Source organism: Shewanella abyssi (assembly GCF_023284025.1).
Classification (GTDB): domain Bacteria; phylum Pseudomonadota; class Gammaproteobacteria; order Enterobacterales; family Shewanellaceae; genus Shewanella; species Shewanella abyssi.
Genome location: NZ_JAKIKR010000035.1, coordinates 1 through 52,576 on the forward strand (window position 1 = coordinate 1; position 52,576 = coordinate 52,576).

Genomic DNA, 52,576 nt, shown 5'->3' on the forward strand with positions numbered 1-52,576 from the left:
TTACAATCAAGTCAGGCCACATCAGTATAACGGTGGTTTGACACCAGTTGAGTCTGAACGGTTATTTCAGGAAGACTCTAAGTCCGTGGCCAAAATTAGTTGACCACTTCAGTTAACTCAAGTCTACCTTTATCTGCAGCCCATAGATTTTCGTAAATCATTTCGGGGCATATCGGTCACTATTGAGTGCAAATAATGTGCCCATAGCCTGTTTCCCGTGCACCTATGTGCAGCAGTCCCTCTCCTATAAGAATGTGTCGATGTTTGTTGTTGGATGTCTGTAACATATTTACAACAATAGTTCTAAAGTGCTAGTCTGAGTGCATTAATTGAGCCGCTATTGCACAAGTTTTTAGTTATTTAAACAATGGAATGTAGATGAAATACTTATTAATCGTAATCTCAATTTTTTTAATATCAACAGACAGATAGTGCAGCAAAATCACGATCTGTTTATGCTGATATTTTACTCACTGATATTGAGCCCAAAAGTGATTTTTTATGGCAGAGTACAAACAGGACGCCTCCTCAATACCCAATGGAAATGGCTCGCACAAGTCTTGCAGGATGTGCCATTTTATCCTTTAATATTTCTGATTCAGGTACTACTGAAAATGTGCAAGTTATCAAGTCTGTCCCGAACAAGGATCTTGGTAAGCATTCACGCTACATGGTAAAGAAGTGGCGCTGGGATGCTGCTAATAATGACAGTAATCCAGCTTCAGAAAAGCGTACTCTCAGAATGGATTATTGTATCGGCGGAGAGTCTGCCGAAGAGTCTCTACAGTTATGTAAACAGCAAACACAGCTAGCATGTGGTTAATTAATCGCAGCGGCGAATAAAAATGACCAGGTTATAGTTGCTGTGTAAGGGCAACTATAATTCCAATCTGATAATACAAATACACCAGCATATGAACTGAAGCTGCAGTGCTATGAACAATAGAGGCTTTTTATTGTGTCTCTGAGCCACTTAATTTTGGGGTTATGTCCGTTGCGTTTGTGCCATAGCATGGTGAAGGGGGTGAGTAGCTTGTCGAGATACTCCTTATCCAAAGGGATAGGTAAACTGACTAAATCAAAGCGCATGTGCTGTACATATTGTTGGCAGTATTTAGGCGCCGTTGTGAACATATCATGCCCCGGTTGAGCGGCCATAAACAGCGATTGCTCAAAGCTGTTCATTGTCAGCGCGACGTTACGCGTAAGCCCCATCTCCATTAACACTTCGTCGAGTGCCCAGGTTTCACTCTTTTCCCAAACAATATTGATATGGGCGTATTTGAGGAATGTCTCTATGTTCCACTCCTCTTGCAACGCAGGATGGTCTTTATGCAAGTACACCATGGGCAGATCGGTGAACAGCACCTCAAAGTCAATAAAGTAGGGCAGTAAGTCCAGTAACTCTTTTGAGCGTGGGTGGCTCTCTCTACCGGAAAAACCGATATCAGCATTGCCGCAAATAATCGACTCTAGCGAATCATAATCCCACGTCTGCACTTTCACTTTTGCATCAGGATATTTCTGATAGATTGACTGAGTTAATTGATTAAACATGATGAGTAGCAAAGGTGATTCCATTGCCAAATTAAAATGCACTCCATTGGGCACTTCATCGCCACGTTTTTCTAAGATCTGGCTGCCCATTTGTAGCCACTCGGCAAGATCTTCCTCGATGCTTTGCGCTAGAGGGGTGGGCCTCAAGCCTTGAGGTGTTTTCACAAACAGAGGGTCGTCAAACCAATCTCTAAGCTTTTTGAGCGCCTTACTTACCGTTGAGGGGGTAACATTTAGCTTCTTAGCGGTTCTAGATACATTCTGTTCTTTGAGTAAAATTTGTAGCGTGAACAACAAATTAAGATCAAGTCGTGCTAACGATTTCTTCATTGGAACCACTATGAATGGGAGACCCCAATAATAGTATTAGAGTGAGGCTAATAAGGCTACCTAGTAGCAATATTATCAGCAACATATTTAGCGCGCTCACTCCCAGCAGCCCCATAAGCCATATATACAAGCCTGAACTGCATACTTGAGCAATGCCGAGTAAAGAGCTCGCCACTCCCGCTCGCAGAGAGAATGGGCTAAGCGCTTGGCTCATTGCAACACCAAAACCAATGGCGAATCCGCTGCATACCAGCGCAAACCCCACTAAGTACAGGGTGTCATTTTCAAAGCCGTAATAAGAGGCGCCTAAAAGGAGTGCGGCTGTTATCAATACGCATTGTGAGATAAGCATTAGCGAGCTTTGCTTTACCCAAGATAACGCGAGTGGCGCAATAAATGACGAGAGCATGCTAACCAAAGCGGTTAACGCCATCACCGAAGAGTATTCGCCGCGATCAAAGCCCATCATTCCCATGAGCAGCATGGGTGAGACGTTAACATAAGTCAGAATGGTAGTGACGCCCAAGGCGGTGATGATCAACCGACTCATGAAGTAACGCTCGAGAAAAATCTCTGTATTAGCGGGCTTGGTTGCCGTGAGGCTTATGTTGGTGTCGATTTGCTGCTCGGGCGCCTTATTCGGCTTGGTTTCTTTTAAAATAAATATAGACAGCGCACACACTGAAATCCCGATGGCTGCCATGGTGGTGAACAAACTAGGCCAAGGGTATTTAAGCATAATCAAGTGGCCAATGACTGGCGCAATCACCGGAATAATACAGGTAATGCCGTTCAGCATCGACAGTACTTTGGCGCGGCGCTGGTCGTCTAAGGTGTCGCGTAAAATGGCAAATGCCACTACATAGCAGGAGCCTGCGCCAATGCCTTGTGCAAATCGTGCCATTAAAAATGTTTCAGTGTTGTCGGCAGAGCCGCAAACTATTGAGGCGATGACAAAAATAGCGGCACCAAAAATGGCGACCGGTCTGCGGCCTATTGCATCTGCAAATCGTCCGGCAAATAGCATAGTGGTTGCCATACCTGCTAGGTAGATTGAAAAGGCGATGTGCAGTTGCGATTCGCTGGCACCGAGGTCTTGTGCTATTTTTGGTAGACCAACAAGGTAGAGATCTATCGCGGTAGGGTAGAGGAGCACAAGCGCAAAACTGCAAAGAAGATATCGAAACATAAGTACCTCGTATAATTAATAAAACGATCATAGGCTTCGAATCATCAATGCACGAGTTGCGGTTATGACAACAGGTATTTCCTATTACGACATACGGTTGATCCATAACGTATTTTATTTGGGCTGAACTTTAAGTGGCTTGTAGTTATATGGCTAACAATGTTAAATTCCAACCGCTTATTACTTCGTATAATCCCAATGATATGGTTTGGGAGTTTCTACCAAGAGCCTTAAATTCTTGATTATGAGGTCTGTGACTTTAATTTATTATTCAATAAAGGTAGAGACCTATGAATTATTTAGACTTGCCCAAGATCGATCTACATTGCCATTTAGATGGTAGCGTTCGTCCGCAAAGCGTTATTGATATTGCGCAGCAGCACAACTTGCCATTACCCAGCAATGATCTTAATGAGATCCAATCATTAATGGTCGCCCCTGATACTTGCCAAAATCTTGATGAATACCTGACTCGATTTGAGTTGCCACTGTCTGTGATGCAAACCGCTAGCGGTATTGAACGGATCGCATTTGAAGTGTTTGAAGATGCAGCCAAAGAGAACGTCAAGTATCTTGAGGTGCGTTTTGCGCCGTTACTGCATCTGCAGAGTGGGCTAACTCTGCAGCAAGTGATTGGCAGTGCAGTTAAAGGGATGAAAAGAGCTGAGTCGCAATACGACATCAAAGGTAATTTCATTCTGTCGATTATCCGTAATATGCCTAAAGATAGGGTTAACGAAGTTATCGATGCGGGCGCACATTTTATCAATGACGGTGTGGTGGCATTTGATCTTGCGGGTAGTGAATTGCCTGGATTCTGCGCAGGATTCATCCCACACGCGCAATATGCAGTTGAGAAGGGTTATCGAGTCACCATCCATGCTGGTGAGCAGGGCGTGGGTCAAAACGTGCACGATGCTATCACCATGCTTGGCGCCGAACGTATTGGCCATGGCATCGATATTAAGACCCATCAACAAGCTTATGATTTAACAAAGAGTAAATCAGTTGCGCTGGAAAGCTGTCCAACCAGCAATGTGCAAACTAAAGCTGTCGACAGCTTGAGTGAGCACCCTTTCAACGAGTTTTATAAAGATGGTGTGTTTATCACAATCAATACCGACAACCGTACGGTATCGAATACCACCATGACTGATGAAGTCCGTAAAGTGATGCAAGAGTTCAAGCTAAGCCGTAAAGAGTATTTTGAAATCTACAAGGTTAGTGTTGAGCATTCATTTGCTTCAGCGGCGGTAAAGCAACAGCTATTAACCTTGGCAGAGTAGTACCTAGCGTTTATTCTCATCCCTACACGACTCAGAGCAGATGCTCTGGGTCGCGCTCAACCCTCCTAACAATCCAGCTTTTAATCGGGAGCCAAAATGATATGAGTAAAGCCATCGAACAGAAAATAGGTAGCGTTGCCCTAGTGGTGGAAAACTATGACGATGCCATCGCGTTTTATACTAAAAAGCTACAGTTTGAACTGATTGAAGACCTTGATTTAGGCGGCGGTAAACGTTGGGTGTTGATCTCACCGCCCAACTCTACAGGAACCAACCTGCTACTAGCACAAGCGAGCAATGACCAGCAAAAATCGGCGATAGGTAACCAAACCGGTGGGCGAGTCTTTTTGTTCCTACACACCAATGACTTTTGGCGTGACTATGAGCAGATGCAGGCTAATGGTATCGAGTTTACAGAAGCGCCAAGGTCGGAAGAGTATGGCATGGTGGTAGTATTTAAAGATCTTTATGGAACTAGGTGGGACTTATTACAATTGAATAAAACCACTGCGTAGCTAGGGTTAGCGGTAATGTCATTTATTGCTAAATGGACGTTGATGTTACTCATTATTAGCGTCCCATCGTTCATCAATTGATGATGAGTGAGTTAGCAAAAAGGTCGATATAGTTGCTGTTTACAATATGTAAAATGAATCATTTTCGGATGCTTTTCACCATAAATAGATTGTGTTGCGAGCTAAGGTTGGGTAGGTTTTAAGCATGGGTGTGCAACGGCTAACCTGTAGTAGCACGAGTGTTAAATATATCGCAGCGACGGGAGAGTCGATGCAAAAATCATTAAAAAGGATAGTGAGGTAACAGGGATGGAATTATTACTCAAAGCGTTAACGGCACGTGGTCACGCTGCCACACTGAAAGACCGCAAGATAAAAGTAAAGCCAGCGGGTCTATCTAACAATATCTTCATTTCCTATGATATTTCGCTCAATCGATATGTTGTCAAAAGCCATGATCTCATCAATGGCAGTATGGGCGCATTGATACTGCTTAATGGCTTGTGGACCTATAAAACCTCTGACGTTTTTGTGGGCTCAATGTTCATCGCCATGGCTATGTTTGGGTTTTTACTCATTATTATGACCGAGCTAAAGATCAAATCTCTGCGTGAATACATGGATGGGTTTAATCTTGAGCATCAAGTAAAGCAATGTGGATAATAATATTAATTGCTTGAGACGTTAATGGAGTTTTACAATGAGAAGGAATGTAGATTGAATTATACCGACTGGTTGAAAACTGAGTATCCACAGTTTAAAAATAGCTCCACTGTTGAAACATTTCAATATATCGAACAGGCTAAAGCCGACACCAAGACGATCACTATATTGCTAGTGTTTTTCATGCCATTTGCTTTACTTTACCCAATGAATCATCTGCTTACATCTTATGGTTTCGCGCCTTTTGAAAGTGTTTTTTATTGGTGTATGTTTTTGGCGGTGACCTTTATAGGCAGTAAGCTTATGGATAAGCTTGAAAGTGAATTAATTAAAACAAGCTTGAGAAAGTTGCTCAAAAATAGCAAGTCATAACTGCTTTGCCTTTACTCCAAGCTGCACACAGTGTCGTTGCCCTGAGTGTCTCCCTTATCCTAATATAGTGTGCTCGAAATATTTATTTATATAAGTCGTTGTAGTAGCTGGCTAATAGAAGAAGAAAAAGAAATAGGCGATAAGCGCAAATGACATTAAAGCGCCGATAATAACCGGATAGATCTGGTAACTGTCCTCTGCGCGACGGGCTCGCCTAAAGCACAGGTTAACCAAAATGAGGTTGAAGAGTGCCACCATTATTGAGGTCATTGCGCCATAGCGGAAAGACATGTTTTTGAGCTCGACGATAAGATAGATCAAGATCACCCAGTCAAACAGAATAAGGTAAAGAAACAATTTTTGTAATAAGTCGGGTCGTTTTCGCTCATATGGCGCTGGCATCTTGATCTCCCTGTTCGTTACCGGGTACCTATAGTACCAATCTGTTTAATCTATGTTGTTCGACTTGAGGCAAGGATTTTATTGGTAATCATAGCGCGCTGATTTTCGTCCTCTTCTATCCACATAGCACCAATAAAAAGCAGTTTATTGCTGATATTCTGAATACGCATCACCTTGATGGCGTAATACGTACCGTCGAATTTAAGGTACAGTTTTTGGTTAAGTGTTAACTTGCTGATACTAATGATGCCAACGCCACCTAAGCCGATGTTTTTTATATTGGCAATGCCTATTTTAATCTTTACCCAGCAATAGTCATCGTATAGCGACAGGGTCACACCATCGCAGGCAAGTTGAATATCTTGCTGCTCATCTTGCCTTAGACTCACCCTTATATGCTCTCGGCTGTCTGCGTGGCTATGCTGAGGTATTGACGCTTTATCTGCAGGGATAAATTCGCCAGGATTAACGATTGGCTTGTCCATAATTAGGGGTATCTCGTTCGCGGTTGATTGGCCTCAGCAAGTTGCTTTGCTTCTATAACGTTCTCTTTTGGAGTTTGCTTCTCCTGAGTGAGGCCCATCATTTGGCGCAGTTGATTTTCAGCATCCGATGTCATGACTAGTACCTCGATACGGCGGTTCGCGGCTGCGGCGGGGTCATCAACATAGGGTGCTTGGTCTGCCATGCCAGTAATTTGAACCACTTGGTGACGTTTAAGCCCGCCGTATTCAAGTACTCTTCGGGCTAACAGGGCGCGTTTGCTGGACAGTTCCCAGTTAGTAAATATTTTACCCGCATAGGGCGTTGAGTCCGTGTGGCCAGAAATAGTAATTTTGTTTTCAACTTTGCTCAATAAGGGGCCGAGTGCCATGAGCAGATCTTCAAAGTAGGGTTTCATATTGGCGCTGCCGCGGGTGAACATAAACTGATGCACATTGTCATGCATTAATATACGTACACCTTGGGGAACGACTTGTAGCTCAACGTTGGCTCCCATGCTGACATCTTTGATCACCTTATCGATCTCTCTGGCGAGAAACTCCAGTTGTGCTTGGGTTTCAAACTTACCAGGTACTAGCGAGTTCATTTCTGGTCCTCTACCGGCCTTGGCGTTATCGGTACCTTCTGGGATACGATTATGCATTGCTGGACCACTGCGTTCGACACCTGTAGAGGCGGCTGGCAATACCGCTTGTTGAATGGCGAGGTTACCTTGAAAATCAAGCACCGAGGGTGCGCCACTTAAGCCAAATGGATTGATTGACCCGTTAGCGGATAAGTCGCCATTGAGGTACTGGACTATCATCGTCCGCTCCTGCTGATCTGCGATTTGCATTATCCATAGCACCATAAATAGGGCCATCATAGCCAAGGTAAAGTCGGCAAATGCTACTTTCCACGCGCCTCCATGAGCTGCTTTAGCTTTGGTGCGCCGTTTACGTCGAATAACGATAGGCTCTGGTCTAATCGTCATTAGTTTTTCTGCTCCACCATCCAGCGTTCAAGCTCTATAAAGGTCGGGCGGTTTTCACTTTGGATCTGTTTACGACCGGCATCAATCGCCAACATCGGCGGTTTACCTTTAGCAAATGCTGCCAAGACTGCTGCAACACAACGCATCTGTGCCGATTTACGCTCGGTTAAATGCTCAAGTGCTTTCGAGAGAGGATCAAATATGCAGTAGCAGGCAAAGATGCCGATAAAGGTCCCCACAAGTGCTGCGGCAACTTTGACACCAATCATAGTGATGGGGCCATCGATATTCGACATGGTAATAATAATACCCATCACGGCCGCCAAAATGCCGAAGCCCGGCATCGCCTCTGCGACCTTATTAAGGGCGTATGAGGGGCGCATTCTGTCTTCATCGATGCGGTGGATCTCTTCATCTAGCATGTGTTCTAAATCATGAGCCGAGAGCTTGCCAATAGACTGTAGTCTTAGATTGTCGATAAGAAAGTTGAGCACATTCGGGTGTTCAAGTACTACTGGATACATGAGGAAAAGTGAGCTTTCGTTCGGTTTTTCAATATGATCATCGAGTACTCGTAGCCCTTGAGATTGAATCTGAGCCATCAACATATTTAATAAGCCAAACAGTTGTGGGTAGAGTTCAGGATCCTCTTGGTCGACCTTGATCAGCTCTTTGAGTTGCTCAAACATATCAATGAGTACGGGCTTGGGATTCGCGATAACCAGTGCGCCAATGCCGGCACCAGAAATGATCAGGATTTCGGCGGGCTGCCATAGGGAGATCAAGGTTCCGCCTGCCCAAACATACCCACCAAATACCGACAAGAGGATGACGACTAGCCCTAACAGTTTGCTCATACTATCTCACCTGTTTACCGTTCCCATTGCTGATAGATGGTTCGAAGTTGCTTCACTGCTTGCTTATGCAGTTGGCAAATACGCGTTTCTGTCAGCCCTAAGGTAGCGGCAATTTCTTTTAAATTGAGTTCATGTTGATAGTAAAGCGACAGGATCAGCTGTTCTCTTTTGTTTAATTTTGAAATTGCTTGTAATAAACACTCTTTTGCTGAAAATTGCTCCAAAACATCATTTTTATCGACAAAATGTCCACCTGCACTCACTAATTCATCTAGGCTGCGCATAGATTCTGACTGTGAAGCAAATAATCGTTCACGATAGGCAGTTTCACTTAAGCCCATCGCTTCGGCGACCTCTTTATCTGTTGGTGGGCGTGCCAATAGTCGAGTGAGCTTTCTGACGGTGTCATTCAGTTCGTGGGCTTGTTGCCTTACTGGACGTGGTCGCCAATCTTGACGCCGAAGCTCATCTAAAATGGCGCCGCGAATGCGCTGACCCGCAAAAGAGATAAAACCATTGTCGTACTCACCTGGATAGCGTCTAGCCGACTCCAGCAGCGCCATCATGCCAATCTGTTCCATATCTTCTTTGGCAAGCACGGAGCCGCAATGACTTCTCAATTTCGATACTGAGCGTTTCACCAAAGGGAGATATTGCATCATCACCTGGCTTTCCGATAGCCGATTAACTGCGCTATCGCTACTGGCTTCTTCGTAGGCTGATTGAGCTGTATTCATAGCATATGGCCTTTATTGAATAACCATACGAGTAAACAGCACATCGTCTAATTCGATGTCGAAGTTATTTTCAGCGAGCACCAGTGATAGCAGCACATGCGCCTCTTTTTGCAACGGCTCAAACTGCTGCGCATTTTTGAGTTCATTGAAGTGTTTCTTTGAAAACATCTTCATTAACGAGTTTCTAATCACAGGATCGGCTGCTTTAATGGTCCTAGCCACATTACTTGATCGGCTTTTAAACGCCATTTCCAGCAGTAGGTAGTGCGGATATTCTTCACCGGTAATTGAGATGACAAATTTGTCCAATGGGTAGAATTGTGCCAGTTTAACTTCGGGTTCTTGAGTTAAAAAAGGCCCGCCGATGAGTGTCGGAGATTGCCAGCCAGCCCAAAATATGGCTGCTGTCCAGGCTGTGATAAAGATTGAAAATTGGATCCGCTTAGCGGATTTTTTAATGAATGACATGGTGCGATCCTTAATTATGCGAGTAGATCAACGTGATCTTGTTGGGAAGTATCTGCTGTCATTGGCTGAGCACCTTGCAGGTTAGCGGCGGCGATGGTCGATTGGCTCCCCTGCTGTGTTTGTTCTTTTTGTGACTCACCTTGGCTGATATCGACGTCAATTTGGCCACCATGATCAGCAGCTAACTCGGCACGTAGTCTGTCGAGACCGGTTAATAGCGCGTCGCGCACCGATGCGTTGGCCGCATACATCTGGATATGTAATTTATCGCCATCTAAGCGCACATTGAGCTCTATTTTGCCAAGCTCCGGTGGGTCGAGTCTTAGTTCTGCTTGCTTGATCTGCTGGTCAATCTGAAAGCGCAGTTGTTCACGTAGTGGTGATAGCATCTCTTGAGCCTGCTGCAGCATAGGTGCAGCTTGAGAAACCGACACCGGCCCCCATTGTGCAACGGCGCTTTGAGCTCGAGTATTGGTATTGATGAGCTGATGCGCCGACTCAATGGTATCGATACTGGCGCTATCCACTTGTTTGGCTATCAATGCGGACGCTAACTGGCTCGCACTTAAGAATGGATTGATACTGTCAGGCTTAACGGCACTGCCATTGAATGCGGCTCCAGCGTTGGTATTGGCAAAGTTGCTTACCAGTGCTGCAGTATGAGTTTTGTCATGCGCGGCGGCTGTCGTTGAGTAGGTTAACGGTTGGCTGCTGGTTGCTGCGGCATGGACTGACGTTGGATTACTTCGTTGTTGTGTTAGCGGGTTGGCCGCCGAGGAAGTCGCGCTTGCAAAGTGCAAAGGCTTAGCACTATTGTCCAATCCGAGCTGGGTATTTAGGCTTGTAGACTCTATTGGGTTTGCGTGACTAAAAAGCTCGCCTGCTATGGGTGTTGCCTGCCTGGAAATAGTGCTGACCATTTGCGCTGAAGTGTCACCGATAACGGCTGAGTTTTGTGGCAATAGCTGTTGTGGATATACCGGCTGTTGTACCTGTTGCGGCACTATCAATGAGAACGGCAGCGAATCGGTCGTCGACGGTTGCTCTTGATCATGAGCATAAGCTTGGTCGATAGGCTCTTTAATATGGCTAACTCGTGCTGGATTAGCGGCCGCGGTGGTGGTTAATGCACTTGGTAAAATGGGACTAGTCATTGGTGACTCCAGCACTGGCACAGGTAAGTTGATAAGCTGCAAGACCGTCTTGTTGCTGCTCAAATTGAGCCATCTCCTGCTTGATCTTGCTCTGTGCTTGTTGTAATTGCTGCACAATTTGCTGATGGACTTGCGCCAATGACTGGCGCGCCTGCAGCTGTGCACGAGAGGCTGGCTTGCCCGCTTTTTTAAGGGCGCTGCACATCTTTTGATTCACCATCAGCAGTTTTTCCCAGTCTTCGGCATCGGCGTGAAACACCAATGCCCTTTCAAACTGCTGCCACTGCTCAATTGAGATTGGCCCAACCTGTTCTGACATCGGTTATCACCTTTGTTATGGGTTCAAGGGCGGTAACGCTATTTTCAACGCTTGCGGTGACCAATTGTCGGCTGCAGTAGTCGTAAAGGTGGTTGAGTCCAGCGGCAACCTGGCCGCCGTTTTCAATATCTAGCATAGAGTCAAGACCATGGACGATATTGAGGCACTTGTTGATACTCTGCCCCTTGTCTTCATAGCTCTTACGCTGCATAAAACCACTTGCACGTTGGATCTCCTCTAAAAGACCGTCGAGCAGCATCCGTACCATTTCATGTGGATTGGCGGCAGCGGCTCGGGCGTCTAATGAGGTTTGTTTGTAAGCATTAAAGGGATCGTGCTCATTCAACATTGGTTAGCATTCCTTAATAAAACAGCATGCTGGCTGAGTTAAGTTGGTTAATGGTGTTTTCCATTGCGGTGAACTGAGACAGGTATATTTGATACCTCTGCTTCATCTGATAGTCATGGCGAGACATGCTATCTTCAACGCTTTCAATTTGTTGATCTAGGTTGCTTTGCTTAAGATCGAGATAACCACTGGACTGAGTGAAAGGCTCGATAATGGTGTCGATTCTATCGATGAAACTGTTATCGGCGGTGAACATCTCTTTTAAGGCATCAGGATCATCTTTAAGCGCTTGAGTGAGCTTGTCTTCATCGATATCAAGCTCACCATTACGGTTCATCTCAATACCAATATCAGACAAACGCATACCGTTTGGAGCCGTTTGGAACACGCTGTTGCGCATGCTGGCTTGCAGCATTCTTAAGGTGGAGTCACCCTTGAGGGCACCGAGCTGATCTTCTGTGACGGAAGAGGGCTTATCATCTTCGTCATCGTCTTTATCTTTGTCGTCAGTGTCCTTATCGTTTTCTTTGGCCTCATCGACGACACTGCTACCCATAGAGCGGGTAAGCTGGTTAATTTGGCTCATCAGATCATTGAAAGAATCGACAAAATCCTTAACCGCGTCTTCACTGCTGCTGGTGTCTGATTCGATTTTTATGGTGCTGCTTTCGCCCGCTGAGTGTGTTTTGTTCAGCTCTATTGATACACCATCAATAACGTTACTTAAGTAGTTACTGCTACTGGTGATATCGATACCATTGAGCACTATCTCTGCGTCTTGCGCCGCTTTACGTTGACTCATGCCCCAATCAACACCATCCATCTCAACCTTGAGCGTGCTGTCTTTACCTGATTCTGAGGAGGTCATCATTAACTCGACACTGCCACCCGTTCTTACGAGTGAGGCTTGTACCCCAGGGTTATCAGGGTGTGAGTTAATGGCATCACGAAGATCATTCACCGTGCGGGTGCCGTCAGCATTTAGCACAGCCATATCGATCTCTATGGTGTCAGCGATATCGGGGCCGACTTGAATGGTTAATAAGCCAGTTGTCGGTAGTATTTCGGTTTCACTGGCAAAGCTTTTAGTCAGCTGATGGGCTTGAGCGAGTTGCTTGACGGTGAGATCATAGGTGCCTGTGGGTGCATCGCTATCGACTGTAATCGCGGCGTTATCATCGCTGATCGATGAGGTTTTACTTTCAAAGGCATCACCATTAATCTTTTCTAGATTACTGGTCATTTTATTGAGGCTACGCTCCAACAACTCATAGGCATCAATTTGGGTTTGATGCTTGGTTAAATTGGTTTTAAATAGCTGATCTTTACCCATACGCTCAGCTGAGATGAGTTGCTCAGCAAAGGATGCACCGTTCATACCTGAAATCATTTTACCCTCCTGTCGTGATACTTTTGCAATCTCCGCGCCAAACGTTAACTGCCTGTATTTATTGGGTTCTATTTCTATGTTTGTCTTTTTATTCGCTAGGGTTTTTCCGTATATGAGACGGGAAAGGAAGTATTGCTTCCGCTAGCCACTTTGCTCTGATTGGGTTTGTAGCTATATCCCTAATAAGGCGACCTTTTGCAGGCGATGCTGAAGTGGGCTAGTGGATATGTTGAAAAAAAAAGAGCCTAAAGGCTCTTTTTTGAAGATTGGCAAGGTAAGCGAGGGAGAATTAACCCAATAGACCCATAACCAAACCTGTATTTTGGTTGGCAGAAGAGAGGATGTTAGTCCCTGCTTGAACCAATAACTGATTCTTGGTCATGTTGGCTGATTCAACCGCGAAGTCAGCATCCATAATACGGCCAGCGGCAACTTTAGTGTTTTCAGTGACGTTAGCAAGGTTTGAACTTGTGTGGCCAAGGCGGTTGATGTTAGCACCCAGCGTTGAACGCTCTTTACCCACAGCATCGATGAAGGCATCAACAGTGGTGATAGCGCCTTTTGCTCCAGCACCGGTTGAAATATCATCCCCTACACCGGCAAGATTAGCTTTATCTACGGTGACTGTGAGTTGCTCAGTCGCACCAGCACCGATTTGGAACTCTACACCCGCAGTTAATGAGTCGAATAACTTATTACCTGAGTATTCAGTGTTATCAACAATACGATTAACTTCTTTTGTTAGCTCTGCGAATTCAGCGTTAAGTGCTGTTAAATCTGCAGCCGAGTTGACGCCGTTGGCTGCTTGAGTTGCAAGTTCTTTCTGGCGGTTGGCAATGGTCGTTAGCTCATCGAGCGCGCCATCAGCAGTTTGTAGCATAGATGTCGCATCGTTTACGTTACGGTTGGCCGTTTCCATGCCCACTACGTTGGCATTTAGACGGGTTGCGATCTGTAGACCAGCAGCATCGTCAGAAGCGCTGTTGATACGTAGACCAGTAGAAAGACGCTCCATAGCATTGCTAAGTAGGTCATTGTTTTTTGAAACAGAATTTTGGGCAACAAGTGAAGAATAATTAGTATGTACTGAAAGCATAGCGTTTTCCTTTAATAAGTCATTTAAGCACAGGGTCTTACTAGTGATAAAACGACTGCTAAAATCAAAACTGAAAAGACGCTATCAATTTAATTCCCTTAAATCATCTAAGTCACTGTATCTAGGTGGTTATTAAGTTGTTATTTATTTTAAATAAACACTGATTTACGCCTCTATTCGCTTTAGTAAACTGCCTTTTTGGTCGCTCTATATAGTCATATTGGGAGTAGAAGAAGATTACCAGAATGGAAAAATCGCTAATTAGACCTAGTTTTGTAACGCAATTTAGCTGCATTGGCGGTGAGTGTGAAGATAGCTGTTGCTATGGCTGGAATATCCATATTGATAAGCAGAGTTACAAAAAGACTTTAGCCCATGAAGATCTTAAGTCTTTGGCTCAAACAGCGTTGAGGAAAGTTAAAAAGAGTCAGCAACAATGGGCGCAAGTGGTACTCGACGCAAAAGGTGCCTGTGGATTTTTAGACGCTAACCAGCTTTGCCAAATTCACGCCAAAGCGGGTGAGGCCTTATTGAGTCACACCTGTAAAACCTATCCTAGAGTGTCGCACATGAAAGATGGCGACCGCTATGAAAGTCTATCGTTATCCTGCCCTGAAGCCGCGAGAACTATTCTGCTTAAGCCGGATGCATTTCAGTTTGAACGCATGAGCGTGAGCCATAATAAGGCATTTAAAGCGACCCCAATATGGGCTAAAAAAGCCCACGATTATACCATTCAGCTGTTGCTGAAACCTGCTCAGCCAATAGAGCATGGGCTTACGGCGGTCGGTATCTTAATGAAGACCACCGAGCGGGTAGCCAATGGTGAGCTGGAAAGCAGCGCGATTGATGACATGTTCCAACAGCTGGTTAATTTAAGTGATAATGGTCAACTTAAGCAGCACTTTGAGGGGTTTAATAAAGATACTGAAACTCAAAAAATGCAAGCTTTTACCTCGATCCAACTTTGGCTCAACACCAATAAGATTGGACGAGGGCGTAGTCGCTTTGAGCAGATCAACCAAGCCATTTGTGCGATGGCCGAAGATGATAACAAAATTACTATGGGTCGAATTAATCAGGCTTGGCAAGATGAGGCCTTACCCGCATTAGCTGCACATCAGGCGTTGTTTAGCCGCTATTTATTTTACTATTGCTACGACATGAACTTTCCACAAGTCGACAAGCTCACACCGTCCCAGGCCTTTCGTGTCATGCTATTGGATTTCTTTATGCTGCGTTGCTATTTAGCGGTAATGGCGGCACATAAAAAGGGGTTATCCGAGCACGATATTATTCTCTGTTTTCAGGTGTACCACACCAATCGCCAGCATAAAGCTAATTATAGTAACTATGTTTTGCAGCTTTTAGATAGAGGGCAGTTTGAAGATTTAGCGTCGATTCTCACTCTATTGTCTTAAGCTCGATACGCCTTGACCCGTTTAATGGGGCAGATCCTTGCCCCATATCTAACGGCCTGTATTAGCGTTAAGTGAGCAGTGCCGAGACTTGAGTTCGGCTGAGGTTAGCTTGTGCCATAAGTGAGGTCACCTGCAGACTAAAAGGCGAAGGTTGCATCAAGTTCTTGATTCTATTCAAGGTCAAATCGAGCTCCAGTGTGGTATCTTTTTGGCGATTGACCTGATGCAATTGCTGTTGAACGTGGCGCTGACTACTATCGAGCTCTAGTAATTGCGTGTCGATTTTTTGGCGTGTTTTAGTAATCTTAGCCACAGTTTGCTTAAGCTCAGCGGGGTTATTAAAGCACCATTCCCGTGGATCTTGCCAGCTTAACTCTTCGTTAACCTTAATGGTTCGTGCATCACCAGCGGGCAACCGCTGACCTTGGCCGGTCATCAATAATCCTGCTTGAATTTTTTGCCACTGTGACTTGTTACTTTTGAAGATAACTCGGCCATCTATGGATTTACCCACTTGGATATCAACGGGCTTGAGAGCACTACCGAGGCGTTGTAGCAACTCCGCTGGTTGAGCATTTGCCGGTAATAGTAGTCTTACTGTTTCACTGCCTATGTGCATATTCACCAGCTCGTCGCGGCTGTTTACCGCCGTTAAATCGACTGATTTTAAACTGAAGCTGTATTTAGCTAAGGGGCGTTGTACTGAAACAAGATTAAGCTGATGATCGACTAATTGCGTGCCTTGATAGCTAATATCGAAACCTGCCAGCTTTTGTTGAATTTGCTGAGCGAGGATCACGGAGTCGCTATTATTTGCGCTGATCGCTTGTTGGCTGTGGTTTTGCAATTGCTTTAGTAAGGTCTGCATTTGCTGTAATCCATGTTCAGCAACTTGTTGAGCGCTAATTTTATGCTGGCCTTGAGTGACTTTAGCCCACTTATTATAGCTTTCAAGTCGATGGCTAGGGATATGAGCAACATTGGCTTTTGTTTGCTTTTTAGCGGCTTGTTGCATACTCGTCGTTGGCGCAACCGTTTGGCTGCGCTGCTGAACTTGCAGTGAATCTGAAATCCCTTTGAGCATTGATTTCTCTTAGTTAGCGATTAAATATGATTAAACAATGACAGTTGCGATACTTGCACAAAAGTCTGCTGAGTGACCTTTAGAGTGGTGAGCTTCAAATTAAACTCCGCAGTGGCTTGGGCATAGTCCAACCCTTCAGTTTCACCGATCACCTCTTCGTTAAATAATACCCTTTCTTCATGGGCGGTTTGGATCAAACTCAAGGTATTTTGTTTACCACCAATATCGGTGATGGCAGAACTAATACTGGTTAGGGTGTCATCGAGGCTAGTGAGCATGTCGGTGGCGGTTTGGCTAAAGAGCGGGTCACCTGGTGCCAAGGTTGGATCTTCTAGCACGGCAATAAAGTCTTTAGTTTGGTTGAGAATATCTGCGCTACCGTTAGCAAAAATAAACTCAGCCGCGGTGCTGTTGGCTGTCATCCAAGATGATCCTGAGGTTTGCACTTCACGATGGTTAGTATCACCTTGATAGACGTAGTTACCGCTGGCATCTTTGGCTATGGGTGCAGTATCGGTCAAGTTGCCTGAAAATAGATAATTACCACCCTCGTCTTTGGCATTGACCGTATCGGCAAAGGCTTCTAATAATTCACTCATCTCCGCCGCATAAGCGGCTCTGTCTTCTGGTGACAAGCTGCCATTGTTGGCTGCAACCGATATTTCACGCATGCGGTTTTGCAGTTCGACCATGCTCGACATGTAAGTTTCTGCACGGCCAAAACTGGTTGAGAGCGATTCCGTGTTGTTGATGTACTGATTCGTGGCAGCCATATCTCGTTGGCTATTAATGACCTTCACTGAGCCGATGGGATCATCAGAGGGGCGCAAAATCGACTTACCAGAGGCCATCATCTGGTTCAATTTAGAGATATCGACAGTCGATTGCTGCAGGCTTTGTAAATTGTTGCTGTACAGATTAAGCATACTTACGCGCATACGAATGTCCTTAAATAGTGTTTAAGATGGTTTGAAATAACTGATCGGCGGTTGAAATAACCTTGGCATTGGCTTGGTAAGATTGCTGATAAATAATCAGGTTTACGCCCTCTTCATCCATGTTGACCCCGCTAGTGCTGGCCCATTGGCTCTGCGCTTCTAGTTGCAACTTTGCTGCTGTATCTTGGCTCATTTGTGCTTGACGAGAGGAGGACCCCAGCTGACCAATCTTACTGGCAAATGCATCCCCCATGGTGGTGCTGACACCCATTGAGGCAAAGGTGAAGCTTTTATCGGCGAGGCCAAGCAGATCTTTCAAATTACTGTTGTCTCCAGGGGTACCATCTTTACCAAAGGCCAGCATATCGGCAGTAAAGCCCGCGGTCATGCTTAAGCTGCCTGCGGGATTGATTGGATCATAGCTAAACAGATCTTGAGTCGGAGTGTTGCCCTGTAAATCAGTACCTCCGGCCAGTAGCGCATTAAACTCATCGGCCATAGTGACAGCGAGTTCATCGATGAAAGCCATGGAATCGACCAGGCTGTTATCACGGTAGTCGATAAGAGCGCCCAAATTGCCGCCAGCGGTTTCATCAAGGGGAAAACTGGATTGACCAAACTGAATACTAATCTGGCTAAATTGCGGGTTAGCCGGATCGGCCTTGACCATAATAGTGGAGGCTGTGGGGCCTGATAACAAAGGTTGGCCTTGAGCCAAGGATATATTGAGCATGCCGTTGCCATCGTCCACCACATTGACATCGACTATTTTAGACAGGTCATCAACCGCGGCATCGCGTGCATCAAGCAGCGCTAACGGTACATTACCGCTGGCATTGGATTTTTGAATGTCAGCATTAAAACGGGCGATGATTTGTAATTGGCTGTTAATCTCTTTTGCCGAAGCGCCGATTTGACCTTCGACCTGGGTGACTTGTGAGTTAAGCCCTTCACTGATGGAGTTAAAGCGTTGCGTAAGTGCTTTGGCTTCGTTGAGCACACCTTGACGATGGGCGACCTCGTTAGGTTGCTCCATTGCCGAGTTTAGTGAGGCAAACAGCAAGTCGAGCCCGGCTGAAATACTATTACCCTCGGAGCCGAAGATCTGCTCTACCTGGCCCAAATAGCTTGCTTGTGCTTTGGCAAAACTCAAGTTGCTGGTGCTGTTCCATAATTGCGCCACTTCGTACTGATCTGAAATACGCCGTACACCATCCACCATCACGCCTGAACCGCTACCATAAACACCGTTACCCACAGAGCTGAGCATGACTTGCTGACGAGAATATCCAGGCACCATCGCATTCGCGACATTGTTGGAAGTGGCGTTCAGGGCAGCCATGCTTGCGTTTAGTCCTGACATACCAATATTGAGCATGCTCATCTTAAATCCTTATCTGTAGTTAAATACGGGCTCATCAACAGCGTGACTTACTCAGGCAGCGGGTTCACAAAGGGCAATATCAAGGCTGGCTGCATGGCATGAGTATTCTGGTCGCTATTAGGTTGATTATTAGAGGCGACCGTTTCAGGTTCCGACTTAAGTCCGGCTGACAATTGTTTACTCATTACGTCAGCGAGTCCGGTACTTTGCAATTGGCTTAAGCGGCCCGCAAGCTCAGCATCGTGCCAGTCACGGTACATACCGTTATTTTGCGAAGACAGCGGACTGTCTTTATCTGCCATTACGTCTGACGCCGAGCGCATCTGCTTTAATACAGTTTGCAGAAACAGTGCTTCAAACTGTTGACTCACCAGTTTTAGCGCACCATGCTCGCCATTGGCTTTAATCAACTCGCCAGCGTCGAGTTGGTTCAGGTAACCGTGGTTATTATTTAATTCCATTAAATCACTACCAATTCTGCTTCAAGGGCGCCCGCTTCATTAAGGGCTTGTAAAATGACCATTAGATCCATCGGTGATGCGCCTAAGCTATTGATGGCGCGAACGATGTCATTGAGGGCGATACCTTCTGGCCAGACAAACATATGGCCATCGCCAGCATCGATATCAATTTTGCTATCGGAAACCACGACAGTTTCACCTTGTGCCTGGCCTAAATAGGCCCCGTTAGGCTGGCTGACAAACTCTTGCTCAACGATAGTCACGGTCAGGTTACCGTGACTGACCGCCGCTTTGCGCACCACGACGTCACCGCCCATAACCACAGTGCCAGTGCGGCTGTTAAAGACCACCCGTGGCGATTTGCGACCCTGTTCAATTTGCAGATCTTCGAGCATCGACATAAAAGTGACTCGCTCACGATTAGAGCTTGGGGCGCGGACGATAACTTTGGCGCTGCTATCGGCTGCGGCGACATTGGGGCCGAAAAGTGCATTAACGGCTCGTTCGATATTGCGGGCGGTTTTAAAGCTGGGGTCGATCAAATTTAATACGATATGATCTTCTTCATTAAAGTTGCTGTGCATTGACGCTTCGAGTAGTGCGCCATTGGGAATACTACCGACGGTGGGCACATTGATGGTGACGGAGGTGCCATTTCGCCCCTGGGCTGATACACCACCCACCACTAAGTTACCTTGGGCAACAGCGTAAATCTCACCATCAACGCCGCGCATTGGCGTCATCAACAGGGTGCCGCCGCGTAGGCTTTTGGCGTCACCGAGAGATGACACTGTGATGTCTAATTTTTGGCCAGGGCTTGCAAGAGGGGGAACCGTGGCATGTACGGCAACTGCGGCAACGTTTTTCAGCTTGGGAGCGATTTTGTCATCAATCTGCACGCCAAATTGCTTCAGCATGTTGACGATCGACTGGCTGGTAAAGCGCACTTGCGTGCGGTCACCGGTACCATCTAGCCCCACGATTAAACCGTAACCGACTAGCTGGTTATCACGGATCCCTTGTACATCAACAATGTCCATCAAATAGCGATGCTGGACTCGATCTTGTGCCTGGGTCGGCAGCAGAGGGGATAATCCCAAACACATGCTGAACATAAAAATGACTACTTTTTTCATTCACACAATCCTGAAATTAGAACACTTAAAGACATCATCACAACGGCAGCCAATGGCTATTAAAGTAACGCGAAGCACAGTCTGTCCGCTTGCTATCGGAGCAGCTGTTTTCATCGTTAAATATGATACGTGCATCGGTAATATGTTGCGACGAGACGGTGTTGTTATCGATAGCATCACAACGAACAATCCCCAATAAGCGACAGCATTGAGCAACTTGATTGAGACATGGCAATTTGTCACCACTGATGAAAAGACTCGCATTGGGTAGCACTTGAATGACGGTTACTGTGATTGAGTCTGAACCTTGATGGTGTTGAGTGATTAAGCGTTCTGCCTTGGCGGAATCGCTATCGCCAGTTTGGGTGCCGGATGTATTGCTCAGATAAACTCCGTCATCAAGCACGAGAGTAAGGCTCTGCCCTTTGCTAAATACAGCTTTATTTTTAACAAGCTTCAGCAAAATACTGCTAATAAATCTGACGACTTTGTTCATTCACACAATCCTGAAATTTGAACGCTGAAATACATCATTACAATGGGAACCAAGGGCTATTAAAGTAACGCGAGGCCCAGCCCATACGGTTACTGTCTGAAATGGCGCCTTGGCCGCCATAGATAATGCGAGCATCGGCGATACGTTGCGATGAAATGGTGTTGTCGTTACCGATATCGTCAGTACGAATAAGCCCAAGTAAACGCAAATATTCATCGCCTTGGTTGAGGCGTAACCATTTTTCACCGCGGATCAACAAGGCACCATTAGGCAACACTTTGGCTACCGTCACTGTGATGGAGCCAGTGAGCTGGTTTTGTTGTGTGCTTGAGCCCGTGCCGTTGAATGTGCGGCCCATGTTGGCTTCGCCGCTACCACTGACACTGGTGTTGTCGGTAGAGCCTTGGCCGTCAATGGACATGCCGCTGACTTTATTGGTCTTGGTGTCAGCCCGCTTACTGGAATAGGTTTTCTCATCGAGTGCAACGGTGAGAATATCTCCCTCTCTAAAAGCGCGTTTATCTTTAAATAGCGTCAGCATAAAACCAGGGCGATAGGCACTGCCGTTTTCTGCATCAGGAAGGCTGTAATCAATTTCTGGTGGTGCCCACTCAGGTTTACCTGGCGCAGTGTCAGGCTCCGGAATGTGGGCCATACAGCCAGACAGTAGCAGTATCAACGCTAAACTTAAGCCCATCCATGTTGATTGCATTATGGCTCCCTTTTCGAGTTCTATTACTGGGTCAATGATTAAGTGTAATTACAGCGCTTGGTTGAGGAACTTGAGCATATCGTCAGCGGCAGATACGACTTTGGCATTCATCTCGTAAGCTCGCTGAGTCGAGATCATCTCGACCATCTCCTCCACTACGTTGACGTTAGCGCCCTCTAGCGCACCTTGACGTAATTGGCCTAGCGCTTGGTCACCGGCAATGCCCTCTATTGCTGCGCCAGATGCGCCTGTTTCGCGATAGAGGTTATTACCGCGGGCTTCTAGCCCTGCTGGATTGGTAAAGTTAACCAGGGTGATCTGCCCCAACTCTTGTGCATCTGGCTGGCCAGCCATTTGTGCTGAGACGGTGCCATCGGTCGCGATAGTCACTGTGAGTGCATCTTCTGGGATCTCAATGTTAGGCACCATTGGTAAGCCTTGAGAAGTCACCATCAAGCCTTCGCTGTTACGGTAGAATTGGCCGTCACGGGAGAAGCTGATATCACCATTGGCTTCTTCAATTTGGAAAAAGCCTTGGCCTTCAATTGCGAGATCGAGTTGTTGACCCGTGTTAAGCATGTCACCGGTAGTGAATACTTTTTGGGTGCCGACCACCCGTGTGCCGGTACCGAGTTGTAAACCCGATGGCAGTTCGTTTTGTGCATCGACCTGGCCGCCAGGCTGGCGTTGCACTTGGTAAAACAAGTCATTAAAGGCAACACGATCACGTTTAAAACCAGTGGTGTTTACGTTTGCCAAGTTATTGGCAATGGTGGTCATTTTAGTATCTTGAGCGGTTAAGCCGGTTTTACTGACCCATAAGGCTGATTGCATTTTATTATCCTTTTAAATCGAATCTAGGCATCGCGCAGCAGTCGATTACCCGCTTCTGCGAGTTTTTCAGCGCTTTTCATCAGTTTGACTTGCACTTCAAACTGACGGCTCAAGTCCATAGAGGCAATAAGCTCGGCCACAGCTTGAACGTTGCTCGCTTCAAGAAAACCGCTGCTAAGCCTCACTTGTTCACTGGCGGCTAAGGGCTGGCGGTCGGCTGGGTACAGTAAACCGTCAAGGCCTTTGGACATGGTACTGATGTCTGGATTCACCAGCTTGAGCTGGCCTACCTCTTCAATAATACCGCCTTCGTCAGCGATGATGCTTAAGCGGCCGTCATCACCGACAAATAGCTCGCGGTATTCTGGTAACACAATTGGACCATCTACTCCGGCGACAGGGCGACCGTCTAGCGTGAGCTGACCGTTAGCGTCTGGTTGTATGGCTCCCGAGCGTGTATAGCCTTCACCTTCTGCGGTCATCACCGAGAATAAACCCTCGCTATTGATGGCAAGATCTAAGGTTCTGCCTGTTGGATTCAATGCGCCACTTTGCTGACTAAAGCCGCTGCTTTGGGTTTGTGCCAAGACGCGGGTTGGTAAACTGTTACCGGTTGGGGCAACAGTCATCGCGTTAACGCGCTCTAAGTCAGCTTTAAAGCCAGTGGTGTCAGCATTGGCTAGGTTATTCGCGCGGATAGCTTGCGCTTCCATCACTCGGGCTGCGCCTCTGGCGGCGGTGTAGATCATTCTGTCCATGAGTTAGGCCTAAATCGCGTTGAGCAATGCTTGTTGCATCGTTGAGTTGGCATCTAGCACCTTGGCGTTTGACTGATAGTTGCGCTGGGCTGTCATCAAGTTCACCATCTCAGCAGTGGTGTCGACATTGGAACCTTCAAGGTATCCAGAGGCAATAGAGCCCAAGGTGCCCGTGGTCGGTGTACCTATGATTGGCTGGCCTGCGGCATTGGTCGCCGTCCATGCGTTATTACTCACCGGGGTTAAGCCGTTAGGATTGTTAAAGTCAGCCAGTACCACTTGGCCTTGCAGCTGCTCTTGGCCGTTGGTGTACGTGCCGAACAGCATGCCGCTTTCATCTAAACGAATGCCGTTTAGCTCGCCAGAGGTGTACCCATTCTGGCTCAAGCTGGAGTTGTTATAGTCAGAGGCATATTGGGTGCTCTTGTCATAACTCAGCGCCAGATTCATGTTCGATGCGCCAGCCACAATGTTAGGGTCGCTGATGGCCAAGGTTAATGTGTTACCGCCGGTAAGAATACCGTCAGAGTCAAAGTCCAATTGATGGCCGCCCGCGGGTGTCACGTCGGTATTGCCCATCATGTAATGCACCGACCAAGTATTATCGGCTGTTTTGACATAATACTGGGTGAGGGCGTGCTCCTTACCGAGTGAGTCATAGGCGGTCACTGTGCTTGATGAGTGATAGGTGGCTGCGTTACCGGGATCAAATGGAGTGGCTACGGGATCAATGACATTCACTCTAGCGTCGAGGTTAGAAACTAAACCCAAGGTGGTGGTTGCTTTGGCGGGCAGGGCGCCTGCTTGTATTTGCAGGTCCGCAACGTTACCTGTTTGCAGGTTACCGGTAGCACCGACAGAATAGCCTTGCAGGCGATTACCAGCAGGATCGGTGACAAAACCATTGGCATCTTGATTAAACATGCCTGCTCTGGCGTACATGGTGTTGCCATCTTGGCCACTTAATACGAAGAAACCATCGCCCTGTATGCCCATATCGAGCTGACGTCCGGTGTAGGTTAAGCTGCCACCGTTGGTGAAGTTTTGGCTGGTGGACATCATATTAACACCGCCACCTTGGCCGCCGTTGTAGATGGCTGAAAACTCGCTACGCCCGCTGCGAAAGCCAACCGTTGAAGAGTTAGCAATGTTATTACTGATGGTATTTAGATCTTGTGTGGTTGCTTGTAAGCCACTTAACGCAATATTGAAAGACATCGATTAATCCTTTGCTAACCAGTTATGAAACTTCAGAGATTTCCAGCACAGAGATAGTGCCAAGACCATTACCTAATTCAGCCATCATCATTCCTGAGGCGCTGATAAAGTGTATTTTTTCGATTTCGGCTTTGATAAATGTGTCGGCCGTTTTCTTAACGTCACCGCTGGTGGTGTTGGCGACGATGCTGTAATCACCCGGTGGAAGACCTAATGCTTCAGGGTTAATTGTAAAGCCAATATCACCGGCTTCTTGTGAGCCCATTTCCAATGTTTGTACCACTTCGCCGTTGTTGTCGATGATATCGATACTCAAGGCTTCAACGGCATTTTCGAGATAGGTCTTACCCTCTAGCGGCAGGTTATCGATGTTGAATTCTGACGCGGGCACCATGGCATCTTTGCCGACTAGCTGTGCGGATTGCACCACGCCAAGATTTTCCATTATCACCATTGAGGTCGACTGGTTTGCGCGCATCTGCTCCAAGCTTTCTACTTGAGAAAACTGTGCTAGTTGGGTTACGTATTCGGTGCCATCGATGGGGTTAGTGGGGTCTTGGTTCTTAATTTGGGCAATCATCAAGGTCATGAATTCGTTCTTGATGGAGGCCGAATCGTTACCCGGCGAGCTAATGGTATCAGTCGCATTGACAGTGGTGTTAGTGTTATTGGTGACGTTCATTATCTCGCTCCTAATTGCAGTAAACCTTGCTGCATAGAGCGGGCACGGTTCATGATTTCGACGTTGGTTTCGAATGAGCGGCTAGCTGCCATCATGTCGGCCATCTCTTCAACGGTATTGACGTTGGAGTAGGCCACATAGCCTTGCTCATCGGCATAGGGATGGTCGGGTTCATAGCGTAGATCCAGTGGTGCAGCTGATTGCACAATGGCGGAAACTTCCACATGAGCACCAGCGACCTGACCCTCTTGGGTCTGTTTATAGATGGTTGAAAAAACAGGTTTCAATGCACGAAAAGCCTCATCAGGGCTTTTTGCCGCAGCGCCCGCATTGGCTAAGTTACTGGCGACCGTATTTAGGCGAATGGTTTGAGCGTTCATGCCTGCACCGGCAATTTGGTAAATTTCTGAAAATGACATAGTGGCTTATTGACCTTCGATAGCAGTGCGTAGACCTGAAATCTTCATGTTGAGGAAGGTCAGGCTGGTTTGATAATCCATGGCGTTTTGCGAGTATCTAGCTTGCTCTTGCCCTAACTCAACGGTGTTTTGGTCGCTCGAGGTTTGGTAAGGAACTCGGAAGCTTTCTTGGTAATTTCGATCTGGAGACATACCGGCATTGATCTGTAGCATCACTGTTTTAAAGTCGAGATCACGTGCTTTGTAACCGGGAGTTTCGGCATTGGCTAAATTACCTGCCAGCATCTTGCTGCGCTCAACTCTAAAGTCTAAAGTGTGCGGGTGAATACCTAATGCGGCATCAAGGTTGATAGCCATTACGACTCCTAGTATGGTATGTCCAGTTTAATTGTTATTGGTATATTCAATTAATGTGCCAACAGTTATAGTTGAGGTAATTCAATGGTTTGTATGTATGAGTGGCGAAAGATCGGAACCTGTATTTCCTACTTCCTCCTCTGCGCTTCCTGTTTATTTCCGCCGCTCAGTGTGGCGCAAAGTGAGACTGATACGCCGCTGCAAATTGAGAAAGCATTTAAGCAGTTATTAGCAACAGAACTGCATGAGTGGCAACAGCAATCAGGGCTGAGTCAACTCGAGTCGAAGCTCGATATTAAAGTGCCATCGGGGGCAAAAAGACTCGCGAGGTGTTCGTCAGCATTAATGATTGAGGCCGCCAAGAGTGTTCCTTTGGGCAATGTGCAGCGTAAGGTGAGTTGCGAGCCAATGGGCTGGAGCTTATATGTGCGGGCGTCGGTCGATGTGAGGGCCAAACTTCCTGTGGCCAATCGCGTGTTAAAGCGTGGGGTGCAGATCTCGGCGGCAGATATCGATTGGAAACGGTTAAAACTGGGCGCAGCAGACAGAGATCTCGTGACCGATATCGAGCAGATCATTGGTCGACAAGTGGTGCGAAAAATACGCCGTTATAAGCCGATTAAGGCGTTGCAATTAAGTGCGCCGCAGTGGGTGAATATTGGTGATCGAGTGATTATTGAAGCCCGCAGTAACGGCTTTTATGCCAACATGCCCGGTGAGGCATTGGAAGGGGGGGGGGAGGGCAAAGCGATCCGGGTTAAAAATTTGAGTTCGGGTAAAATCATCTCTGCCTATCCGATAGCAAAAGGGCGGGTGGCCACCCTGTTTTAATATCGGGTTGCAGCGGTTACTTTTTGACTAAATAAATCGTTTTGTTATTTCAGATTGGCATCAAAGGGTCGCTTTACCTCCTACAGTAGGCGTATTTAAGGCAGCAATTATGGACATTAGCAAAGTAAGCAGCATGCTCAATGCTGACATGGGCATGAGTAAAAGTAAGACGCAAAGTGCGGCACTTGTGCCGGAAAAGCCCGTTGCAGTGCCGATTAAGGTGCAGCAAGAAGTCAGCGAAGATTGCAAGCTATTGGAGCATACTAAATACAGCTTGGAGCAGTTACCTGACTTTGATCTCAATAAAGTGGAACAGATCCGTCAATCTTTGGTGGATGGAAGTTTTGAGCTAAACCTCGAGCAACTGGCTGAAACTATGGTGCAACAACATGGTTGATCCCCTAGTCACCACTAACAAGCGCGAGCTAGTCCAAGGTATAGTGCGTGGTATTCGCCAGGATATTGAAGGCTATAAGCAGCTAAAAAGCTTATTAAAACGCCAGCGCGAATTAATGCAGCGCCGCGACAATACCGGCTTAGCTTATCATAACCAGCATCAGTCTGAGCTTTGCAGTAGCTTGACGCGTAAGGCAAACGAGCGCCGCAGAATGTTGCAAGCCTTAGGGTTTTCAGGTAGCGCCAGTGGCATGGCAACCTTGATCCGTAAGTTACCGGCATCATTGGCAGCAGAGGTTTCACTATTGTGGGAAAATCTACTGTTATTGGTCAAAGAGAGTCAATCGGTCAATGAATCTAATGGTCAGCTGTTAGTGGCGCAGCAAGAGGTCATCAATCAATTACTGAATCGAGATAAGGATACAGCTATCGATTACGGTGAAACACGTTAATTGCTTGCCAGATTAACGCCGACTGTAATACCCCGCTAAATCATCAAGTAGCTTCTGTTCTTGCTTTTGCAGTAGCAGATCATGTTGCTGTAAACGTTCTTTATACAGCCACTGTATCCCTTGTTGGCGGCCTAGCTGTTTACGCCACAACCCCTGCATTCTCTGCCGCTCTTGTTGTAATAACAGCTGTTTGCGAGTCAGCTGTTTTAACATTGGCTCGATAGCTTGCACCATCTGCGAACTGTTTTGCAGCAGCAGCGCTGATGGGCAAGCCGCATTAGCGTGAGTGTAGTCTGAGATCATCTGCCCCAACTGTAGCTTCTGTTGTTCTATGGTATCAATTTTGCGCTGTGCGGCGTTTCTTTGCTGTCCAAGCTGGCTGAGCTTTTTCTCCTCTTGCTGGCATAACCTTAATAATTGCTTCATTCGCTATCTCCAGCTGTTAAAGAGAAGCCCATTTGACTCACCAACAGCGCTAATGCGTTAAGACTTTGGCTTAAATTGGCTTGAACATGGGTCTCTTGGCGTAAAAAGGCTGCCATCTGAGGGTAGGCGCTGACGGCCATATCCATCTCAGGATCATTACCGGCTTGATACCCGCCCAAAGGCAGTAGATCTTTAACTTCGTTATAGCGTCCATTGAGATGACGAAACCACTGTCCCTGTTTGATGGTATTAGGTTGCGCGACTTGTGTTGCTAAGCGACTTACGGATGCTGCGATGTCAATTGCCGGGAAGTGACCCTGCTCTGCCAGCTTACGATTTAGCACTATATGGCCATCTAAAATGGCGCGAGCTGAGTCGGCAATCGGATCTTGTTGGTCATCGCCTTCGGTCAATACGGTATAGAATGCGGTTAAGGTGCCTGTTGGGTGCTGGCTATTGCCTGCCATTTCAACGAGGCTAGGCAGTTGTGCAAAAGCCGATGGCGGATAGCCTTTGGTCGCGGGTGGCTCACCTAAGCTTAGGGCTATTTCTCGTTGGGCTTGGGCGTAACGTGTTAATGAATCTACCAGCATTAATACGTGTTTGCCCTGATCGCGATAACCGGCGGCAATGTGATGACACAGGCGCATGGCACGCATGCGCATTAAAGGCGTGGTATCAGCAGGCGCAGCGACCACCACGGCACGTTTACGCCCCTCTTCGCCCAGAGACTCCTCGATAAACTCTCTGACCTCTCGGCCGCGTTCGCCAATGAGCCCGACGACCACAATATCGGCCTCAGTAAAGCGCGTCATCATGCCTAATAGCACACTTTTACCCACGCCTGAACCTGCAAACAAGCCTAAACGCTGGCCACGGCCAACAGGTAGCAACGCATTAATCGCGCGGATCCCAACATCTAATGGATCCCGAATGGGAGTACGCTTGAGTGGGTTAGTAGTTTTGAACTGCAGAGGCACTTGAGGGATGTGTTTTATGCAGCCTAGATCATCAAGTGGTTGCCCTAAACCATCGAGCACTCGGCCGAGTAAACCAGGCCCGGTCGGAATTTGATAACGGCCCTCAATTGGCATGACGCGCGCGCCAGGCATTAGGCCACTGGTTGGTTCAATCGGCATTAGGCACAGGGTATCTTTGTAAAAACCGACAACTTCGGCTTCGACCAAGTGATTGTCGCGGCACTCTATATGGCAGCGGTCGCCGGTGCCCAGTTGGCAACCGACAGCCTCGAGCAACAGGCCATTGACTCGAGTCAGACGGCCATAAACCTGGGCGACGGGGACCTTGGGCCAGTTGAGAATATCAGCACTAAGCTTCAACATCTGCCTCGTGTAATAGTGGCTCTTGGGTGGCTGGTTTTTCTTGCAAGTGTGTTTCCACTTGAGCCATGCAGCGGTCGAGGCGAGTCTCTACTGATGCGTCAGCATCGGAGGTTTCGCTAACGATACGGCAGCCGCCAGCGCTAATGCTGGCATCGGGAACTAGGCTCCAAGAGTGGATCTTGTCTGCGGCTAACTCTTTTAGTTTGTCCACAGCACTTGGTTCAAGATGTATTTTGACCTTGCTTGGGTCGTCTGGCAGCGCGGCGAGAGTTTCTTCAATTAGGGCTAAGATCTGCTGCGGCTGCAGGGTCAACTCGCAACGGATCACTTGCAAAGCTACCCGCCTGACGAGATCTAAAATTAATGACTGTTGCTGCAAAATCTGTTGATTGTGCCCCTCTTCAAGTACCGATTGCAGCGCACTGATGGGAGTGAGGATACTATTGAGCTGCTCATCAATACTGTCTTTACCTTTTTGCTGCCCCTCGATTCGACCTTGATTGAAACCGGCGGCATAACCTGTTTGTTGCCCCTCCTCTTCACCGGAGCTAAAGCCTGCTTGATGGCCTTTTTGTACGCCTTCGTTGTAGCCTTTATCGAACGCCTGCTGAAAATCTTGCCAGGTGGCAGTTTCAGTGTCGCCATTACTCTCTGCTATCAGAGGTGAAAAACGATGTCGGCGTGCGTTTTGGCCGATAAGGCGCCAGCGTGGGTCTGTTTTATTAAGGGATTGGCTCATTATTCTACTACCTGTTCTTCAAACAGTTGCAACTCGAATTCGCCGTCGTCCATCATCTGCTTAGCCAGTGTCATTATCTCTTTTCGAGCAGCAATCGCTTGGCTTAATGGCACGCTACCAATGGCTTCGACTTGAGTTTCGATTGCCGATGACATGCGTTTTGGTAAGGCGCTAAGTAGGGTGGATTTAAGCTCGCTATCGATTCCTTTTAGTGCAAGAGCAAGCACATCGGCTGGCACTACGGCCATGATCTCTTGTAGCGTTTCTGGTTTCTGACGTCCGAGAATAATGAAGTCGAACATGTTGTCTGCCACATTGTTGGCTAACTGTTTATCATGGAGTTTGAGCATCTCCATTAACTGTTCTCTGTCGCCGTCAAAACGGTTGAGGATATCGGCAACTTGGCGTACGCCGCTGATCTGAGTGTAACTTTTCCCCATGGCAATTAGCATGCAGCGTTCGACCAGCTGCTTTAGTTCATCTACAACCTCGCGATCAATGTCTCCCAATTGTGCGATACGCACCAGCACCTCATCTTGGACTTCAGCGGGGAGTCCTTGCAGCACTTGTGCAGCACTTTCTGGCGGTAGCAAGCCTAACAGCACTGCTTGCAGTTGGCTGTGCTCGTTGGCTATTTCGCGAGCCAGCAGTTGTGGTTCAACCCATTCGAGTCGTTTCACGAGGGTCTTGACTTCATCACCGTAGATACTGTCTATCAGGCTTTTAGCAACGCGATCCCCTAGGGCGAGATCCAAGGTTTTTTGCAAATACGTGCGTGATGCTCGAGCAATACCAGATTGTTCTTGATAACCCTTAAAGAAGCGCCCCAGCACCGCTTCGGCTTCGTTTTGCGTTATGCTCGCTAACCGCGCCATTTTGTGGCTTAAGTGTTGCACATCGTTACGATCCAAGTGCGCCATGACTTGAGCGGCACCTTGTTCACCCATGCTAAGCAGCAACATGGCGGCTTGCTCTAGGTTGTCCATTTTTATTGTGACTTCATTATTATTCACGGTTTGGTTTACCTATATTCGTTAAGCCTGATGAGACTGTTGTTCGCTTTCTTGGTCATTAATCCAATGGGATATCACTTCGGCCACGCGTGCTGGCTCTTGATTCGCAAGCAAGCTGAGGTGTTCCATCTGTATCGTGAGTGGTGAGCCCGGTGCAGGTAAGCTGAGATTACTGCTCCAGTTGCTGCTGGCGTTGGTATCGGTAATATCCAGTAATGCATCCGTTTGTTGCTGTGCATCGCTAATCGCATTGTTGCCACTGGCTTCTGCAGGTGGCATTAATGGTGCAGGGGCATCCTGCTGATTGTCTTTGATGTTGTAGTCAACCGTGCGGGTTAAATGCTGTACTAGTGGTCGTAGTACGAAGAAGATCATCCCGAGCCCTAAAATCGCACCGATGAAATAGCGTAAGTATGCTTGGTAGCTTTCGGCTTGCCACCAAGGCAATGGCTCAAACTCAACCACTTTCATCGGGGCAAAATCAAAACTACTGATACTGAATTGGTCGCCACGGTTGGTTGAGTAACCAATTGCGCCCTGGACCATGTTACTGATCTGGTCGAGTTGCGGTTGACTCCAGCCTGTAGCACCTGCGGCTTGGCTATTGAGCAGTACCGCGATTGAGAGGTTTTCTAACTGCATCTGCTGGTAACGGGTGTGTTTAACTGAACGACCAATTTCAAACTGACGGCTCTCTTGTTGGTTAAGATTGGTGTTGCTGTTGGCGGCCGGTGCTGCTCCGGCCGTAGGAGGCTGATTACTCAAGGCGCCTGGGATCCCCAGTGCCATGTTGCCACTGGTTTGTTTTGTGCTTTGATTCTCTTGGCTTATCACGGTTTGTGGGTCAAGGGACTCACGTGTTTCTTCAACTTGGTTGAAGTTAACGGTGGCTGCCACCTGTACCTGAAAATTATCTTGTCCGAGAATCGGCTGTAGCATGCTTGCGGCGCGGCTAACCAAGCTTTGCTCAAGCTCCAGAGTGTATTGCAGTTGTTTATCTCGCGCTTGGGTTAGGTCCTGATTGGCATTGATATCAGCACTTAAATGGTTACCCTCTTGGTCGACGATTTGTACGCGTTCAGGCTTCATCCCAGTCACACTACCGGCAACTAAATTGGCGATAGAGGTGATTTGTTCAGGCTGTATGTGCTGACCAGCAAACAGCGCTAACATCACCGAGGCCGATGGCAACTCAGGTTGTTGACGAATAAAAAGGGTTTTCTTGGGGATGGCTAGATGAACTCTCGCAGATTTAACCGCCTTGAGTGCCATGATGGTCCGTGATAATTCGCCCTCTAAACTATAGCGATATTTTGCTTGTTCCATAAACTGGCTGGTGCCAATGGTTGATGCATCAAGTGAATCCATGCCTGATGGGACCTTGGCTTTGACGCCGCGAGCGGCGAGCAGCATACGGGCGTTACCCAATTTGTCTTCTGGTACTAACACCAAGCCCGTGGTCGGGTCGAGGCGATAACGGATCCCTTCGATTTCGAGCACTTCCATGATACGAGAGGTCTCGACGTTTTCCTGATTACCATAAAGCGGACTATAACCTCGGCCGGTACTCCACAGCATTAACACGATGACGCAGGCGGTGACGATAGCCAAAATAGCCAGTGTGGCGGCGTAATTGTCGCCATGGCTGAACTGCTGCCATTTTTGCTTCAAGCTGTTAAGGCGATCATTACTGCCATTTACATCGGTTACGACGGGGCTGGTTTGAGTCAATGTGGTCGACATGCTTTGCTTATTCCTTGCTCAAAAAGGCGAGTTGAGTTCTTGGCGTTATGACGCGAATGGTTAACCGAGTACGCATGGCTTAGATAGGCATTTTCATGACTTCATCAAATGCTTGTACTAAACGATTGCGGATCTGAATCATGGCTGAAAATGACAGACTGGCCTTCTGCGATGCGACCATGGCGCCCACTAAGTCGTCACTTTCACCACTATCCACGGCTCTAATGAGGGCTGACGTGGTATTTTGATCAGTATTGATTGCGGCAACTTTATGCTGCATCAGTTCGGTAAATGATGCGGGCTGCAGCCCGAAGTCTCGGGGATTAGGGCCAATTTTAATTGCCCCTTTGGCCATTTCAGAGTGGATACTGAGTTGCTGGATCATTGACTGGGCGCTGGCGATGTTGGCATTTGACATTGGTGTTCCTTAGTTGTGCTGATGGTGACTTACGCCGCGTGACCAGAAGATGACAAAATTTGTTCTATATCGATACCTTCCTCCCGCATCTGTACCAGCTTGTATCTTAGCGCCCGGGAGGTCATGCCAAGGGCTTGTGCAGTGTGATTTCGGTGGCCGTTATGGCGTTTTAGGGTATCGATAATGTATTGGAACTCTGCTTGGCGTTTTGAGGCCTTTAGACCTGATTCATTGGGTTCGGCGAGAGTGTTAACCTCTTGACTCGCTAGGCCGAGATCTTCAGCTTGCAGGGCTTGTCCGCGACGCATGACAAGTGCTCGCTGGATGGTGTTTTCAAGCTCTCGAACATTGCCTGGCCAATCGTGGCTGAGGAGTACATTGCGTGCCTGTTCGCTGAAATAGCAGTGCTGGTTAGCGGCTAAAATTTTATAGCGCTGCAAAAAATGCTCGGCGATGGGCAGAATGTCTTCACGCCGTTGCCTAAGTGGGAGTATTTTTATCGGCAGCACATCTAAGCGATAGAACAGATCTTCTCTAAATTGTCCATCGAGCATCGCTTGGCGCAGATCTTTATTGGTGGAGGCAATAATACGAATGTCGAGTGCAATTGATTTATGGCTACCTAAGCGCTCAACTTCTCTTTCCTGTAGAACACGCAGCAATTTTGCTTGCAATGATATTGGCATCTCCGCTATTTCATCGAGCAATATTGTGCCACCGTTGGCGAATTCAAATTTACCAGGTTGGTCGGCGTTGGCGCCAGTAAAGGCCCCTTTAACATGGCCAAATAGAATTGATTCTAAGATGCTTTCAGGGATGGCGGCGCAGTTGATGGCGACAAAAGCCTGCTCTGCACGATCGGAATGACGGTGAATATAGCGAGCCAAAGGTTCTTTACCTGTACCACTTTCGCCAGTGAGTAATACGGTGGCTTCGGTATTGGCAGCACGATGGGCTAGCATAAGTAACTGGCGACTGACTGGTGCGGCGCAAACTAACTCATTATTGGGTAATTCGAGTCGGCGTAATCGCTGCAGCAGGGAGTACAGCTGCTCTTCGTCTATAGGCAGTAGCAGATAATCTTGCACGCCACATTGCATTGCCATACTGGCGAGTTCAGTTTGTTCCGGTTCTAGTAGTGCGACTTGGTGTTTACTTGGAAACTGCTTCAACAGGCTTGCCACATTGTTGCAGCTGCACTGCGAGAGATTAACTAAGCTCAACCATGGCTGTTCGTTATCATTGGTTTGCCAAAGACTGAACCCTTGTAGAGCGATTTTTTTCAGGCTTGCTTGGGGTAATTGAGCGTCGACAAACCTTAAACTAGAGCGATTCACTTTAATGCTCCCCAAGCCGAGTTTTTGGCGGGCGGAGTGGCTGATTTGACTAAACGTACGCTGACTCTTCGGTTTAGCTTTCGCCCTGCGCTATCTGTGTTACTGGCTACGGGTGCACGATTGCCGTGATGTCGTGTTTGGATGATCTGTGGCGCAACGCCAAGCTCAATGAGTCGAGACTTCACTTCGTCAGCACGCGCTTTACTGAGGACTAAGTTAGCCAGTCGTTCACCAGAGGCATCGGCATGACCATCGATTAATACCTCAATGATACTAGGGTCTGCTTGAAGGTAGCGCTGAATAGCGTAAAGATCTTGTTCATGTGCAGGGCTTAATAGGCTTGAACTGCTCGCAAATTGCAGCTCAAGACGGCGCAAATAGCTAAAGGGCTTCGGCAGCAACTGTTGACGGCAGATCCTAAATTGATTGGCAACGGTTTGGGTGGAAACTGGGCTGGAGCTGACTCGATATCCACTACCTTCAGTTGCGATATCTACCTGCCAGGTTAAGCCTTGTTCGAGAGCCTCTAAAAATGGGTTGGTATCGTGTTGAGTCAATGCTTGAGCACCTGACCAATTTAGTGACGTTGTCGCGATAGGCTGTTGGATCTGTGCTTGCCAAGAGGGTGGGACTACCGCGGCTTGGCTTTGGATATTGTCTAAACTTAACCAGTCAGCGCTAAGGGATAAAGTGAGTGCTTCGCCAGGATTTGCCATAAGCCCAAAGGTACCAAAATGATGCACTCTATGGTTAATTTTACAGCCAAATGGATCCCCTGAAAACTGCCATTGGGCTTTTTCAAAAGGTGTTTGATAATTAATCGATTCTGCAAATAGGTTATTTGTGGTGAATGTACAAATAAAGAGCAAACAGGCCGAAATATAAACAGAGAATTTCAATTTCCCATAATCCTTAAATGTAGAAGTTACTATTTAATATCGCTATTTTTAATGTTGCCAATTAAACACTTAATATTAAAACATGTAAAACATTTTATTATATATTTTTATATAAATAGATGTGCCGCTGTTTTGTTTGGGAGTTAATGTATTAATTCTGGTTGTATGACCAGTTGTTGTATATTAGCTGAGCGTGCTTGGGCTTGTGCTTTAATACAAACTGTTACATTTTAGCATGTCTTCGATTTTGATCATAAGATCTTGTTTTTAAGAGTTTTGGGTGTTTTAATAAATAGCGCTTTAGCATTCAGTGTTGAGTGGTTATTGTATTTAGATGTTATTTTGACACTCGTCATTTTAATAACTATTTCAACTGTAGTGTCGATTGTTTGACGATCGAATTATTTTGTAGGAATTAAAGTGAAAACAACAGCGAAAGCTAGTTTAATTAAATCTAACGAAGCTTTTGAATTAAGGCCTGTGGTATTGATTAAAGAGAAGTTAGCTAGGAGTCGATTATTAACGCAATTGTCATTGCGTCAGCGTAATACGCTGGATGCTATAAATGAATTACTGATGCCGATTATACGTCAAGGTCATTTAGCGTTATCAAATGTGTCCCTAAGTGCCAAAAATAACCAGCTGACTCCGCAGTTACATGATGCTTGGTTTATATTGAGTTATAACCGTATTGAGTTGGGGTGGTGGCAAATTGACAAGTGCACCCTAGATCAGTTGGCAAGCGGTTATTATGGCAGTTGTTTGACCGCACCCAGATCCCCACTAAGAGCTCCTAGCCACTCTGAACTGCGTATTGTGAAACGGATGATCATGGCTGTGATAGCAACGCTACCCGTGACTGACATGGATGCCGATAAGCTAGAGCTTGAACTGGTAGTGAATAATGCTCCGATTAAAGCCCCGGTTTGTTGTGAACTGAGCTTTCCACTTGGGCATGTTGGTCCCCCTATGCGTTTTTATATGGCTGAGCACTTGTTGGAATTGATGGCAGAGCAGCCGAGTCAGTACCAGGCCGACCCAGAATTGTCGGAGAAGCTAGCCAATAGACTTAAACAGATCCCACTACGGACTTCACTTGAGCTTGGGCATCAAAGTATGCCTGTAACCTCACTGCAAAACGTTGCAGTAGGCGATATTTTGCCGATGAATTTACACTCTCGCTGTCCGCTGACCATCGGCAAAAGACCGCTTTTTTACGCCACAGTGCATACCCATGAAGGTCAAATGGTGGCCAAATTATCTCAAGAAGCCTTTCAAATGGAGGAGCAATCCAATGGCTGAAAATAGTGTTTTGCAAGATGACAATTTTCTTTTAGACGACGATTTTTTTGCAGAAGATGCGGTTGATGAACCTAAGGTACAGCCTAAACCTGTAAAAGATTTGTCCTTTTTTAATCAGCTGCCGGTACATGTGACATTGGAGCTCGCTAGCGTAGAGATATCGCTAGGAGAGTTGGCGAAAATGGGTGAGGGCGATGTCGTTGCGCTTGACCGCATGGTTGGAGAGCCGCTTGATATTCGCGTCAATGGTGCATTGCTTGGGCGTGGCGAAGTGGTTGAAGTTAATGGTCGTTATGGTGTGCGTTTGCTTGAAGTTGAAGCAACCAGCCTTACGGGAGCTGTTAGTTAACTATGTGGCGAGTGTTGCTGGTTATATTAGCCTGCTTTTCATCGGCGGCGTACGCAGGAGATGGGCTCACGTTATTTTCATTGGCTGATGGCGATAAAACTCAGTCGGTGAATATTAAATTAGAGATCTTGGCATTAATGACGGTGCTGAGCTTTCTTCCTGCTTTATTGATGATGTTGACCAGCTTTACTCGAATTATTGTGGTGTTGGCAATTTTACGGCAAGCATTGGGTTTACAGCAAAGTCCACCCAATAAAGTGCTGATAGGCATAGCCTTGGTCATGACCATTTTCATTATGCGTCCGGTGGGGCAATCGATCTATGACGATGCATTTCTACCCTACGATCAGGGCCAAATTGAGTTAATGGAAGCGGTTGCGATTGGAGAAAAACCATTGCGGCAGTTTATGTTGGCACAAACGCGTGAAACTGATCTGGAGCAGATGCTTAAAATAGCCGATGAACCTATCACGTTAACGGCTGAACAGATCCCTTTCTTTGTGCTTATGCCTGCATTTGTATTGAGCGAACTAAAAACAGCCTTTCAAATTGGCTTTTTGCTGTTTCTGCCTTTTTTGGTGATCGATTTGGTTGTCGCTAGTGTCTTGATGTCCATGGGTATGATGATGCTTTCGCCGCTCATTATCTCCTTGCCGTTTAAACTGATGGTCTTCGTATTAGTGGATGGATGGTCAATGACGGTGAGTACTTTGGTGGCCAGTTATGGATAGCAAGATAGTCGACGGATTAAGTCTGCAGCAGAGGAGTCATAGATGGAAGGTGTAAAGAGTGACCAGCAAATGTTGGCTCTATCGATGGGTGACATCATCTATTTACTGCTTGGTGCCATGATGCTGATGTTAGTCGTGCTCAATGACTGGCCTAGGGTGATTGGACTACTCGTGCGCGAGATCCTTTAGGGTTATGGATGTCAATGAACTCACCGGGATGTTTGCCGAGGCGATATTTCTGGTCGTAACCATGGTGGGGGTTTTAGTCGTACCGGGGTTATTGATGGGGTTAGTGATCGCTGTTTTTCAAGCGGCAACTCAAGTTAATGAACAGACATTGAGCTTTTTACCGCGACTGGTACTGACCTTACTCATGGTGGTTTTTTCCGGTGAATGGTTATTGATGCAGATAACGGATTTCTTTAATCGGTTATTTATGAATATTCCCCATATTATTGGCTGAGGATTAGTAGCATGTTATCGCTTACCTCGGTTCAAATTAGCGCGTTTATCGGCACATTCTGGTGGCCATTTTGTCGCATTATGGGCGCGTTTATGGTGATGCCTTTCTTGGGCAGTAACTTTATTCCGGTCACCGTTCGAGTGCTACTGGCATTTAGCATTTCAGCCCTGATCGCACCCATATTGCCGCCTGTGCCACAGGTGGATGTACTCTCCTTGCTGGCATTAGTCCTAGCCCTTGAACAGCTGCTTATTGGGTTTATGTTAGCGCTATTTTTGTCGATTATGATCCATGTTATGACGCTACTTGGCGCTATGATGTCGATGCAGATGGGCTTATCGATGGCGGTAATGAACGACCCTTCCAGCGGCGGCAGTAATCCTATTATCGGCCTGTGGCTGTTACTGTATGGCACCCTATTATTTTTGGCATTAGATGGTCACCTAGTCGCCATTGGTGTGGTGGTTGATAGCTTTCGATTATGGCCCATTGGCAGTAGTGTGTTTGATTTGCCGTTAATGGGCTTAGTTGGGCGCTTTTCCTGGCTGTTTGCCGCCGCATTTATGCTGGCGTTACCGGCTATTTTGGCCATGTTAGTGGTTAACATCACTTTTGGCGTGTTAAGCCGAGCGGCTCCCTCGTTAAACGTATTTGCACTTGGTTTTCCTATGTCGATGCTCATGGGGTTGCTCTGTGTGTTCTTCTCTTTCAGTGGTTTGCCTAACCGTTATAGCGATTTGTGTTTAGACGCCTTGTCTTCCATGTATCAGTTTATTGGCGGTTCTCCATGAGTGGTAAAGATACCGGCCAGAGTAAAACTGAAAAAGCCACCCCGCAAAAACTTAAAAAAGCCCGCGATGAAGGGCAGGTACCTCGCTCCAAGGACTTGGCCTCTTCGGCGTTGATTATTGGTTGCTCATTATTACTGACCACGACCGCGGACTGGATTGCGGCAAAGGTGGCCGAGTTGACCCGACTCAACATGTCATTTACCAAGGCGCAGTTAGATGAGCCGGGAATGATGACCAGGCATTTAGCGCACTCATTACTGGAGATCCTCAATATTCTGGGGCCACTATTTTTAATGGTGGCCATCATAGCTATGATTGCAGGTGCAATGCCGGGTGGCCCGATTTTTAGCTTGAAAAATGCGAGTTTCAAATATAGCCGTATCGATCCTATTGCGGGTTTAGGCCGCATTGCATCGGTTAAGTCCTTGGTCGAGCTAGTGAAGTCGATCCTTAAAATCGTGCTGTTAATAAGCATCATGCTGCTGTTTTTGGAGAAAAACTTCCAGAGCTTAATGGCTGTCAGTCAACTACCTATTGATGAAGCGGTGATGCGAGGCATCGATATGTTGAGTTTAGCCATGTTCTATCTGGGATTAGGCCTATTGGTTATCACTTTTATCGATGTGCCCTACCAATATTGGCACCACCACAAAGAGCTTAAAATGTCTTTGCAAGAGGTAAAGGATGAGCATAAACAGCAAGACGGTAAGCCTGAGATCAAAGCCAAAATACGTCAAATGCAGCAACGTATTAGTCGCTCAAGGGCCGATATTTCCATTCCTAAAGCCGATGTTTTACTGGTTAACCCTAACCATTATGCCGTGGCACTAAAATATGAATTAACCAAGGCCGATGCGCCCTACGTGGTGGCAAAAGGAACCGACGAGCTGGCACTCTATATGCGTGATATTGCCAAGCGACACGATGTGGAGGTGGTGGAATTGCCACCGTTAACGCGAGCAATTTACTACTCAACACAAATCGATCAACAGATCCCTGCAGGGTTGTTTGTTGCTATCGCTCACGTACTTACTTATGTGATGCAGCTGCAGGCTGCGCGTCAAGGTCAACAGGCCAAGCCTGATCCTCTGCCACACTTTTTTATCCCCAAAACCTTACAACATGACTAAAGGTAATTTAATGAACTGGTTTTCGCGTACTTTTGCCGGTAGTCCAAGTTATATCGGTATTCCAATAATGCTACTTGCAGTGTTGGCAATGGTTATCTTGCCGTTACCGCCTTGGCTACTGGATATCTTTTTTACCTTTAACATTGTCCTGGCGGTGATGGTGTTACTTGTTGGGGTGTCAATTCGGCGCCCGTTAGAGTTTTCGGTATTTCCAACAGTACTGCTGCTAGCTACCTTACTACGACTCACATTGAACGTCGCCTCGACTCGAGTGGTATTGATTGAGGGGCATGAAGGTGGCGATGCCGCTGGTAAAGTGATCCAAGCATTTGGTGAGGTGGTGATTGGCGGCAATTATGTTGTTGGTGCAGTTATTTTCCTTATTCTAATGATCGTTAACTTTGTGGTGATCACCAAAGGTGGCGAACGGATCTCCGAAGTATCGGCACGCTTTACCTTAGATGCTTTACCCGGCAAGCAGATGGCGATTGATGCCGATCTTAATGCAGGGGTTTTGAGCCAAGAGCAAGCTAGAGATAGGCGTCAAGAGGTGGCACGGGAAGCCGATTTTTATGGCTCGATGGACGGTGCGTCTAAGTTTGTTCGCGGTGATGCGATTGCCAGTATTATGATCCTCACCATTAACATGTTGGGCGGTTTGGCCATCGGGATCTTCATGCATGACTTAAGTGCTGGAGAAGCATTTAAGACCTATGCCTTGTTAACCATTGGTGATGGTTTGGTCGCACAAATTCCGTCATTATTACTTTCGACGGCCGCCGCTATTATTGTGACGCGAGTGTCTGATGCTGAAGAGATGCCAGAGCAGTTGCGGCAGCAGTTATTGGCCAACCCTAAAACCTTGGTCACCGCTGCGATAGTGATGTTTATCCTTGGTATCGTGCCGGGCATGCCAACCTTTGTATTCCTGACTTTTGCGGCGTTGCTTGGTTTTGTTGCTTGGAAGCAGGGGCAAAGGCAGCCTGAGATTGCTGAATCTAAAGTCGAGCAGTTGCGGGAGACCAATTTAAGCGAACCGTCAGCCCCTAGTTGGGATGCTCTACCCTATACCGATCTGGTTGAAGTACGTTTAGGTTATCGTTTAGTGCATCTGGTTGAGCGCAGCAAGGGTGCAGAGTTGCAAAAGCGGCTTACCGGGATCCGTCGTACCCTCTCTGAGCAAGCAGGATTTTTACTCGCGGAAGTGCGGGTGCGCGACAATTTATCGTTAGCGCCTAATGCTTACCAAATTAGTTTAATGGGCAATCCCGTTGTTACTGCCGAGCTCGATCCTGACCGCTTGATGGCGATTAAGAGTGGCCCAGTATTTGGTGATATAGACGGGGTGCTCACGAAAGAGCCCGCCTACCAGATGGACGCCACTTGGATAGAGCAAACTAACAAAGCTAAAGCGTTGAACCTCGGTTACTCAGTCGTTGATAATGCGACGATTATTGCCACTCATGTGAGCAAGTTGATCCGTGAATCGCTGCCAGATATGTTGCAGCATGATGATGTCCTGTTGTTGAGTGATCGTTTAGCCAAGCAAAGCCCTAAATTGGCGGAGTCGCTCAATAATGCGCTAACGCCAATATTGCAGCTAAAGGTTTACCGCTTGCTACTTAAAGAGCAGGTATCTCTCAAAGATATTCGCACCATTGCCACAACGCTACTCGATTGCAGTGAAAACAGTAAAGATCCTGTGTTGCTCGCCGCGGATGTACGTTGTGCCTTACGTAATACCATATTGAACTCCATCGTGGGCACTGAGCCTAAACTTAATGTGATGACATTAGCCCCTGAACTCGAGCAAACCTTGATGTCGGCGCTCAACCAATCACAGCAGCAGGGCAAAGGCTCATTGGATAGTTTTCCGGTTGAACCGCAGTTGTTGGCGCAACTGCAGCAACGTATGCCGCAGTTGTTAGCGCAGGCAAAGGAGCATGGTCATAGTCCGCTATTATTAGTCTCTCCTCAGTTGCGGCCAATTTTAGCCCGTTATGCGTTAGCATTTGCGCGAGGGCTGCACGTGTTGTCTTACAATGAGATCCCAGAGACGCGGGAGTTACTGGTGGCAGGACAATTAGGCTAGTCAAAATGAAACCTAAAAAGGGATAGCGAGCTATCCCTTTTTAGTGTGCACAGTAGTAAGTTATCGTGTTTATGCGTACTTATCCTTGGGTATCTGCCGACTTTAGGTGAATGACATAGCTGTCGATAGTGTACCCCTCATCTTGGTACTGTTTTACAAACTGCATCCCTAGCTTTTTGAGTACCTGGCTTGAGCCGGTATTTTCTGGCATCACTTCGCCATACACTGTGTCTAAATCCATATGGGCGCGAGCGTATTCCATACAAGCTCGGTTTGATTCAGTCGCAAAACCTTTACCCCAATAGTCGGGGTGAAAGCGGTAACCGATATCGACCGCATCAATACGGCTTTCATTCTTAAAACCACAAAAACCGATGACAGCTCCAGTCTCTTTAAGCACTACCGCCCAGCGGGCAAAGCCAAACTCTGCATATTCTTTAAGCCAGATGTTGTCGATGATCCCAGCGGCATCGGCCACACTTTCACACAAGCCGGCGTCACCAGTGTAGCGGTTAACGGCTTCAGGAGCGTTGAAGTGGTAAACCGCTTGGGCATCATCACGATTGAATTCGCGAATGATTAAACGTGCCGTTTCAGTAATGATTTTCATATTATTTGTCCTCTATTCTGTATTGGTTTTTACTTTACATAGAGATTGAAATACAAAACAGATACAGTTAACACCAATAAAACCCAATACAGATAGTGAGCTATCAATGGCAGCGTTTAAATACCGAAAAATTGTCGATGAGATCATTGCAGCCATCGAGCAAGGCCGTTTGACGGGCAAGCTGGTGTCGGTACGTGCATTGGCTCAACAGAAACAGTTGGGTGTCTCTACGGTAATGCAGGCCTATCATCAATTAGAGCGTTTAGGTTGGGTGCTTGCTAAGCCCAAACGCGGCTATTTTGTGGTCTCTAAAGTCAATGCCAAACCACCCAATTATGGTCGCCAAATCAATAGAGTCGTTGCCGGATTAACTCTGGATAGAGCGGTGCAGTACTCCTTCAATGACGATGATATTTTACCGCTGTCGTGTACCGCCCCCAGCACCGTTATAGATCCCGAAGCATTACTTAATCAGCTGCACAAAAAAGCGTTGGCTAAACGGCCCTATAAACTATGGATGCAAGACCCAATTGAAGGTGTTGCAGAGTTTAGGCAAGCCATTTGTCAGCATCTATTGCGCAGTCAGCAAGGGTTTAATTACCAGCAAGTCCTGGTGACCAATGGACGACAAGAGGGCTTATTGTTAGCGCTTATTGCCGCCAAAGCCTTGCAACAGCCGATTGCTGTCGAGTCGCCGATGTCGTTTTACTTCCAAACGATGTTGAAACAGTTCAATGCCGATGTGGTTGAAATACCGATGCAGGCCGACTATCAAAATGAGCTAACATTGCTGAGTTCAGCATACGAGTCGCAGTCTTTTACCACCTACTTGGTTAACCCCAACTTTGCCGATCCCACCGGTAGGGTCCTTAGCAACGCTGAAAAGCTACAACTTATTGAGTGGGCTGAAATACGTAATGTGACCTTAATTGAGTATGATCGTGGTGAGCTCTATTTTGGCAGTGAACGCCCAGCGACAATCGCAAGCTTGGTGACTGCGCAGTCATCATGCCGAGTGATCTGTATTGTCGATTTTTACGATACCATTTCACCGACCATCAGTTTGGGCTACTTACTGTGTGTGAATAGCTTTGATGAGTGTCAATTCGCCAAGCAAACTGTCGCCGAAGAGCCAAGCATCGTACTGCAACACATGCTGCAACAGATGATGGATTCTGGCCGCTATGACAAACATCTCACTGCACTTCGAACTCAAATACAGCAGAACTATAGTGCAACAATGGCACTGCTTAGACCGCACCTGGCTGCCATTAGCGCACCCCAGTTTTATCTTAGTCAGCCTAGTGGCGGCCCCTGTATTTGGTTTCAGCTGCCAACTCATTTAAGCAGCCAAGCGTTGTGGCATAAAGTGATTGAGAATAAATTGTCTATTGCGCCTGGGGCCATGTTTACCCTCGATAACCGTTACGATAACTATTTCCGCATCACCTACGCCTTGCCATGGAATGACGACATGGAAAAGGGAATTAGTTTACTGGGACAGATCATCGCTGAGTATGTGCAGCAATAGAGTGGGGTTGAAACGTGTACTGGCGCTACACTAGGTAAAGTCACCTTATTTGTTGATACGAAGCATGATGTGTAGTGGAACTATTTTCAATCATCAAACCTTTGGCATACACTCGCTGCGACCAAGGCTAATTTGCCTGCAATTAGAGATTGTATAACTCATGAGCCACGCGCATTTTGAAGGTAAGTTTGAAGTTGAATTAAAATACCGTTTGGCGTCGAAGTCTGCTTTTTTAGCCACACTTAAATCGACAATTGAACATGAAGTGATGCTGCTAGATAATCTTGAGTCTGACAGCTATTTTGATCAGCAAGATACGCTGCTGGCACAAGGTAAAAGCGTATGCATCCGTGAGATGGAGCCCTCAGGTATTAAGCTGTGGATAGTCAAAGGGCCGCAGGCTGATCGTTGTGAAGCGACTAATATAACTGATGCGGTTAGCGCTAGAAGCATGCTTAAAACCATGGGCTATGAGGTGGTACTCGAGCTGAAAAAGACCCGTAGCATCTACTTTGTTGGTAAGTTTCATATTACGGTTGATCATCTTGAAGGGCTTGGAGATTTTGCAGAGTTTGCGATTATGACCGATGACGAAGCCCATTTAGAGGATTATCGTCAAGAGCTGGTGGCCTTAGCGGCAGAGTTTGGTTTAACTTCCGCAGATATCGAACATCAATCCTATCGACAGCTGCAAACGAAGAGTCATCGCTAACCACACTCACAGCAACCCTTTGTCGACTGGTTAGCTTGGTGTCTTAATCTCCGTGCAGCCTATTACATTCCTACTGAATCCTGCATCTTCAGGTAAGATGGCTATAGTTAACAGTCGCTGTTTTTAAATTGAAAGGAACCACCCATGATTGAACAAGGACAAGTTTTACCTGCCGGTACTCTGTCAGAGCTAACGACTGATGGCATGCAGACCCACAATGTTGCCGAGCTATTTGCTAATAAAAAAGTGGTACTTTTTGCCGTACCAGGTGCATTTACGCCGACCTGCTCTGAAGCGCATTTACCCGGTTTTGTGGTGATGGCAGATGAATTTAAAGCTAAAGGCGTAGACATTATCGCCTGTGTTTCAGTTAATGATGCGTTTGTGATGAAGGCATGGGGCGCTGGGCAAAATGCATCTGAACTAACCATGTTAGCCGACGGCGATGCCAGCTTTACCAAAGCACTGGGGCTGGAGATGGATACTGCTGGCTTTGGCGGTGTACGTTCACAGCGCTACGCCATGGTGGTTGATAATGGCGTAGTGACCAGATTAAATGTTGAGGCGCCACAGTCATTTGAGGTCAGCACTGCTGAAGCCGTTTTAGCGACACTTTAAGTGACATAGCTTAATTAAAAAAGGAGCTTAATAGCTCCTTTTTTATTTGATTTATTGATTTGCAGCTTACTTACATATTTTAAAAGTAGTGCACGTATTCAACGGCAACACGATAAAGCACATCATCAAAACCAATCAGGTCTTGTTCAGATTTTCGATCAATATATTGCGAGATAAAATGCAGCAAGTTATTGTTATTAGCGAGCGGCACAACCACACTCATGTTAATGCGATTAAACTTGTATGATTTGCCATCTTGATAGTTCCAAAGCCCATCGTAGCGATTGTAGTCGAAAGCGAGTTGCACCCCTGTATGGCCAAAGGTGTATCGGTTGGTCCAAGAGAAATAGTAACCAAAACCTCTGCGGTTTAGCTCATCTTCAGTGATGCCTTTATATTCCCGTGGCCAATCGTCATCTTTCTCCTCTTCGCTATAAGCAACACCAAGGGTGAGGCCCAAGTCATAGTGATTGACCTCGCCATAGCGATTGTTCAATCCAAGCCCAACAACGGCAAGCTGTTCAAACTCTTCAAGTTGCTGGCTGTTGTAGTGACCTTCGTAGTGGCCAAAAAAGCTTAAGGTGTGGTTAGCGTTATCGTTGATGTTCATAAATGGGCGTTGATAGTGAAACTTCATGTCCATCGAGTCGCGATATCGGTCTTCATCGTAGTTTTCTGAATTACTTTCGTAGTAGTAAGTGCCCCGTACTCTAAAGTAGTTTTTATCTAATTTATAAGTTTGATCATAGCGAAGATCATCCCAAATCAGTGATAGTCCGACGCCTTTTGATAATGAACTATCTGGGGAGTCTTCATAGGTTTCCATGCCTGATACAATAGATATTGCGAAAGGGGAGTCAGACTCTGCCGCGCTAACCTGACCTGATAAAAAGCTTGTCGCGATAACCGCGCTTAAGAGGAGGTTGTTCATTGTATCCCTATTCCCTTGGTTTAAATCCAGCATAATGCTGTTGAAAGTACTGTCATTTTAGCTGGGTTTTGACAGAAAGGTTACAAAGAAATCAGCTGGGCAAATATATTTTTTAAACTACTGTTTTAATTCCGAGACTAACTTCGATGTTTTCTACACTCAGTTCAACCTCTTTTGCTATCTCATCGCTTTGCAGTGAGGCAGCTTGAGCATGGTCTTTAAGGCTATTCATCGCGCTAACAAAATCGTCCAGATGGCTCACTTGCTCTAAAGTGCTATTGGCGCCTTGTTTAGCAGTATTAGCCATCTCACGGGCTTGAGATTGTACGCTCTGAGCAACTTGCCATAAGCTTTGGGCGCGCTGCTTTTGCACCTGGGTAACCTCTCCAATACCATGTACTCGTGCATCGAGATCGGTATTGGCTTGGGTGAGTTGATTGAGGATCTGCAAGATCTCTTTTAGTGAGACTTGAGTGCGTTGGGATAGGCTTCTAACCTCGTCAGCCACCACCGCAAAGCCACGGCCTTGCTCACCAGCTCTTGCCGCTTCGATGGCCGCATTAAGCGCTAATAAGTTAGTTTGTTCAGCAATATTGCTAATAGCATCAATGATCCTCGAAACATCAGAAACTGATGTTGTCAGGCTCGAAAGTGATTGATGGCAGTGAGTGACTGCCACTTGTGATTCTTCCGTTGCATCAAGCACCGCTTGGGCTTCTTGCTGGCTGAGCTGCATCTGCTGCATGGTCTGTTGCGCGCTTTGCTCTACTTGCTCTGATGTTTGGCAAACATCTTGGGCTAGGGCGCGGATCTGCTCAGTTTGGACCTGGGCGGTGAGGACAATGTTTTGCGTTTGCTGAGCACTGGTTGAAAGATGTGAAATACGCTCGACAAGCGAACTTAACGACTGAGATACATGGGTTATCTGCTCACGTTGTAGTTCATCCTCTGTTTCGAAACGTTGTAACAGCTGGTTGAAATGGCCAGCGATTTGGCCTGTTTCACAGCGACGCTGAATCGACAGCCGCTCTCGGCTATTGGATTCACTTAACTTGTGGAATGCGCGGTTGAGATGTTTGAGCGGTTTAATTACCCGTCGTTGTTGCAGTATTAAGTAACTGATAGAAAACAGAATAAGTACCGACACCATAGTATATATCGCGATACTGAGTTGCTGCTTTAGCTGTTGATTGTGCTGCTCTTGTTCCAAACCGAGTGCGAGTAACAGCTGCTCAATAGTCGCTATATCTTGGGTCATCGCTTGTTGGGTTCGTTGGTTTTCAATCAATAGTGAATGGGTATTATTGACCTCTTTATTATAGCGATTACTGAGGCTTAATAGCTCACTACGGGCGCTGTCGCCGATCTCTATCTCTTCTCCTTCTTCATCTCCGAGGGCAAACTCGTCAACTTCCACTGTTGCATATATACCGATAAGCGGCAGCATGTCGAGCTTGTCATGCCAAAGGATTAGCTCACTAATCAGACTGTCTAATATCGATTTAAGCCGCTGCTCTTTGCCTATCAAATATCCGTCAGTGACTTGAGACAAGTCATAGACTATCGGGGGCAGTTCTCTGGTTAACGCTAAGTATTTATTGGCAAGTTGTGGTTGCTGCCCCATGCCTTGGAGCGCGTAATCAGCCAGACGACGATTGTGGTCGAGCATTTCTGATTCAGCATGGGACAGCAGTTGTCGTGGGTTACCAGCAAGCTTCCCCGCCGCGCGATAGTCATTGTCGAGGGCGGTTACAAAGTTTCTAATTGAATCTTGTAGCGGTAAAACTTCTATGCTCTGTTGCTGGCTAATTAGCGTCTGAATTTCGGCTAAGTTGAGTTTAGCTTGCTCAAGTTTGCTGGCATCACCACGGCTAAGATAGCTATCAAGCTCGCGTCTTATCTCTACTAAAAATATTTTTTGGATCTGTTGTAGCTGTGAGGTTTGTTGCTCTATAAATTGCCGCTCTTCACTGCTCCAGAACACGACAGCAGCCAATAAAGCGGCAATGAGCAGCAACACTGCTGATGCAGAAAGCGATAGAGTTGAGATTTTCATTCCGTTGACCCAGATCAAAAAGATGGGCTTAGAATATGTCACTAAGATGACAAAAAAATTACAGTGAAACAGCTGATTAGGAAAATATATGCAAAATGAAATATTTTAAGCTTGGCAGACGAGTACGCGCTAGCGGTCAATAAACGTCCGTCGTCAGAGGGCTAGTATCGAGCAAGGCCAGCAGCATGTATCGATACTCTGCTGGCCACTGACTAGCTAGTGATTGTTTTTATTTCTTTGAATTTTTGAGAAATAGAAGCGTCGAGTGAAATCATGGACGACCAACTCCTGCTCCCTATTGTAGGCCTTAAATACTCGGTTGTTGTGCATATGCAGTAGCGAGTTGATCAAGGTGTCGAAACTGCAAGTAAGCCTACTCTCTTTTTGTAGCAGCTTAATATTTGCAATAATGGGGTCAGCGATTACTTGCCACTGTTGTAATATCTTGTGCAGCTCAAGCTGACTTGGCGACAGTGCTGTTTCAGCTACCGCTAACGAGTTACCCAGTTTGGCCATGTCATCTTCAAGCTGTTGTTGCTTCTCTCTAAAGCGGTTTCCCAGTTGTTTTCTCAGCATAGCGCTTTCATTGAACTCGGAGCCAAAGCCTGTGCGTAATCGCGTTAGTAGACTCAAAGTATCATCGTCACTGTAGTCAAATATATTGAATAACTTATTGCAGCTGAGCGTCGCGAGTCGCCAGCGCATGTCTTCGCCGTGCTCATCAATTTGCTGCAACATTGCCGCAATGAGTTGGCTATCAGCCATGAAAAGCGCTTCGACTAGCTCCATAGCATCTGGACCGCCATAACGCTCAACTTCACGCTCATAGGTCGACACTTCAACTCTATGTAGTTGATTTGTAGCCAGCATAGGTTCAAACACACTATTTAATAGGGGCAGCAGTTGCCCGTAAAGCTTTTCTGGAGAGCCTTGGAATCTGAGCCTGATATGCCAGTCGGGATCACCATAACGGATAAAGAACCATTTATTGAACAGTTCTGCATGCTGCTCAATCAGTGGTAATAGCTGTTCGCTAAGCAGGTTTTCCACTGTGGTATTGCCCGAGTATATTTTCAGACTAAGCCACTCTGAGCCGGGTGCGAATCGACGAGTAATATTTTTTGCTTCAATATTTTTTAGCGGATTTTCGTGAAGACAGGTTAGCTTAGTCGCTTGCTCATTGAAAAAGGGGATAATAATTTCGCTATTATAGTGTTGACCTTGTGCATTACTGACCACAGGTGTCAGCGTTTGGCTGAGGACCTCTTTTAGTGGAATGTGCTTTAAGCCCTTAGATTCAGACAGTAAGATAGCCAGCATGGCGGGGTTGGTTAGATCCAGTTGTAGTACGTGGTCGCTAACCGCGAATAATACCCAGTTTTCTAGCCTATACTTCTGTTGCAGCTTGCTCCATTGTCTATCGTTGATCTGCTCGGCTTGATATAACTTCTCTAAATCTTCTCGTGGTATTTGCCATGATTTTTCGGCCAAAATAAGATTATCTAGCATTATACGGGGACAAAATACTGCATTATCGAGACTGGTGGGCTTCGAAAACCGGGGCAAGGACATAGACTGGTTTTGCAACATAGACAAGAATTTATAGGCACTAAGACTTCTATCGGAATAGTTATGTGCACATGAGAGCCTTGGCACCACTTGTTTATTTAATTTTTTGGACCATAGCTTAACTTCGTCATTTTCGACCCAGACATACAGATCAGATAATGTTATTTGCTTATTCTCATCAAGCGATGAATCCGCCATAAAGGTGATTTCATAGTCACGTAGATGAGGCCTGGCGATGACATTACCAGGGCGTCCCTCTGGTACATGAGCTATTTCGGCGAATATCACCTCTGGGCTGTGGCGCTCTTCCTGCTTTAAATGCACTATCACTTTAGTCTTCAACGTGTCATCTAGATGACAAAAACGCCCTAATAGATTTGCTGCCGATGGCCCGTAGCAACCGTTATATTTTAGTAGTATTTTACCGTTTTGATCGTAAAAGCCACTGACCATCGCCGCGAATGATGCGGGCAAACTCCCATCTTCTTTAAGCGTCTTTATTTGCTTTGTTAGATTAGTCGCAGATATAGATAGTGTGTCTATCGTACTCATATTCGGTGCTGAATATGCGCGCTCTATCTCCAGCTCCAATAGCGTGCTAGCGGCCTCTGTTTGGCTGCGATTATTCTGTCTACCCAGGTTTATTCCGGCAATTAAAGGCGCTTCGTAACCGGTTTCAGCTGAGAAACCTATACCTGACTCTTCGTCGAGTAGCAGATCCAGCGGTACAAATTGACCTTCAAAGCGTTGATTGAATTTCTGAATGAAGTCCGTAAATGGTGAGTAGGGTCGCTGGTGGCTCTTATGCAGCAAATTTAAATGTTCCGCTAGCGTATCAATCTCCGCTTGTGACAGTTCACATGAACTGAATTGGCGCATTATGTCAGTCTGAAACAACTTTCCTTCGTCAGGCTTGACTAATTCGTTACTCAAAGAGCGGGTCACTGCTTGGTATACCTTTATCGATACCGTCGATTTTTGGTCAAAACCCTGTAGATGAAACAGTCCAGTGGCTAGTTGATCGGCATATTCAGGCTTTTCAATCGCATTAAAGGTATCCATAAGGCTGCTATCCGGCGAATCGCCGGTGAGTGGCAGTGGTAACTTGGGCACTAATATCGACTCAGTAATTAATTGCTCCACGTACGGCTCAATCTCCACTGTTGTCGCGGCCGGGTGAGCCAATTGAAACTGCTCGACTAATGACGAAAAGCTAATGCCCTGGGTCGACAGTCTTAGTGCGGTCAAGAAGTATTCGTCTGTTGTTATCGCGGATAGGCGGTACTGTTGAATATCGTTAGATTGATAAGATTCGATATAGCGGCACTGCTCTGCGACGAAGTAGTGTGAGCTATTGGGGGAGTAGCGCATCGCATCATCACGTATTGCTAGCGAGGCTACTTTTGATTTTAAGGCACCAAGATAAAACATATCCAGCCGTGTCTTGCGGCTATCTTGCAGGTAGTGCTCAGTTACGATGCGGCTATCTTGGGTTACCTTGCCCAGCGCGACGCCTGAGAATAGTCCAAAAGGCGTTGGGCGAGAACTCATGCGGATCAAGTATTTTATTAGCGATTGTTCTGTTTTCTTTGCTTGTTTGCTATCCGGCTTTTCTCGCCATTGCGGTAGACTATCGATTAAGGCTGGGCTGGCTAAATACAAGGCTTCTTGTATGCCAGGCATATCTAGCCAAGTGTTAAGCTGTACTCGCATTTCATCACGATCATTTGAAATCTTGCTGAGCTCTTCAAGGGGCAAGCGTGGTGCTCGGATCACAAAAAAACTTTCATTTTTAGCTAAGGGCTTGGTCATCGGTAATCCTTTACGTCAATAGCAGGCTATCAGCCCAGTCAGCATTGCCTGTGGTAGCGGTAATTAAAGCCAAACCGATACCAGCATAACCGGTAAGAAACCCAGTATCCTGTTCATATTGCTTAGATATTCCAGAATAGGCATTTAGCCCGGCAAGGCCGCTTTCTGTGAATCGTTGTAGGGTGAAATCTAACCAGCGCAGTGCCGCTTGCTCAAGCTCT

General features: G+C 46.6%; 58 protein-coding genes, 1 pseudogene and 1 riboswitch. Of the genes and pseudogenes, 20 read left to right on the forward strand and 39 right to left on the reverse strand.

Annotated elements, in window-relative coordinates; all coding sequences use genetic code 11:
• Positions 1–478: 478 nt before the first annotated feature.
• Positions 479–823, forward strand: coding sequence for an energy transducer TonB (locus L2755_RS14665; RefSeq protein ID WP_428847801.1), 345 nt, complete (start codon positions 479–481; stop codon positions 821–823).
• Positions 824–933: 110 nt separating this feature from the next.
• Here L2755_RS14665 and yidZ read toward each other — a convergent pair whose 3' ends face one another.
• Together yidZ and L2755_RS14675 are read right to left on the reverse strand one after the other, a co-directional pair.
• Positions 934–1,887 carry an HTH-type transcriptional regulator YidZ gene (gene yidZ / locus L2755_RS14670; RefSeq protein ID WP_248981434.1) on the reverse strand — a complete coding sequence of 318 codons (954 nt, stop codon included), beginning with the start codon at positions 1,885–1,887 and terminating at the stop codon, positions 934–936.
• Positions 1,862–3,076, reverse strand: a complete 1,215-nt coding sequence (locus L2755_RS14675; protein ID WP_248981435.1) for an MFS transporter — start codon at positions 3,074–3,076, stop codon at positions 1,862–1,864. Before L2755_RS14675 ends, yidZ begins: the two co-directional genes overlap by 26 nt.
• Before the next feature lie 165 nt (positions 3,077–3,241).
• A riboswitch (purine riboswitch) is annotated at positions 3,242–3,341 on the forward strand.
• Positions 3,342–3,366: 25 nt separating this feature from the next.
• Between L2755_RS14675 and add the strand changes: the two genes are divergently transcribed.
• The 4 genes from add (at position 3,367) to L2755_RS14695 (ending at position 5,912) form a co-directional block, all read left to right on the forward strand.
• A complete protein-coding gene (gene add / locus L2755_RS14680) occupies positions 3,367–4,362 on the forward strand; it encodes an adenosine deaminase (protein WP_248981436.1) in 996 nt (331 codons plus the stop codon).
• Between the two features lie 101 nt (positions 4,363–4,463).
• Positions 4,464–4,877 carry a VOC family protein gene (locus L2755_RS14685; protein ID WP_248981437.1) on the forward strand — a complete coding sequence of 138 codons (414 nt, stop codon included), beginning with the start codon at positions 4,464–4,466 and terminating at the stop codon, positions 4,875–4,877.
• A gap of 309 nt (positions 4,878–5,186) precedes the next feature.
• Positions 5,187–5,540: a hypothetical protein gene (locus L2755_RS14690; RefSeq protein ID WP_248981438.1), complete on the forward strand. Its 354-nt coding sequence runs from the start codon at positions 5,187–5,189 to the stop codon at positions 5,538–5,540.
• Positions 5,541–5,594: 54 nt separating this feature from the next.
• Entirely contained in the window at positions 5,595–5,912 is a 318-nt protein-coding gene (locus L2755_RS14695) for a hypothetical protein (protein WP_248981439.1), read from the forward strand.
• A 111-nt stretch (positions 5,913–6,023) separates the two neighbouring features.
• Here L2755_RS14695 and L2755_RS14700 read toward each other — a convergent pair whose 3' ends face one another.
• The 11 genes from L2755_RS14700 to L2755_RS14750 all read right to left on the reverse strand — a co-directional run bounded on the left by L2755_RS14700 (position 6,024) and on the right by L2755_RS14750 (position 14,161).
• Complete coding sequence (locus L2755_RS14700; RefSeq protein WP_248981440.1) at positions 6,024–6,314, reverse strand: hypothetical protein; 291 nt, start codon at positions 6,312–6,314, stop codon at positions 6,024–6,026.
• A 50-nt stretch (positions 6,315–6,364) separates the two neighbouring features.
• Positions 6,365–6,799: a hypothetical protein gene (locus L2755_RS14705; RefSeq protein ID WP_248981441.1), complete on the reverse strand. Its 435-nt coding sequence runs from the start codon at positions 6,797–6,799 to the stop codon at positions 6,365–6,367.
• Between the two features lie 2 nt (positions 6,800–6,801).
• Positions 6,802–7,791, reverse strand: a complete 990-nt coding sequence (locus tag L2755_RS14710) for a flagellar motor protein MotB (protein ID WP_248981442.1) — start codon at positions 7,789–7,791, stop codon at positions 6,802–6,804.
• Positions 7,791–8,648, reverse strand: coding sequence for a flagellar motor stator protein MotA (gene motA, locus L2755_RS14715; protein ID WP_248981443.1), 858 nt, complete (start codon positions 8,646–8,648; stop codon positions 7,791–7,793). The genes L2755_RS14710 and motA overlap by 1 nt, the downstream gene beginning before the upstream one ends.
• A 14-nt stretch (positions 8,649–8,662) precedes the next feature.
• Positions 8,663–9,385: an RNA polymerase sigma factor FliA gene (locus L2755_RS14720; protein WP_248981444.1), complete on the reverse strand. Its 723-nt coding sequence runs from the start codon at positions 9,383–9,385 to the stop codon at positions 8,663–8,665.
• A 12-nt stretch (positions 9,386–9,397) separates the two neighbouring features.
• A complete protein-coding gene (locus L2755_RS14725) occupies positions 9,398–9,853 on the reverse strand; it encodes a flagellar basal body-associated FliL family protein (protein ID WP_248981445.1) in 456 nt (151 codons plus the stop codon).
• Positions 9,854–9,867: 14 nt separating this feature from the next.
• Positions 9,868–11,007: a flagellar hook-length control protein FliK gene (locus tag L2755_RS14730; protein ID WP_248981446.1), complete on the reverse strand. Its 1,140-nt coding sequence runs from the start codon at positions 11,005–11,007 to the stop codon at positions 9,868–9,870.
• A complete protein-coding gene (gene fliT / locus L2755_RS14735; protein ID WP_248981447.1) occupies positions 11,000–11,326 on the reverse strand; it encodes a flagellar protein FliT in 327 nt (108 codons plus the stop codon). Before fliT ends, L2755_RS14730 begins: the two co-directional genes overlap by 8 nt.
• Positions 11,295–11,675 carry a flagellar export chaperone FliS gene (gene fliS / locus L2755_RS14740; RefSeq protein ID WP_202287461.1) on the reverse strand — a complete coding sequence of 127 codons (381 nt, stop codon included), beginning with the start codon at positions 11,673–11,675 and terminating at the stop codon, positions 11,295–11,297. The genes fliT and fliS overlap by 32 nt, the downstream gene beginning before the upstream one ends.
• Before the next feature lie 13 nt (positions 11,676–11,688).
• Positions 11,689–13,065 (reverse strand): flagellar filament capping protein FliD, encoded by a 1,377-nt coding sequence (fliD, locus tag L2755_RS14745; RefSeq protein WP_248981448.1) that lies wholly within the window; start codon positions 13,063–13,065, stop codon positions 11,689–11,691.
• Between the two features lie 289 nt (positions 13,066–13,354).
• Positions 13,355–14,161 carry a flagellin N-terminal helical domain-containing protein gene (locus L2755_RS14750; protein ID WP_248981449.1) on the reverse strand — a complete coding sequence of 269 codons (807 nt, stop codon included), beginning with the start codon at positions 14,159–14,161 and terminating at the stop codon, positions 13,355–13,357.
• Between the two features lie 245 nt (positions 14,162–14,406).
• Between L2755_RS14750 and fliB the strand changes: the two genes are divergently transcribed.
• Positions 14,407–15,582: a flagellin lysine-N-methylase gene (gene fliB, locus L2755_RS14755; protein WP_248981450.1), complete on the forward strand. Its 1,176-nt coding sequence runs from the start codon at positions 14,407–14,409 to the stop codon at positions 15,580–15,582.
• Between the two features lie 67 nt (positions 15,583–15,649).
• Here the strand turns inward: fliB and L2755_RS14760 are convergent, their stop codons facing one another.
• The 13 genes from L2755_RS14760 to L2755_RS14820 are packed head-to-tail and all read right to left on the reverse strand — an operon-like array spanning position 15,650 to position 26,061.
• On the reverse strand, positions 15,650–16,666 hold the full coding sequence (locus L2755_RS14760; RefSeq protein ID WP_248981451.1) for a hypothetical protein: 1,017 nt from the start codon (positions 16,664–16,666) through the stop codon (positions 15,650–15,652).
• Between the two features lie 20 nt (positions 16,667–16,686).
• Positions 16,687–17,604: a flagellar hook-associated protein FlgL gene (gene flgL / locus L2755_RS14765; protein ID WP_248981452.1), complete on the reverse strand. Its 918-nt coding sequence runs from the start codon at positions 17,602–17,604 to the stop codon at positions 16,687–16,689.
• 10 nt (positions 17,605–17,614) lie between these two features.
• Positions 17,615–18,988 (reverse strand): flagellar hook-associated protein FlgK, encoded by a 1,374-nt coding sequence (flgK, locus tag L2755_RS14770; protein WP_248981453.1) that lies wholly within the window; start codon positions 18,986–18,988, stop codon positions 17,615–17,617.
• A 47-nt stretch (positions 18,989–19,035) separates the two neighbouring features.
• The gene (locus L2755_RS14775; RefSeq protein WP_248981454.1) at positions 19,036–19,449 is read right to left on the reverse strand and encodes a rod-binding protein; all 414 of its coding nucleotides are present in this window, start codon (positions 19,447–19,449) and stop codon (positions 19,036–19,038) included.
• Positions 19,449–20,585, reverse strand: coding sequence for a flagellar basal body P-ring protein FlgI (locus tag L2755_RS14780; RefSeq protein ID WP_248981455.1), 1,137 nt, complete (start codon positions 20,583–20,585; stop codon positions 19,449–19,451). Before L2755_RS14780 ends, L2755_RS14775 begins: the two co-directional genes overlap by 1 nt.
• Before the next feature lie 37 nt (positions 20,586–20,622).
• Entirely contained in the window at positions 20,623–21,081 is a 459-nt protein-coding gene (locus L2755_RS14785) for a flagellar basal body L-ring protein FlgH (protein WP_248981456.1), read from the reverse strand.
• Positions 21,082–21,118: 37 nt separating this feature from the next.
• Positions 21,119–21,793, reverse strand: a complete 675-nt coding sequence (gene flgH / locus L2755_RS14790) for a flagellar basal body L-ring protein FlgH (protein ID WP_248981457.1) — start codon at positions 21,791–21,793, stop codon at positions 21,119–21,121.
• 48 nt (positions 21,794–21,841) lie between these two features.
• The gene (gene flgG, locus L2755_RS14795) at positions 21,842–22,627 is read right to left on the reverse strand and encodes a flagellar basal-body rod protein FlgG (protein WP_248981458.1); all 786 of its coding nucleotides are present in this window, start codon (positions 22,625–22,627) and stop codon (positions 21,842–21,844) included.
• A gap of 23 nt (positions 22,628–22,650) precedes the next feature.
• Positions 22,651–23,385: a flagellar basal body rod protein FlgF gene (locus L2755_RS14800; protein WP_248981459.1), complete on the reverse strand. Its 735-nt coding sequence runs from the start codon at positions 23,383–23,385 to the stop codon at positions 22,651–22,653.
• Between the two features lie 9 nt (positions 23,386–23,394).
• On the reverse strand, positions 23,395–24,603 hold the full coding sequence (gene flgE, locus L2755_RS14805) for a flagellar hook protein FlgE (RefSeq protein ID WP_248981460.1): 1,209 nt from the start codon (positions 24,601–24,603) through the stop codon (positions 23,395–23,397).
• Positions 24,604–24,625: 22 nt separating this feature from the next.
• Complete coding sequence (locus tag L2755_RS14810; RefSeq protein ID WP_248981461.1) at positions 24,626–25,285, reverse strand: flagellar hook capping FlgD N-terminal domain-containing protein; 660 nt, start codon at positions 25,283–25,285, stop codon at positions 24,626–24,628.
• Positions 25,285–25,704: a flagellar basal body rod protein FlgC gene (flgC, locus tag L2755_RS14815; RefSeq protein WP_248981462.1), complete on the reverse strand. Its 420-nt coding sequence runs from the start codon at positions 25,702–25,704 to the stop codon at positions 25,285–25,287. The genes L2755_RS14810 and flgC overlap by 1 nt, the downstream gene beginning before the upstream one ends.
• A gap of 6 nt (positions 25,705–25,710) precedes the next feature.
• On the reverse strand, positions 25,711–26,061 hold the full coding sequence (locus L2755_RS14820) for a flagellar basal body rod protein FlgB (RefSeq protein WP_202287476.1): 351 nt from the start codon (positions 26,059–26,061) through the stop codon (positions 25,711–25,713).
• Positions 26,062–26,145: 84 nt separating this feature from the next.
• On the opposite strand from L2755_RS14820, the gene flgA reads away from it, so the two are divergent.
• The 3 genes from flgA (at position 26,146) to flgN (ending at position 27,740) form a co-directional block, all read left to right on the forward strand.
• Positions 26,146–26,892 carry a flagellar basal body P-ring formation chaperone FlgA gene (gene flgA, locus L2755_RS14825; protein WP_248981463.1) on the forward strand — a complete coding sequence of 249 codons (747 nt, stop codon included), beginning with the start codon at positions 26,146–26,148 and terminating at the stop codon, positions 26,890–26,892.
• A gap of 109 nt (positions 26,893–27,001) precedes the next feature.
• Positions 27,002–27,289: a flagellar biosynthesis anti-sigma factor FlgM gene (flgM, locus tag L2755_RS14830; RefSeq protein ID WP_248981464.1), complete on the forward strand. Its 288-nt coding sequence runs from the start codon at positions 27,002–27,004 to the stop codon at positions 27,287–27,289.
• Entirely contained in the window at positions 27,282–27,740 is a 459-nt protein-coding gene (gene flgN / locus L2755_RS14835) for a flagellar export chaperone FlgN (RefSeq protein WP_248981465.1), read from the forward strand. Before flgM ends, flgN begins: the two co-directional genes overlap by 8 nt.
• A gap of 12 nt (positions 27,741–27,752) precedes the next feature.
• Here the strand turns inward: flgN and L2755_RS14840 are convergent, their stop codons facing one another.
• The 8 genes from L2755_RS14840 to L2755_RS14875 form a co-directional block, all read right to left on the reverse strand.
• The gene (locus L2755_RS14840; RefSeq protein ID WP_248981466.1) at positions 27,753–28,166 is read right to left on the reverse strand and encodes a flagellar FliJ family protein; all 414 of its coding nucleotides are present in this window, start codon (positions 28,164–28,166) and stop codon (positions 27,753–27,755) included.
• Positions 28,163–29,509: a FliI/YscN family ATPase gene (locus tag L2755_RS14845; RefSeq protein ID WP_248981467.1), complete on the reverse strand. Its 1,347-nt coding sequence runs from the start codon at positions 29,507–29,509 to the stop codon at positions 28,163–28,165. Before L2755_RS14845 ends, L2755_RS14840 begins: the two co-directional genes overlap by 4 nt.
• The gene (fliH, locus tag L2755_RS14850; protein ID WP_248981468.1) at positions 29,496–30,248 is read right to left on the reverse strand and encodes a flagellar assembly protein FliH; all 753 of its coding nucleotides are present in this window, start codon (positions 30,246–30,248) and stop codon (positions 29,496–29,498) included. The genes L2755_RS14845 and fliH overlap by 14 nt, the downstream gene beginning before the upstream one ends.
• The gene (locus L2755_RS14855) at positions 30,248–31,234 is read right to left on the reverse strand and encodes a flagellar motor switch protein FliG (RefSeq protein ID WP_248981487.1); all 987 of its coding nucleotides are present in this window, start codon (positions 31,232–31,234) and stop codon (positions 30,248–30,250) included. The genes fliH and L2755_RS14855 overlap by 1 nt, the downstream gene beginning before the upstream one ends.
• 48 nt (positions 31,235–31,282) lie before the next feature.
• Positions 31,283–33,004 carry a flagellar basal-body MS-ring/collar protein FliF gene (fliF, locus tag L2755_RS14860; RefSeq protein ID WP_248981469.1) on the reverse strand — a complete coding sequence of 574 codons (1,722 nt, stop codon included), beginning with the start codon at positions 33,002–33,004 and terminating at the stop codon, positions 31,283–31,285.
• Between the two features lie 79 nt (positions 33,005–33,083).
• Positions 33,084–33,422, reverse strand: coding sequence for a flagellar hook-basal body complex protein FliE (gene fliE / locus L2755_RS14865; protein ID WP_248981470.1), 339 nt, complete (start codon positions 33,420–33,422; stop codon positions 33,084–33,086).
• Positions 33,423–33,451: 29 nt separating this feature from the next.
• Positions 33,452–34,759 carry a sigma-54 interaction domain-containing protein gene (locus tag L2755_RS14870; protein ID WP_248981471.1) on the reverse strand — a complete coding sequence of 436 codons (1,308 nt, stop codon included), beginning with the start codon at positions 34,757–34,759 and terminating at the stop codon, positions 33,452–33,454.
• Positions 34,756–35,658 (reverse strand): MotY family protein, encoded by a 903-nt coding sequence (locus L2755_RS14875; protein WP_248981472.1) that lies wholly within the window; start codon positions 35,656–35,658, stop codon positions 34,756–34,758. Before L2755_RS14875 ends, L2755_RS14870 begins: the two co-directional genes overlap by 4 nt.
• A 420-nt stretch (positions 35,659–36,078) precedes the next feature.
• Here L2755_RS14875 and L2755_RS22330 point away from each other — a divergent pair, with 420 nt between their 5' ends.
• From L2755_RS22330 to flhA, 8 genes are read left to right on the forward strand one after another with little or no spacing between them, the layout of a single operon-like run.
• Positions 36,079–36,960, forward strand: a complete 882-nt coding sequence (locus L2755_RS22330) for a FliM/FliN family flagellar motor switch protein (protein ID WP_248981473.1) — start codon at positions 36,079–36,081, stop codon at positions 36,958–36,960.
• On the forward strand, positions 36,953–37,309 hold the full coding sequence (gene fliN / locus L2755_RS14885; protein WP_248981474.1) for a flagellar motor switch protein FliN: 357 nt from the start codon (positions 36,953–36,955) through the stop codon (positions 37,307–37,309). The genes L2755_RS22330 and fliN overlap by 8 nt, the downstream gene beginning before the upstream one ends.
• Positions 37,310–37,311: 2 nt before the next feature.
• Complete coding sequence (gene fliP, locus L2755_RS14890) at positions 37,312–38,040, forward strand: flagellar type III secretion system pore protein FliP (RefSeq protein ID WP_248981475.1); 729 nt, start codon at positions 37,312–37,314, stop codon at positions 38,038–38,040.
• A 42-nt stretch (positions 38,041–38,082) separates the two neighbouring features.
• A complete protein-coding gene (locus L2755_RS14895) occupies positions 38,083–38,229 on the forward strand; it encodes a hypothetical protein (protein WP_248981476.1) in 147 nt (48 codons plus the stop codon).
• 4 nt (positions 38,230–38,233) lie between these two features.
• The gene (locus L2755_RS14900; protein WP_248981477.1) at positions 38,234–38,503 is read left to right on the forward strand and encodes a flagellar biosynthetic protein FliQ; all 270 of its coding nucleotides are present in this window, start codon (positions 38,234–38,236) and stop codon (positions 38,501–38,503) included.
• An 11-nt stretch (positions 38,504–38,514) separates the two neighbouring features.
• Entirely contained in the window at positions 38,515–39,294 is a 780-nt protein-coding gene (fliR, locus tag L2755_RS14905; protein ID WP_283102843.1) for a flagellar biosynthetic protein FliR, read from the forward strand.
• Positions 39,291–40,424, forward strand: coding sequence for a flagellar biosynthesis protein FlhB (flhB, locus tag L2755_RS14910; protein ID WP_248981478.1), 1,134 nt, complete (start codon positions 39,291–39,293; stop codon positions 40,422–40,424). Before fliR ends, flhB begins: the two co-directional genes overlap by 4 nt.
• A gap of 10 nt (positions 40,425–40,434) precedes the next feature.
• The gene (flhA, locus tag L2755_RS14915; protein WP_248981479.1) at positions 40,435–42,516 is read left to right on the forward strand and encodes a flagellar biosynthesis protein FlhA; all 2,082 of its coding nucleotides are present in this window, start codon (positions 40,435–40,437) and stop codon (positions 42,514–42,516) included.
• A 79-nt stretch (positions 42,517–42,595) separates the two neighbouring features.
• Here flhA and L2755_RS14920 read toward each other — a convergent pair whose 3' ends face one another.
• Positions 42,596–43,126 carry a GNAT family N-acetyltransferase gene (locus tag L2755_RS14920; RefSeq protein ID WP_248981480.1) on the reverse strand — a complete coding sequence of 177 codons (531 nt, stop codon included), beginning with the start codon at positions 43,124–43,126 and terminating at the stop codon, positions 42,596–42,598.
• 106 nt (positions 43,127–43,232) lie between these two features.
• Between L2755_RS14920 and L2755_RS14925 the strand changes: the two genes are divergently transcribed.
• From L2755_RS14925 to L2755_RS14935, 3 genes are all read left to right on the forward strand, one after another.
• Positions 43,233–44,657, forward strand: coding sequence for an aminotransferase-like domain-containing protein (locus L2755_RS14925; RefSeq protein WP_248981481.1), 1,425 nt, complete (start codon positions 43,233–43,235; stop codon positions 44,655–44,657).
• Between the two features lie 160 nt (positions 44,658–44,817).
• Entirely contained in the window at positions 44,818–45,369 is a 552-nt protein-coding gene (gene cyaB, locus L2755_RS14930; protein ID WP_248981482.1) for a class IV adenylate cyclase, read from the forward strand.
• Between the two features lie 144 nt (positions 45,370–45,513).
• Positions 45,514–45,987 carry a peroxiredoxin gene (locus tag L2755_RS14935; protein ID WP_248981483.1) on the forward strand — a complete coding sequence of 158 codons (474 nt, stop codon included), beginning with the start codon at positions 45,514–45,516 and terminating at the stop codon, positions 45,985–45,987.
• A 79-nt stretch (positions 45,988–46,066) separates the two neighbouring features.
• Here the strand turns inward: L2755_RS14935 and L2755_RS14940 are convergent, their stop codons facing one another.
• From L2755_RS14940 to L2755_RS14955, 4 genes and pseudogenes are all read right to left on the reverse strand, one after another.
• On the reverse strand, positions 46,067–46,918 hold the full coding sequence (locus tag L2755_RS14940) for a hypothetical protein (protein ID WP_248981484.1): 852 nt from the start codon (positions 46,916–46,918) through the stop codon (positions 46,067–46,069).
• Between the two features lie 112 nt (positions 46,919–47,030).
• Positions 47,031–48,974, reverse strand: coding sequence for a methyl-accepting chemotaxis protein (locus L2755_RS14945; RefSeq protein ID WP_248981485.1), 1,944 nt, complete (start codon positions 48,972–48,974; stop codon positions 47,031–47,033).
• A 216-nt stretch (positions 48,975–49,190) separates the two neighbouring features.
• On the reverse strand, positions 49,191–52,355 hold the full coding sequence (locus tag L2755_RS14950; RefSeq protein WP_248981486.1) for a lantibiotic dehydratase: 3,165 nt from the start codon (positions 52,353–52,355) through the stop codon (positions 49,191–49,193).
• A 10-nt stretch (positions 52,356–52,365) separates the two neighbouring features.
• A pseudogene (locus L2755_RS14955) lies at positions 52,366–52,576 on the reverse strand (lantibiotic biosynthesis protein); the annotation flags it as partial.

Excerpts from the sequence above, each read along its gene's own strand:
- yidZ (WP_248981434.1), bottom strand. The coding sequence starts at position 1,887 with ATGAAGAAATCGTTAGCACGACTTGATCTTAATTTGTTGTTCACGCTA.
- L2755_RS14675 (WP_248981435.1), bottom strand. The coding sequence starts at position 3,076 with ATGTTTCGATATCTTCTTTGCAGTTTTGCGCTTGTGCTCCTCTACCCT.
- add (WP_248981436.1), top strand. The coding sequence starts at position 3,367 with ATGAATTATTTAGACTTGCCCAAGATCGATCTACATTGCCATTTAGAT.
- L2755_RS14685 (WP_248981437.1), top strand. The coding sequence starts at position 4,464 with ATGAGTAAAGCCATCGAACAGAAAATAGGTAGCGTTGCCCTAGTGGTG.
- L2755_RS14690 (WP_248981438.1), top strand. The coding sequence starts at position 5,187 with ATGGAATTATTACTCAAAGCGTTAACGGCACGTGGTCACGCTGCCACA.
- L2755_RS14700 (WP_248981440.1), bottom strand. The coding sequence starts at position 6,314 with ATGCCAGCGCCATATGAGCGAAAACGACCCGACTTATTACAAAAATTG.
- L2755_RS14705 (WP_248981441.1), bottom strand. The coding sequence starts at position 6,799 with ATGGACAAGCCAATCGTTAATCCTGGCGAATTTATCCCTGCAGATAAA.
- L2755_RS14710 (WP_248981442.1), bottom strand. The coding sequence starts at position 7,791 with ATGACGATTAGACCAGAGCCTATCGTTATTCGACGTAAACGGCGCACC.
- motA (WP_248981443.1), bottom strand. The coding sequence starts at position 8,648 with ATGAGCAAACTGTTAGGGCTAGTCGTCATCCTCTTGTCGGTATTTGGT.
- L2755_RS14720 (WP_248981444.1), bottom strand. The coding sequence starts at position 9,385 with ATGAATACAGCTCAATCAGCCTACGAAGAAGCCAGTAGCGATAGCGCA.
- L2755_RS14725 (WP_248981445.1), bottom strand. The coding sequence starts at position 9,853 with ATGTCATTCATTAAAAAATCCGCTAAGCGGATCCAATTTTCAATCTTT.
- L2755_RS14730 (WP_248981446.1), bottom strand. The coding sequence starts at position 11,007 with ATGACTAGTCCCATTTTACCAAGTGCATTAACCACCACCGCGGCCGCT.
- fliT (WP_248981447.1), bottom strand. The coding sequence starts at position 11,326 with ATGTCAGAACAGGTTGGGCCAATCTCAATTGAGCAGTGGCAGCAGTTT.
- fliS (WP_202287461.1), bottom strand. The coding sequence starts at position 11,675 with ATGTTGAATGAGCACGATCCCTTTAATGCTTACAAACAAACCTCATTA.
- fliD (WP_248981448.1), bottom strand. The coding sequence starts at position 13,065 with ATGATTTCAGGTATGAACGGTGCATCCTTTGCTGAGCAACTCATCTCA.
- L2755_RS14750 (WP_248981449.1), bottom strand. The coding sequence starts at position 14,161 with ATGCTTTCAGTACATACTAATTATTCTTCACTTGTTGCCCAAAATTCT.
- fliB (WP_248981450.1), top strand. The coding sequence starts at position 14,407 with ATGGAAAAATCGCTAATTAGACCTAGTTTTGTAACGCAATTTAGCTGC.
- L2755_RS14760 (WP_248981451.1), bottom strand. The coding sequence starts at position 16,666 with ATGCTCAAAGGGATTTCAGATTCACTGCAAGTTCAGCAGCGCAGCCAA.
- flgL (WP_248981452.1), bottom strand. The coding sequence starts at position 17,604 with ATGCGCGTAAGTATGCTTAATCTGTACAGCAACAATTTACAAAGCCTG.
- flgK (WP_248981453.1), bottom strand. The coding sequence starts at position 18,988 with ATGAGCATGCTCAATATTGGTATGTCAGGACTAAACGCAAGCATGGCT.
- L2755_RS14775 (WP_248981454.1), bottom strand. The coding sequence starts at position 19,449 with ATGGAATTAAATAATAACCACGGTTACCTGAACCAACTCGACGCTGGC.
- L2755_RS14780 (WP_248981455.1), bottom strand. The coding sequence starts at position 20,585 with ATGAAAAAAGTAGTCATTTTTATGTTCAGCATGTGTTTGGGATTATCC.
- L2755_RS14785 (WP_248981456.1), bottom strand. The coding sequence starts at position 21,081 with ATGAACAAAGTCGTCAGATTTATTAGCAGTATTTTGCTGAAGCTTGTT.
- flgH (WP_248981457.1), bottom strand. The coding sequence starts at position 21,793 with ATGCAATCAACATGGATGGGCTTAAGTTTAGCGTTGATACTGCTACTG.
- flgG (WP_248981458.1), bottom strand. The coding sequence starts at position 22,627 with ATGCAATCAGCCTTATGGGTCAGTAAAACCGGCTTAACCGCTCAAGAT.
- L2755_RS14800 (WP_248981459.1), bottom strand. The coding sequence starts at position 23,385 with ATGGACAGAATGATCTACACCGCCGCCAGAGGCGCAGCCCGAGTGATG.
- flgE (WP_248981460.1), bottom strand. The coding sequence starts at position 24,603 with ATGTCTTTCAATATTGCGTTAAGTGGCTTACAAGCAACCACACAAGAT.
- L2755_RS14810 (WP_248981461.1), bottom strand. The coding sequence starts at position 25,285 with ATGAACGTCACCAATAACACTAACACCACTGTCAATGCGACTGATACC.
- flgC (WP_248981462.1), bottom strand. The coding sequence starts at position 25,704 with ATGTCATTTTCAGAAATTTACCAAATTGCCGGTGCAGGCATGAACGCT.
- L2755_RS14820 (WP_202287476.1), bottom strand. The coding sequence starts at position 26,061 with ATGGCTATCAACCTTGATGCCGCATTAGGTATTCACCCGCACACTTTA.
- flgA (WP_248981463.1), top strand. The coding sequence starts at position 26,146 with ATGGTTTGTATGTATGAGTGGCGAAAGATCGGAACCTGTATTTCCTAC.
- flgM (WP_248981464.1), top strand. The coding sequence starts at position 27,002 with ATGGACATTAGCAAAGTAAGCAGCATGCTCAATGCTGACATGGGCATG.
- flgN (WP_248981465.1), top strand. The coding sequence starts at position 27,282 with ATGGTTGATCCCCTAGTCACCACTAACAAGCGCGAGCTAGTCCAAGGT.
- L2755_RS14840 (WP_248981466.1), bottom strand. The coding sequence starts at position 28,166 with ATGAAGCAATTATTAAGGTTATGCCAGCAAGAGGAGAAAAAGCTCAGC.
- L2755_RS14845 (WP_248981467.1), bottom strand. The coding sequence starts at position 29,509 with ATGTTGAAGCTTAGTGCTGATATTCTCAACTGGCCCAAGGTCCCCGTC.
- fliH (WP_248981468.1), bottom strand. The coding sequence starts at position 30,248 with ATGAGCCAATCCCTTAATAAAACAGACCCACGCTGGCGCCTTATCGGC.
- L2755_RS14855 (WP_248981487.1), bottom strand. The coding sequence starts at position 31,234 with ATGGACAACCTAGAGCAAGCCGCCATGTTGCTGCTTAGCATGGGTGAA.
- fliF (WP_248981469.1), bottom strand. The coding sequence starts at position 33,004 with ATGTCGACCACATTGACTCAAACCAGCCCCGTCGTAACCGATGTAAAT.
- fliE (WP_248981470.1), bottom strand. The coding sequence starts at position 33,422 with ATGTCAAATGCCAACATCGCCAGCGCCCAGTCAATGATCCAGCAACTC.
- fliN (WP_248981474.1), top strand. The coding sequence starts at position 36,953 with ATGGCTGAAAATAGTGTTTTGCAAGATGACAATTTTCTTTTAGACGAC.
- fliP (WP_248981475.1), top strand. The coding sequence starts at position 37,312 with ATGTGGCGAGTGTTGCTGGTTATATTAGCCTGCTTTTCATCGGCGGCG.
- L2755_RS14895 (WP_248981476.1), top strand. The coding sequence starts at position 38,083 with ATGGAAGGTGTAAAGAGTGACCAGCAAATGTTGGCTCTATCGATGGGT.
- L2755_RS14900 (WP_248981477.1), top strand. The coding sequence starts at position 38,234 with ATGGATGTCAATGAACTCACCGGGATGTTTGCCGAGGCGATATTTCTG.
- fliR (WP_283102843.1), top strand. The coding sequence starts at position 38,515 with ATGTTATCGCTTACCTCGGTTCAAATTAGCGCGTTTATCGGCACATTC.
- flhB (WP_248981478.1), top strand. The coding sequence starts at position 39,291 with ATGAGTGGTAAAGATACCGGCCAGAGTAAAACTGAAAAAGCCACCCCG.
- flhA (WP_248981479.1), top strand. The coding sequence starts at position 40,435 with ATGAACTGGTTTTCGCGTACTTTTGCCGGTAGTCCAAGTTATATCGGT.
- L2755_RS14920 (WP_248981480.1), bottom strand. The coding sequence starts at position 43,126 with ATGAAAATCATTACTGAAACGGCACGTTTAATCATTCGCGAATTCAAT.
- L2755_RS14925 (WP_248981481.1), top strand. The coding sequence starts at position 43,233 with ATGGCAGCGTTTAAATACCGAAAAATTGTCGATGAGATCATTGCAGCC.
- cyaB (WP_248981482.1), top strand. The coding sequence starts at position 44,818 with ATGAGCCACGCGCATTTTGAAGGTAAGTTTGAAGTTGAATTAAAATAC.
- L2755_RS14935 (WP_248981483.1), top strand. The coding sequence starts at position 45,514 with ATGATTGAACAAGGACAAGTTTTACCTGCCGGTACTCTGTCAGAGCTA.
- L2755_RS14940 (WP_248981484.1), bottom strand. The coding sequence starts at position 46,918 with ATGAACAACCTCCTCTTAAGCGCGGTTATCGCGACAAGCTTTTTATCA.
- L2755_RS14945 (WP_248981485.1), bottom strand. The coding sequence starts at position 48,974 with ATGAAAATCTCAACTCTATCGCTTTCTGCATCAGCAGTGTTGCTGCTC.
- L2755_RS14950 (WP_248981486.1), bottom strand. The coding sequence starts at position 52,355 with ATGACCAAGCCCTTAGCTAAAAATGAAAGTTTTTTTGTGATCCGAGCA.